Origin of the sequence: Chryseoglobus sp. 28M-23 (genome assembly GCF_014789785.1) — a bacterium.
Classification (GTDB): Bacteria; Actinomycetota; Actinomycetes; order Actinomycetales; family Microbacteriaceae; genus Microcella; species Microcella indica.
The window spans coordinates 1,865,592-1,923,262 of record NZ_CP061846.1 but is presented as its reverse complement, the minus strand read 5'-3'; the positions used below and the strand labels follow the sequence as shown (position 1 = coordinate 1,923,262).

Sequence of the window (57,671 nt, the reverse complement as noted above, 5' to 3'; positions counted from 1 at the left end):
CGTGCGCGCCCTCGCCGAGCAGGATGCCCGCATCCGCATCGTCGAGAACCGCGAGATGGCCATCCCCATCGGTCTCAATCGCGCTATCCGTGCCGCGCGCCACGACATCATCGTGCGCGTCGACGCCCACACCGAGCTCGACCCCCTCTACACGGCCGTGGGAGTGGCGACCCTCGAGCGCACGCGAGCGGCGAGCGTCGGCGGGGTCATGGTCGCGACCGGGCGCGGGCGACTGCAGTCGGCGATCGCGCGCGCCTACAACAGCCGACTCGGTCTGGGCGGCGGCCCCTACCACGGTGGCGCCTCCGAGGGCCCCGCCGAGAGCGCCTACCTCGGTCTCATGCGCCGCGAGCCGCTCGACGCGGTCGGGTTGTACGACGAGGGCCTCAAGCGCGGGGAAGACTGGGAGCTCAACCTGCGCCTGCGCCGAGCAGGCCACCTCGTGTGGCTCGACCCGCAGCTGCAGGTCGTGTACTGGCCTCGCGACACCTGGGGGAAGCTCGCCAGGCAGTTCACTGCCACGGGAATCTGGCGCGGCGAGCTCGTGCGTCGCGCGGGAGGCCGTCACCCGCTGCGGTACTTCGCCCCGCCTGCGCTCCTCGTCGCGAGCGCGCTGAGCCTCGTGCTGCTCGTGCTCGAGCTGACCAGGGTTCTGACGGGGCCGCTCGCCCTCGTCCTCTCCCTCGTGTACCTCGCGCCCGTTCTCTACACGGCCCTGCTGCTGACCCTGCTGCTCCTCCGATCGAGCGGCGAACGGCTGCGCGACCGCGCCACCTTCGCCGCCGTCATCGCCGTCATGCACTACAGCTGGGCCGCGGGCTTCCTGCGCGGTGTGCTCCTCGGGGCGCGCGATGCCGTCGACCGCTCCCGCATCGAGTCGTAGGAGCGCACGTCGACGCGGGGGCCGCCTGCGCGCTCAGTCGAGGAGGCCTTCGGCGAGGATGCGCGCCACGACCCGCTCGCCCGCGCGGCCGTCGTCGAGGGGCGTGAAGCGCTCGTGCCACACGGCGCGCTGCGCCGGCAGCGCGGCAGCGCTGCTCGCGTCGATCGCGTCGAGCAGAGCATCCCGTGACGCCACGACGGGGCCGGGGGCGTCGGTCGTGACGTCGAAGTAGAAGCCGCGCAGCTCGTCGGCGTACCGGTCGAGGTCGGGCGTGAAGAGGATGACCGGGGTGTCGGTGGCCGCGAGGTCGAACATGATCGACGAGTAGTCGGTGACGACGACGTCCGCGGCGAGCAGCAGGTCCGCCACATCGGGGTAGGTCGTCGCGTCGACGATGCCCGGCCCCTCGAGGTCGCGGCCGAAGCGCAGCGTGCGGCTGTGCCCGCGCACGACGAGCACCGCGCTCGGGTCGCGCTCGCGCAGCTCGGCGGCGAAGCTCGGCAGGTCGAGGTAGTCGACGAGCTCGGTGCGGTCGTCGCGCCAGGTCGGCGCGTACAGCACGGCGCGGTCCTGCGCCCGCAGGCCCAGACGGGCGCGCACCGTCGCGCGGTCGCCGACGACGAGCGTGTCGCTGCGCGGGTAGCCCTCCACCCACAGCGGCCCGCGGAACGCGTATGCCCGACGCAGGATGCGCGCCGCATAGTCGTTCTGGGCGAGCAGAATGCTCCACCGGGCGCTCTCGCGCCGCACCGCGATGCGCGTGCGCAGTCCCACACCGTCGCGGTCGAGGGCGAGGCGCTTGAGCATCGTGCCGTGCCACGTCTGCAGCACGGTCTGGTGCGGTCGGGGCATCCACCGCTTGCGCAGCCAGTCGTTGACGACGAGCAGCCGCGCGTCCGCGCGCACCCGCCACCACTCGGCCGAGCCCTCGACGATCGGCACCGCCCCCTCTGGTACGGCGATCGAGCGGTCGACGACCGACCAGTAGCGCGTGACGTCGGGCCGTGCGCGCGCGAGCTCGCGGTCGATCGCGAGCGGATTGCACGCGACCGTCTGGCTGTAGAAGCTCTCGAAGAACAGGGCGTTCTCCGGGCGAGCTGCGCGGCGTCGGTAGTTGCGCTCGAGGCGCTTCTGAGCGGATGCACCGCGCTCGTCATCCCGCAGCGGAGGCTCGACACGCAGCAGCAGGGTGCCGCCCTCGGCGAGCAGCCGAGCGCGCAGCCGCTCATGGTCGAGCGGCGGCGGCAGCTCGGCGTGCACCGCCGCGCGGGCCGTGCGCGGGGAGCCCTCGAGCACGGTCTCGAGCCGGTAGTCGCCCGACCGCGGCGCCAGGCTCGCCGCCCCCCAGCGCTCCCCGAGCAGCGGGAACGTCGCCGTGAACGCGGTGCCCGACTGCTCGACCGTGCCCGCGATCGTGTGGCGGGAGCCCGCGAGCGCGAGGTCGAGCATCCTCGTCGCGGAGCGTCCCCGCACGCGCAGGCACGGTGCACCCTTCGCGTCGTCGCGGAGCGTCGCCTCCTCGACCACGATGCGCCGCTCGGTGACGACAGCGGGGGTCGCCGTGTCGGCGGGCTGCTCGCCGAGCAGGGCGAGCACCGCGTCAAGCACGCGCTCCGTCGCGCGGCCGTCGAGCAGATCGACGTGCTCGTCGCGCAGCCAGGCCGCGTGCGCGAGCGCTGCGGCCCGTCCAGCGCCGAGCGCGGCGGCCAGACGCTCGAGCGCCTCCGCCCACGTCGTCGCCGGGTCGCCCCCGCTGAACTCGCGGTACGGCGTGTACAGCCCGCGCGTCGCCAGGTAGCGGGCGAGGTCCGGCGCGAAGAACACGGTCGGCACGCCGCCGATCGCCGCATCGAATGCGATCGACGAGTAGTCGGTCACGACCACGTCGACGGCGGGCAGCACCGGGGTCACATCGGTGAGCACGTCGCTGCCGAGCAGGCGGATGCGCGGCGAGTGCTGCGCCCCCGCCGCGTACGAGCCCGCCCCGAGCGGGTGGGAGCGGATCAGCAGCACGGCCCCGGCGCGGTCGGCCCAGGCCGCGATGGCCCGCCACTCGTCGCGGGTGGGGATCGCGGCATCCTCCTCGCCGTCCCGCCACGTCGGCGCGTACAGCACGACCGGGCCCTCTTCGGGCAGCGCACCGCAGGCGTCGGCGACCGACGCCCGGGCGCGCAGGCGGCGCTCCTCGGCCGTGCCCTGCAGCAGCGCATCATCGCGCGGATCACCCGAGACGAGGATGCGCGCCGCGTCGAGCCCGAACGCGCTGCGGATGCGGCCCGCCACGAGTGGCGACGCGACCGGGAAGAGCGCGATCTGCGCCCCAGCCCGGCGGTACAGCGCGCGCATGAGGCGGCCGACCCCCGGCAGCGAACCGATGAGGGGCAGGCGCAGAGCGGCCGCCGAATCGAGGTGGAGCATCTTGAGCGGGATGCCGTGCCACAGCTGCACGACGCGCGCGCCGCTCACGCCGAACCGGTTGACGTCTCCGAAGCCGTGCGTCACGACCGCGACACCCGCGCGCAGCGTCGCCCACAGGCCGCGCGGCCCGCGCTTGGGCAGGGCGCGCATGCCGCGCGCCCGCGCCGCATCGAGCTCGGCGCGACTCGACGCCAGCCACGTGAGCCGCCGCGCAGGATCGCGCTCGTGCGCGAGGTCGTGCAGCACGAGCGCCCCCTCGCCGAGACCGGCTCCCGAGCCGAGCACCCACTGCCGAGGGCTGCGCGGAACGAGGACGGCGACGAGCGCCCCGAGCGCGTAGAGCGGGGCGCGGGCGAGCACGCGCGCGTTGCCGGCGCTGAACGTGAAGCGGGCCATCCCGAGAGATTCTGTCACCTCGCGCCGCCGCCGCACACGCTTGCGAACAACTCGGTAACGGTGTGGCCGAATCGTCAAGGGCGCTCCGATGGCGCTGGGAGGATGGACCTATGGAGATCTGGGGGCAGGTGAGAGCGGCGCGGCGCCTCGCGCGCAACCTCCTGCGCTCGCGCCGCAATCGCGCTCTGCTCGCGGAACGGCTCGAGGGCGTGACTCCTCCCGACCCCGGGGCGATCGAGATCGCCGTGTACTTCGCCGACACGTGCGTGAACCTCTACCAGATCAGGCAGTGGTACGCGCCGCTCGCCGAGCTCGCGCGCGAGCATCCGGTCGCGATCATCAGCCGCAGCCCCGGCACGATGATGACGCTCCTCGATGAGTCGCCCGTTCCCGCCGTCTACCTGCGCAGGGTGACCGACCTCGAGCGCTTCGTCGCCGAGCAGCCGCTGCGCCTCGTCTTCTACGTCAACCAGAACACCAAGAACTTCCAGATGTTCCGGTACAGCCGCATGTGGCACGTGTTCGTCAACCACGGCGAGTCGGACAAGATGTACATGACGACGAACCAGTACAAGGCATACGACTACGCGTTCGTCGCCGGTCAGGCCGCCAAGGATCGCCTCGCGCGCAAGCTGTGGAACTACGACCTCGACCGGCGCGTGCTCGAGATCGGGCGGCCGCAGGCCGACCACTTCGCCGGCGAGCTGCCGTTCACCCCCGACGACCGCACAGTCGTCCTCTACGCGCCCACCTGGGAGGGCGACCGCCCTGCCGCCGCGTACGGCTCGATCGCGAGCCACGGGGAGCGACTCGTGGATGCTCTGCTCGCGACCGGCCGCCACCGCGTCATCTACCGGCCGCACCCGCGCAGCGGTGTCGTCGACCGCGGGTACCGCGCGGCGCACCACCGCATCGTCGCCGCCCTCGCGCAGGCGAACGCCGCCGACCCCGCCGCCCACCACCTCTACGATTCGGGCTCGTCGCTCGGCTGGCAGCTCGTCGCGGCGGACGTCGCCATCACTGACATCTCGGCGATGATCTACGACCGGCTCGCGACCGGCAAGCCGCTCATCGTCGCGCGGCCGGCGTCGGCGGACGCCGAGATCGACGAGTCCGGCTACCTGAGTGCGTGCGAGTGGCTGAGCGCCGAGCAGGCCGATCAGATCGTGCCGCTCGTCGACCACGTGCTCACGAGCACCGAGGCGCACGATGCACTCACGGCCTGGGTCACACGCTACTTCGGCGACACGACGCCGGGTGCGGCGACGGCGCGGTTCCATGCCGCGGTGGAGACCCTCTTCGATGAGTGGGAGCGTGCGGCGGCGGCGCACGCCGCCGACCCGATCACGAGCGAGTCCGACCCCCTCGACGACGAGGAAGACGAAGACGCCGTTCCCGGCGAGGACTGATCGCCTCGAGTTCGGCCATCCAGGTCAGCGGGGCTGGCCCGAACGCCTGACGCGCGGCGGTGACGACGCGACCGCCGATGATGCGATTGCTCGTGCCGCCGATGACCGCGCCGATGCCGAACGGGATGAGGCGGCCGGCCATGCCGGCCCCCTGCGCCACGGCGAAGCGCTTGGCCAGTTGCTCGCGCAACGCCCTGTTGAGGTAGCTCGTGACCGCCTTCGGCATGGTCGCGGTGATCGTCTCTCCCCAGTACTCGACTCGGTCGCCGCTGCGCGTCCCGGCGTGGCGCATGAACTGCTCGAGAAGCTCCTTGCCCGGCCCACCCAGCAGCAGTGCCATGACGAGGGTGTGGGCGCGCTCCTCGTCGTCGACGACGATGCCGTGAATCTCGGCGACCGACTGGGCGAACAGCGCCGTCATCTCGAAGAACAGCACAGTCTCGGCGCCGATGACGGTGAGGGTGATCGCGGTGCCGACCCCGGGAATGACCGAGGCTCCGCCGCTGCCGGCGCCGCTGAGGGTGACGCTCGCGAGGAACCGCTTCTCGAGAATGCGCACGACCTGCTCGGGCGACGCGGTGGGGTGCTGGCGGCGGATGCTGCGGATGTGCGCGAGCACCGCGGGCCGCTGCGCCGACATGGCCGCTCGCAGACCGCGAATCAGCGCGGGGTCGGCGGGAGCCCCGGGCTCGCCCTCGTGCGGTGTCAGGCTCACGTCACGCTCCCGTAGTCGGCGTCGTAGGCGGCGAGAACCTCACCGATCGGGCCGTCGAGCTTGAGCTCGCCCTTGTCGAGGTAGAGCCCGCGCGCGCAGAACCGCTTCAGGTCGCGCTCGTTGTGCGACACGAAGAAGAGGGTGCGGCCGGCGGAGAGCAGCTCGTCGATGCGCCGATAGCACTTGGCGCGGAAGGCCTTGTCGCCCACGGCGAGCACCTCGTCCACGAGCAGGATCGGCTCTTCGAGCCGCGAGATGACCGCGAACGCGAGCCGCACCTTCATGCCGCTCGACAGGTGCTTGTACGGGGTGCCGACGAAGTCGCGCAGCTCGGCGAAGTCGATGATCTCGTCGTAGCGGGCGACGATCTCGGCCCGGGGCATCCCGTGCAGTCCCGCCGTGAGGAAGACGTTCTCGCGCACCGTCAGGTCGTCGACGAAGCCGCCCGTGATCTCGATGAGGGGCGCGACACCGCCGTGCACCTCCACGGTGCCCTCGTCGGGCAGCATGACGCCCGCCACGAGCTTGAGCAGCGTCGACTTGCCCTGGCCGTTGCGGCCGACCACGCCGATGGCCTCTCCCTCGTGCACGGTGACGTCGATGCCGCGCAGCGCCCAGAACTCACCGGGGCGCGCGCGGCGGTCCCGCCCCGCGAACAGGTCCTTGAACGATCGCCGTCCCGTGCGATTGCGCCGGAACCGGATTCCCGCTCCGCTGGCCCGGATGACGGGTGCGCTCCTCGGCTCGGTCGTCGCCATCAGATCTCCTTGAGCACCGAGCGCACCATGCGCCGGAAGACGAGGATGCCCGCACCCAGGAAGAGGAGACTCATCGCGGCCGCGATGAGCACGGCGGTCGCATCGACCTGGTCGGGGAAGAAGCTCGCCCGGTAGAGCGAGATGATGCCCGCGAGCGGATTGAACGAGGCCCAGAGCTCCAGCCCGTCTGGCAGGTCGGAGAGGCCGTAGATGATGGGCGAGCCGTAGAACAGGAAGCGCAGGATGAGCTTGACCGCGCGCTCGAGGTCGCGGAAGAACACGACGAGCGGCGCGATCATCATGGCGAGCCCGACCGTGAGCACCGTCTGCAGCACCACCGCGAGCGGCAGCCACAGCACACCCCACGTGAGCGTGGCACCGAAGATGATGGCGAACACGACGATGACGGGGATGCTCGCGAGGAACTCGATGCCCTTCGCGAGCACGATCCGGTTGATCCAGACGGTGCGAGGGATGCGCGTCGAGCGCACGAGCTTCGCGTCCTTGATGAAGGCGCGCGTCGAGTCGCCGACGGCGCCGTTGAACCACATCCACGGCAGCAGGCCCGCGAGCAGGAACACGATGTAGGGCTCGGCACCGATCGTGCGCTGCACGATCTGCGTGAAGACGAACCAGTAGATGACCGCCATGACGAGCGGCTCGAGCACCGACCAGAAGTAGCCCAGGAATGACGTCGAGTACCGCACGCGCAGGTCGCGGCTCGTCAGCAGCCAGAGCGACTGGCGGTACGCATCGAAGCGCGAACGCGCGCGGCGCGGGGGGAGGGCGGTGGTCACGCGGTCAACGGTAGTCGTACCACCGCGCACTGCGGTGGAGGGCGCCGCCGGCGGCGGGTGGACCGGACGGCGGCCCCGATCGCTCAGACGAAGAGGTTGGCCCGCTCGAGGTCTTCGGCGAAGTCGACCTCGACCGCGTACAGGTCGCTGATGTCGACCGGCTCGATACGCACGCGGTCGTGCTCGATCGCGAGCTCGATGCCGCGCTCGAAGTAGTCCTGATCGGCGCAGCGAGTGAGGTGGTGCACGAGCGCGGCCTTGTCGCGGCTCGAGACGTAGTTGATGCCCACGGCCTCGCCGAGCCCGCCGACGACGGTCTTGGAGAGCTTCTCGATGAAGCCCTCGGCGTCGACCGTGTACTTGACCTCCTCGTCGCTCACCGTGGAGGTGTTGACGCTCACGAAGGAGCGGTCGGCGTGCACGAGCTCAGCCGAGCGGACGAGAGCCTGCGGGTCGAAGACGACATCGCCGTTCATCCACAGCACGCCGTGCTTGCCGGTCGCCTTAAGGGCGCGCAGCAGGCTCTTGGAGGTGTTGGTCTGGTCGTACTGCTCGTTGTAGACGTACTCGACGTCGGGGAACGCATCGATGATGTGCTCGAGCTTGTAGCCGACGACGGTCGTGATGGTCACGTCCGTGCCGAACGCGGCACGAATGTTGTCGTGCTGCTGGCCCATGATGGTGCGGCCGTCGCTGAGCTTGGTGAGCGGCTTGGGAAGCTCGCGGCCGAGGCGGCTGCCCATGCCCGCGGCGAGAATGACGATCTGAGTGGTCATGAAAGATGCTCCTGGTGTAGTCGAAGGGGACACACCGTTGTGCACCCTGCGATTTTAGCTGCGCGACGCTGAATCGTCACGCCCCGTTTACCTTTTGTTTCCCAATCGTGACGGGAGCGATGAACGAGATTCACCTGATGGGTGGGTGTGTGGGGTCGTGCCCCGCGTTGGTAGCGTTGAGCCGTGGAATCCTCGTCGCCGGCCGCTCAGGGCTCGAGCTCGTCCCGCAAGCCCGCGAAGCCCGCGAAGCCGGTGAAGCCCGCATCGCGGCGCACCGAGAAGCCCGAAGTCGCGACGCCCGGCCCGAAGAAGCCGGCCGGGGCGAAGCCGCGTGCGAAGAAGGCCGCCCCGTCGACGACAGCGCCGAGGGCTCAGCGGGCTCCTCGTTCGAAGCCCGAACCGCCACCGGTCGTCGTCGAGGTGACATCCCTGCGCAAGACCTACGGCTCCACGATCGCCGTCGACGACATCGACCTCACGGTGCGTCGCGGCTCGATGTTCGGGGTCGTCGGGCCTAACGGCGCGGGCAAGACCACGACGCTGTCCATGATCACGGGGCTGCTGCGGCCCGACTCCGGCACTGTGCTCGTCGCCGACTCCGACGTCTGGCGCGACCCGATCGCCGCCAAGAGGGTCACCGGGGTCCTGCCCGACCGCATGCGGCTCTTCGACCGACTCACCGGAGCGCAGCTGCTGTACTACTGCGGCATGCTGCACGGTCTCGATCGCTCGACGGCGTCCTCGCGCACGGAGGACCTCGGCATCGCGCTCGGTATCGAGGGCTCCCTCAACCGACCGGTGCGCGACTACTCCATCGGCATGGTCAAGAAGATCTCGCTCGCCGCAGCGATGATCCACTCTCCGCGCGTCCTCGTGCTCGACGAGCCCTTCGAGTCGGTCGACCCCGTGTCGACCTCGCAGGCGATCGATCTGCTGCAGCGGTATACGGCCAGCGGGGGCACGGTGCTGCTGTCGAGCCACAACATGGCGCTCGTCGAGCGCGTGTGCGACAGCGTCGCCGTCATCGTCGACGGCTCCGTGCTCGCCGTCGGCACGCTCGACGAGGTGCGCGGGAAGCAGTCGCTCGAGGAGCGCTTCGTCGAGCTCGCCGGCGGTCGCGTCGCGGTGGAGGGTCTCGAGTGGTTGACCACATTCTCCGACTGAAGCTCGCGCTGCTCGGCTCGGCCTTCCGGGGGGCTGCGAGCGCCATGCGCGCCCTTCTCGTCCTGGTCCTGGCGGGAGGCGTCGGCACGGCCCTCATCCTCCTCGCGCGCGAGGTGCAGGTGGAGCGCGCCGATCATCGCGCGGCGCTCATCATCGTGGCCTCGGCGATCGCACTGGGCATCGTCGTGGCACCGCTGAGTGCGGGGCTGGGCTCCGCTCTGGAGCCGCGACGCTTCGCGGCGTTCCCCGTGCCCCGCGGTCGGCTCGCCCTCGGCCTCATGCTCGCCGGAGTCGTGGGCGTTCCCGGGGCCCTCGCCGTCACGCTCGGCATCGCGTTCGAGATCGCCTGGGCCGACACCGACAAGGCCGGCCTCGCGATTCTCGCGGGGGTCATCGGAGCGATCGTCCTCGTCATGGCCGCCCAGTACCTCGTCGCGGCCACCGCGCAGCTCGCGGTCTCGAGCGCGGCCGTGCGCATGATCACGGCGGCGGCGCGACTCACGATCGCACTGGCCCTCGGTGCCGCAGCGATGGCCGTCGTTCTCGTGCAGAGCGGCGAGGACACCGAGGGGCTCATCGAGGTCGCCAGCGTGGTCGCGGCCACGCCCCTGGGCTTCCTGTGGGCTGCACCCGACGGTGTCGACGCCGAGATCGCGTGGCGACTGTTCGGGGGAGCCGTCGCGGTCGCTGTCATGGTCGCCGCCTGGCCGTGGGTCGTGAGCCGCATCGTGGAGGCGCCGCAGCGCATCCGATCGGCACCCGCCATCCGCGGGCTCGGCTGGTTCGATCTCGTGCCCGCGACGGCGTCGTCCGCGATCGCCGCGCGCAGCCTGCTCTACTGGACGCGCGACGCGCGGTACTGCGCGGTCATCATCGCCCTGCCCGTCGCCCCCGCGCTCATGATGGTCGCGCTCGCCGTCGCGGGGGCCCCCGTGCCGCTGCTGTGGCTCATCCCCGTGCCGGTGTTCGCCCTCTTCCTCGGCTGGTTCGGCCACAACGACGTCGCCTACGACCACTCGGCGATGTGGATGCACGTGGCCGCACCTCTTCGCGGGTTCTCCGACCGCTGGGGGCGCGTGGTGCCGCCGCTCCTCATCGGCACGCCGCTCATCCTGCTCGCCTCGCCGCTCGCGGCGCTGTGGTCGGAGGTGCCCGACGTGTATCCCGCCGTCGTCGGCACTGGTCTCGGCCTGCTGCTCACGGGGCTCGGAGTGTCGAGCGTCTCCTCCGCGCTGACCCCCTACCCGGCCGCGCGTCCCGGCGCGGGCCCGTGGGATCAACCACCGCTCCTCGGCGCCGCCGCGGGATGGGTCCAGTCGTTCACCCTGCTCGCGATCCTCGCGTTCATGGCGCCCTCCCTGACGCTCGCCGTCATTGGCCTGCTCGACGAGGACCCCGAGATGCTCGAACTGGCAGGGTGGGCCGGTGGGGCGACGGGGTTCGGGATGCTCGTGCTGGGCATCCTCATCGGGGGCTTCGTCTTCCGCCGCCGCGCACCGGAGCTCCTCGGCCTCCTCATGCGCACCTGAGCGCAGCCCGCCCCGCCGTCGTAGACTGACCCTCATGGCGACACTCGACGAGCCCGGCCAGGGCGGCGGCACCGACGTTCTCGACCGCGAGCTCGAGAAGCTGCTGGAGGACCGGCAGCTCGACGACGGCGACCACGAGCGCTTCTCGCACTACGTGCCGAAGGACAAGATTCTCGAATCCGCGCTCACCGGCAAGCCCGTGCGGGCGCTGTGCGGCAAGAAGTGGACTCCGGGGCGCGACCCCGAGAAGTTCCCGATCTGCCCCGACTGCAAGAAGATCTACGAGCGCATGCGCGACGAGTAGCTCGCCCGCCCCGCGGTGCGGTGCGGTGCGGTGTGCCAGATCTGGCGCGAAAGGGCGCTCGTCCTCCACAGTCGGCCCCATGTGCGGCGAATTTGACGAGACTGCGCGCAGGTCGTGTGCGAGCATCCCTGTCCTGCACCATCTCGTGCATGACCCGACCCGCGCGGCCCCTGCCCGATCACGTCCGCAACGAGACGATGTCCACGGCGGAAGCCCTTGCCCGCGGTGTGGCCGTCGACCGGCTGCGCCGCGCCGATGTGGTTCACCCCTTTCACGGTGTCGTCATGACGGGAGGTCGACCTCGGTCGATCGTCGACCGCGCGTGGGCGTACACCCAGGTGATGCCCGCGAGCGGGTGGTTCTCCCACTCGACGGCGGCGCTCCTGCTGGGCCTGCCTCTGCCGCGCTCTCGCGAGCAGGGGCCGCTGCACGTCACGGTAGATCGGGGTTCGCGCGCTCCGCGAGGCGCGGGTGTCGTCGGTCACCAGCGCGGGTTGCCCGAGCCCTCATGGTCAACGCGCTTCGTGCCCACGAGCGCTGGCGAGCTCGTACCGCTGCGGGTCGCGTCCCCGGGTGCGGTGGCACTCACGACGGCGTCGCTTCTCGCGCTTCCCGATCTGGTCGCACTCGTCGACGCGCTACGGCTGGTCGACGAGCCCTCGGCCTTGACCGACATCGATCGGATGCTCGCGCACAGTTCTCGACGCGCGGGCGCCGCGGCGCTGCGTCGGGCACGGGCGCTATCTGAGGCCGGCGTGCGTTCGAGAGCCGAGACCCACCTTCGGCTGGTGCTCGCCGCGGCCGGGTTGCCTCGTGCCTGCGTAGCGCCCGCCGTCGTTACGCCGCTCGGTGAGCTGCACCCGGATCTCGCGTGGCCAGAGTTCCGCGTGCTCGTGGAGTACGAGGGTGACCACCACAGGACGGACGCGCGCCAGTTCGCCTTCGATCTCGCACGCTTCGATGCCTTTGCCGACGCCGGCTGGCAGTCGATTCGTGCGACGAAGGACGATGTGTACCTGGATTCTCGTCGGATCGTCTCGACGGCGGCACGTCGGCTGCGCGCTGCGGGCTGGCGGTCGAGAGGGCCAGTGCGTCCGCTCCCCGCCCCGATCGCCATCCCGTAGCTCGCACGACTCCCCGCGACGACGCCAACGCTCCCAGATTCGCCTCAACGTGGGTGCAGCCGCACCCTCAAGCGCCGATACGCGCCAGATCTGGCACCGTGAAGGGTCTGCGGGCAGACCCGGCGCCCCGGTACCCTGGGGGCATGGCGGAGAGTGCGGGTGGTTGGCGGCTCGGGGGAGCGATGCGCGGGCTGTTCACGCGCCCGACCATCGACGAGGGCACGTGGGACGACCTCGAGACGGCGCTCATCGGCGCCGATTTCGGCCCTGACGTGACTGACGAGATCCTGGACCAGCTCCAGGAGCAGGTGAACCGGTTCCGCACGACGGACCCGGCCGACCTGAAGCGGATGCTGCGTGAGGCTCTCGAGGAGCGTCTCGCCGCCTTCGACCCCACCCTCACGCTCAGCGACCGCCCCGCCGTCGTGCTGGTGGTCGGCGTCAACGGGGTCGGCAAGACCACGACGATCGGCAAGTTCGCCCAGTTTCTCACCAGCAGGGGTCGCAGTGTCGTCGTCGGTGCGGCCGACACCTTCCGCGCCGCGGCGGTCGACCAGCTCGCGACATGGGCCGAGCGTGCGGGAGCCGACGTCGTGCGCCCCCAGCAGCAGGGCCAGGATCCGGCGAGCGTCGCCTACCAGACCGTCGACCACGCGACTCGCACCGGCACCGACATCGCGATCATCGACACGGCGGGCAGGCTGCAGACCAAATCGGGCCTCATGGATGAACTGGCCAAAGTTCGCCGCGTCGTCGAGAAGCTCGGCCCCATCGCCGAGGTGCTCCTCGTGCTCGACGGCACGACGGGTCAGAACGGGGTCGCTCAGGCGGAGGCGTTCATCGAGCACGCGGGCGTCACGGGCCTGGTCGTGACGAAGCTCGACGGTTCGGCCAAGGGCGGCTTCGTGCTGCGCGTGCAGCAGCAGACGGGCATCCCGATCAAGCTCATCGGGCAGGGCGAGGGCATCGGCGACCTGACGGGCTTCACCCCCCACGTCTTCGCGGCGAGCCTCGTCCCGTAGCCGTCGCGGGCACCGCCTTCCGCCAGATCTGGCGCGAGAGGGCGCTCGCGTCCAGGCTCAAGCGCCCTTTCGTGCCAGATCTGGCACGAGTGGGCACGGCGGCGTGCGCCGCAGCGCGCCCTGGTGGGGCTACTCGGCGTCGCGGGCGGCGGCGTGCTCGGTGCCGAGCATCCGGTACGTGTCGGCGTTGGCGCGGATCGCCGCCACCTCGTCGTCCGTCAGCTCGCGACGAACCTTGCCGGGCACGCCGGCGACGAGTGAGCGAGGCGGCACCGTCGTGCCCTCGAGCACGACGGTGCCGGCGGCGACGAGCGACTCGCGGCCGATGACGGCGCCGTTGAGCACGGTCGCGCTCATCCCGATGAGACAGTCGTCCTCGATCGTGCACCCGTGCAGCATCGCGGCGTGACCCACGCTCACGCCGCGACCGACGATCGTGGGCTTGCCGGGATCGCCGTGCACCGACACGTTGTCTTGCAGGTTGGAGCCCTCGCCGAGCTCGATGCGGTCGCGGTCGGCGCGCAGCACAGCGCCGTACATGATGACGGCGTGCGCGTGCACGTGCACATCGCCGACGAGGGTCGCGTTGTCGGCGATGAAAGCGGTGGGGGCCACCTCGGGCGTGTAGCCGAAGATCGTGCGGCGCATGGGTACTCCTCGACTGCTCAGCGGCCGATGCCGGGTTCGGCCCGACCGCACCCCAGTCAAGCAGAGTCGCCGCACCTACAATGGGGGCACCATGGCAACTTTCGGCACGCTCTCCGACCGGCTCACCTCGACCTTCAGCGCTTTGCGCACGAAGGGCAAGCTCAGCCCGGCCGACGTCGACGGCACTGTGCGCGAAATCCGTCGAGCTCTGCTCGATGCCGATGTCGCTCTCCCGGTCGTCAAAGACTTCACCGCTGCGGTGCGCGAGCGCGCTCTCGGCGACGAGGTCAACAAGGCGCTCAACCCGGCGCAGCAGGTCGTGCAGATCGTCAATGACGAGCTCGTCGGCATCCTCGGCGGCGAGCAGCGCCGCCTGCAGTTCGCGAAGACCCCGCCGACGGTGATCATGCTCGCGGGCCTCCAGGGGGCGGGCAAGACGACGCTCGCGGGCAAGCTCGCTAAGTGGCTCAAGGCCGACGGTCACACGCCGATCCTCGTCGCGGCCGACCTCCAGCGCCCGAACGCCGTGCAGCAGCTGCAGGTCGTGGGCGAGCAGGCGGGTGTCGCGGTCTACGCCCCCGAGCCCGGCAACGGGGTCGGCGACCCGGTGAAGGTTGCGAAGAACGCGATCAAGCACGCTCGAGACAAGCAGCACGATGTCGTGATCGTCGACACCGCCGGTCGTCTCGGTGTCGACGCCGAGCTCATGAAGCAGGCGGCGAACATCCGCAAGGCCGTCGACCCCGACGAGGTGCTCTTCGTCATCGACGCGATGATCGGTCAAGACGCGGTGAGCACGGCGAAGGCGTTCCAGGAGGGCGTCGACTTCACGGGCGTCGTGCTGTCGAAGCTGGATGGCGACGCGCGCGGCGGCGCCGCGCTGAGCGTCGCGAGCATCACGGGCCGCCCCATCATGTTCGCCTCCACCGGTGAGGGCCTCGACGACTTCGAGCCGTTCCACCCGGATCGCATGGCGAGCCGCATCCTCGACCTCGGTGACATCCTCACGCTCATCGAGCAGGCGCAGAAGTCGTTCGACGAGGAGGACGCGAAGCGCACGGCGGAGAAGTTCGCGACCGACAGCTTCACGCTCGAAGACTTCCTTGCGCAGATGCAGCAGCTCAAGTCGATGGGGTCCCTCAAGGGCATGCTCGGCATGCTGCCCGGTGCGCGGGGTATGAAGGATCAGCTGGAGAACTTCGACGAGGGGGAGCTCACGCGCACGGAAGCGATCATCCAGTCGATGACACCGAAGGAGCGCCAGCTGCCCAAGCTCCTCAACGGCTCGCGCCGCTTGCGCATCGCTCGCGGTTCTGGAACGACGGTGACCGAGGTCAACGCCCTCGTGAACCGCTTCGAGCAGGCCGCGAAGATGATGAAGACGATGGCGAAGGGCGGCATGCCCCAGATGCCGGGCATGGGCCCCATGCCCGGCATGGGCGGCGGCGGGGGAGCGGCGACGGCCCGCAAGGCCGCGGCCAAGAAGAAGGGCAAGGGCAAGTCGCGGTCGGGCAACCCCGCGAAGCGGGCGGCGGAGGAGGCCGCTCGCGCGCAGGGGCTGAGTGCCGGTGGTGGCACGGGCGCATCCGGCAGCAGCTTCGGTCTCGGCGGCGGGGCCGCGACCGGCGAGAAGCAGCCGACGCCGGAGGAGCTCGAGGCCCTGCAGAAGTTCCTCGGCCGCTGAGAGCGGCCCGCGCGACAGTCCTAGGCTGAGGGCATGACGACTCGACCCGTGCGCCTCGGCGTGCAGCTCGCCCCGCAGCACGCGCCCTACGAACTCATCCGCGACACGGCAACCGAGCTCGAGGAGCTCGGCGTCGACATCCTCTTCACCTGGGACCACTTCTTCCCGCTCAGCGGCGAGCCCGACGGCCTGCACTTCGAGTCGTGGACGATGCTCGCAGCCCTCGCCGAGCAGACCAGCCGCGTCGAGCTCGGCGCGCTCGTGAACTGCAACAGCTACCGCAATCCGAGCCTGCAGGCCGACATGGCCCGCACGATCGACCACATCAGCGCGAAGGGCGGCACGGGCCGCTTCCTCTTCGGCACGGGTTCGGGCTGGTTCGAGCGCGACTACGTCGAGTACGGCTTCGAATTCGGCACGGTGGGGGAGCGACTGGATGCTCTCGCGCGAGACCTGCCGATCATCCGGTCGCGCTGGCAGGCCCTGAACCCGCAGCCCACGCGCGAGATCCCCATCCTCATCGGTGGGGGCGGCGAGAAGAAGACTCCCCGCATCGTGGCCGAGCACGCCGACATCTGGCACTCGTTCAGCGACGCGCCCACGCTCGAGCGCAAGCTCGGCGTCCTCGCCGAGCACGGGCGCGCGGTGGGCCGCGACACGAGCGAGATCGAGACATCGGTCGAGGTGCGCAGCCGCACGATGGCGGAGGCGGACGAACTGCGGGCGATGGGCGCGAGCCTCTTCACGCTGGGCATCACGGGGCCCCGCTACGACCTCGCGAAGGTGCGCGAGTGGCTTGCCTGGCGGGACGACCAGCGCTGAGCATCCCGTCGCGGTCACAGACGCCGCGAAAATCTGCCAGAATAGGCGGTCGAGTGCTCGCGCGTCCGACCCTCTAATCAGACGCTGCGAGAAACCATCACGAGCTTCCGCGCCGAGTGTGCCCCACGCAACCGGCTGCGACTCACTTCCTTCACACATTTCGGAGAAACGTGGCTGTCAAGATTCGTCTCAAGCGCATGGGCAAGGTCCGTGCACCGTTCTACCGCATCGTCGTGGCCGACTCGCGCAAGAAGCGCGACGGCCGCGTGATCGAGGAGATCGGCAAGTACCACCCCACCGAGGAGCCCTCGTTCATCGAGGTGCAGTCCGAGCGCGCCCAGTACTGGCTGAGCGTCGGCGCCCAGCCGAGCCCTCAGGTGCTCGCGATCCTCAAGCTCACGGGCGACTGGGGCACCTTCAAGGGCGAGAAGGGCGCGACGAGCACCGTCAAGTCGCCCGAGCCGAAGGCGGCCTTCAGCGTCGACGAGAAGAAGAAGCCTGTGCTCAAGCCCAAGGCCGAGAAGCCTGCGGAGAAGCCCGCCGAGGAGGCGCCTGCTGCTGAGGCGCCCGTCGAGGATGCTCCCGCTGCCGAGGCGCCCGCCGAGGAGGCCAAGGCTGAGGATGCTCCCGCCGAGGCCCCCGCCGCCGACGAGGCCCCCGCGGCCGAGGCCGACAAGGCCTAGTGACTCGTGCTCGCTGACACTCTCGAACACCTCGTCAAGGGGATCGTCGATCACCCGGACGACGTCGAGGTCGTCGCGCAGAGCTCTGCGCGCGGCGAGGTCCTCGAGGTGCGTGTGCACCCCGAGGACCTCGGCCGCGTCATCGGCCGCGGCGGTCGCACCGCCAAGGCCCTGCGCACGGTGATCTCGTCGCTCGCCGACGGCCGCCGAGTGCGCGTCGACGTCGTCGACACCGATCAGTGAACGCGCCCACCTCAGAGCGTCCACAACTCCGGGTCGGTCGGCTCGTCAAGGCCCACGGGCTCAAGGGCGCCCTCAAGCTCGAGCTCTACACCGACGCGCCCGAGCGGCGCTTCACACCGGGCGCGAGCTTCTCGCTGCAGGTGCCCGAGTCGTCCGACTGGCACGGCAAGACCCTCACCCTGACCGAGCTGCGCTGGTACAACGCGCAGCCGGTGGCCTTCTTCGAGGGCGTCGACGACCGCACGGCGGCCGAGTCGCTCGTCAAGGCGATCCTGTGGATCGACCAGGTCGACGACGAGCCGGCGGAGGACGACGCCTGGTACGACTTCCAGCTCGTCGGCCTGCGTGCGATGCGCGACGGGGTCGAGGTGGGCACGATCGTGCGCGTCGACCACCTCCCCGCCCAGGATCTCCTCGCCGTGCGGACGCCGCATGGTGAGGTTCTGGTGCCCTTCGTCGGCGCGATCGTGCCGGTCGTCGACATCGCGGGCGGCACCGTGACCCTCACTCCGCCCCTCGGTCTCTTCGAGGAGCTGCCCGACGCGCCCGACGACGCACCCGCGGAGGACGAGTCGAAGGATGCACCCGCCTAGGCTGGGGCTGTGCGCTTCGACATCGTCACGATCTTTCCCGAATTCTTCGGGGCCCTCGACGTGTCGCTGCTGGGCAGGGCCCGGCAGGCGGGAGTGATCGAGGTCGGCGTGCACGACCTTCGCGACTTCACGCATGATCGTCACCGCACGGTCGACGACACTCCGTACGGCGGCGGCGCTGGCATGGTCATGAAGCCCGAACCGTGGGGCGAGGCGCTCGACAGCGTCGTGCGCGACGACAGCATCATTGTCGTTCCGAGCCCTGCGGGGCATCCCTTCACGCAGCGTGAGGCACGAGAGCTCTCCACCCGCGAGCACCTCGTTTTCGCGTGCGGTCGCTACGAAGGCATCGACCAGCGCGTCATCGACCACTACGCTGACCGCAACGAGGTGCGCGAGATCAGTCTCGGCGACTACGTGCTCAACGGAGGGGAGGTGGCGGCGATGGCGATCATCGAAGCGGTCGGCCGACTCGTCCCCGGCGTCGTGGGCAACCCGGAGAGCCTCACCGAGGAGAGCCATGAGGATGGACTGCTCGAGTACCCCAGCTACACCAAGCCCGCTGTCTGGCGCGATCGGGCAGTGCCGGCCGTGCTGCTGAGCGGCCATCACGGCGCTGTCGCGCAGTGGCGCCACGAGCAGCAGCTCGACCGCACCCGGCGGGTACGCCCCGACCTTCTGGCACCCGACCGTTCGGGGGAGGCGACGTGACCACGGGCGAGCGCTGGTGGCTGTGGTCGCAGCCTCTCGTCGCCGCGATCGCGCTGCTCGCGGGTGTCGCGGCGTGGATCCTGCAGGCAGTCGACCAGTACGCGCTGCTGCCCTCGGTGCAGAGCGTCGTCACCGGCACCTTCGTGCTCCCTGGGCTTGCGGTCTCCCTCGCCCTCAACCACGTCATCGTGCTGCGTCGTGCCGTGCCGATCCTCACGAGCGGAGAGAAGCTGCTGCTCGTCGCCCAGTACGCGCTCGCGATCATCGTCGTCGCGACCTCGCTCGACCCGGCGGCGCTCCTGCTCGGCTACCTGCTGTGGCCCCTGCTCATCGTCGCGGCGGTGTCGGCATGCGTCACCATGGTGCGCACGACGCGCGCCGACCGGCGCGGCGAGCAGTGGACCTCTCCGCTCGGACCCACGACCGACGAGGTGCCGCTCGTCGATTCCTCGGCGCGCTGACGCCCCGAGAGTGCGGCTGCGGTGCTCAGTCGCGCGCCGTGAGCACGAGGGGCCCTTCGGGCGTGATCGCGACGGTGTGCTCGGCGTGCGCGGCGCGGGAGCCCGTGCGCGAGCGCAGGGTCCACCCGTCGGGGTCGGTGTAGATCTCGTCGGTGTCGGGGATGAACCACGGCTCGATAGCCATGACGAGCCCCGCTCGCAGCTTGAGGCCGCGCCCCGCTCGACCGTCATTCGGCAGATGCAGGTCTCCGTGCATCGTGCGGCCCACGCTGTGACCGCCGAAATCGAGGTTGACGGGCATCCCGGCATCGTGCGCGACGTCGCCGATCGCGCTCGAGATGTCTCCCAGACGACCACCGACGCGCGCTCGCTCGATGCCGGCGGCGAGGGCCCTCTCCGCGGTCGCGATGAGCTCGAGGTCGCCGGGGCGCGGTTCACCTACGACGAAGCTGATCGCCGAGTCGCTCACCCAGCCGTTGACGGAGGCGGCGAAATCGAGCGTCAGCAGGTCGCCGTCGCGCAGAGCGTAGTCGTGCGGGAGGCCGTGCAGGGCCGCGTCATTGACCGACGTGCAGATCACTTTCCCGAACGGCGAGGCGCCGAACGAGGGGTGGTAGTCGATGTAGCAGCTCTCCGCGCCCTCGGCGCGAATCATGTCGTGCGCGAGTGCGTCCAGGTCGAGCAGGTTGACCCCGACGTCGGCGGCGGCGCGCGTCGCCGTCAGCACGCTCGCCACGAAGCGACCCGCTGGCCGCATCTCGTCGATCTCGGCCGGGGTGCGTAGCTCGATCATTCAGCTCCTGGGTAGGGGGACGTGGGTGCGCAGGTAGTCGCCGCACAGGGCGCGGGTCGCCTCGATGAAGCGCGCGTCACCATTCTTGTCCAATTGGAACGCTCGAGTGAGGAGCCCGCTCGCCATCTCGACCGCGACTTCGTAGTGGAACACGAGCTGATCGTCTGGCTCGAAGCCGTAGGTGGCCCCGGTCTGCTCGGCGAAGCGGCGCGCGAGGATCGAGTTGTTGCTGAGCTCGGGGTTGATGAAGCGCTGGTCGATGACGTCGCCGAATCGCAGGGCGCGAAAGCCCGGCTCGGTGCGGACGAGCTCCACGAAGACATCGAGCGTCGAGTCGAACGACGACCAGGGCTCCGGCCCCGAGTTCTCGATGCCGACCCACACCTTGGCGAGGTAGCGCTCGAGATTGCGGGCGGCGAGTGCTCGCAGCAGCGTCTGAATGTTCGGGAAGTACCGGTAGACGACGCCGACGGAGGACGATGAGCGCTTGGCGACGGCGCTCGTCGTGACGCCGTCGATGCCGTGGTCGTCGATGAGTGCGGCAGCGGCGTCCAGCAGCAGCTCGATCCTCTCCGAGCTGCGGCGCTGGATGGGCTCGGTGCGCATGACGACCTTGTCGGTCGCGAGCGCGGTGGTGTTCGTAGTCATGAGTGCTCTCCCCCCGAGAAGCGGTGTGGCGCGAGTGTAACGGCCGTGCGGTGATTCCCTGTCGGTATTCTCGCAGAAGGTTGGCTGGACGTACCCCCATATGGCATGATGAGTGATTGTGCCTCGGCACGGTTCTGCCACAGGGGAGCCGTCATCCTGCGAGGCTGCAGCACCGGTACGACTCCCTCTTACTCCCGCATTCGACCTGTGGCGGTTGCAGAAAGCGATGCATCATGCACATTCTCGATCACGTCGACGCAGCGTCTCTTCGCTCCGACATCCCCGACTTCCGCCCCGGTGACACTGTCAAGGTCCACGTCAACATCGTGGAAGGCAGCCGCTCGCGCATCCAGGTGTTCCAGGGCGTCGTCATCGGCCGCTCCAACGAGGGCATCCGCGAGACCTTCACCGTCCGCAAGGTGAGCTTCCAGGTCGGCGTCGAGCGCACCTTCCCCGTGCACTCCCCGGTCATCGACCACATCGAGGTCGTCACCCGCGGCGACGTTCGTCGCGCCAAGCTCTACTACCTGCGCGCTCTGCGCGGCAAGAAGGCCAAGATCAAGGAGAAGCGCGAGAGCTGAGCTTCCGCTCCTCACGTACGAAGGCCCCGCCGATCTTTCGGCGGGGCCTTCGTCGTTCCGCGACCGGGCGATGCCTAGACTGGAGCCCGACCCTGGGGAGCAATGACCGAGCACACAGCGCCGCCGGCAGCGGCATCCGATCCTGCGCCCGAGCGCCCGCGCTCGCGCCAGCGCAGCGCCCTGCTCTTCCTGCGCGATGTCGTCGTGATCGTCGCGGCGGCGCTCATCATCTCGTTCCTCATCAAGACGTTCCTCATCCGCTCCTTCTACATTCCGAGCGAGTCGATGGAGAGCACTCTTCTCGTCAACGACCGCATCATCGTCAACCAGCTCGTGCCCGACCTCGTGGCTGTCGAGCGCGGCGACGTGATCGTGTTCCGCGACCCCGGCAGCTGGCTGACGCCGGTGCCCGAGCAGCCGCGCTCGCCTCTCGAGGAGGGTGTCGACACGATTCTCACCCTGGTCGGCCTGAGCGCCTCCGACAGCGACGAGCACCTCGTCAAGCGCGTCATCGGCCTGCCGGGCGATCGCATCGTGTGCTGCAACGATCTGGGCCAGCTGAGCATCAACGGGGTGCCGCTCGACGAACCCTACGTCGTGCTGCCCGAGGGGCGCGTCGATGTGAGCGGCAATGACTTCCAGCAGGACGTCCCGGCGGGGCAGCTGTGGGTCATGGGCGACAACCGTTACGACTCGAGCGACTCGCGCATCAACGGCCCCGTGCCGATCGACGACGTCGTGGGGCGCGCATTCGTGGTCAGCTGGCCGATCGAGCGCTGGGGCTGGCTCGACAACTACCCGCTCGTCTTCGACGGGGTCGACCCCCGGCAGTGACCGTCGCCGACCCCACTCTCGAGGTCGAGAGAGCGCTCTTCGCCGAGGGCGCCCCCGTCGTGATCGGCTGCGACGAGGTCGGTCGCGGTGCGATCGCGGGCGTCGTGGCCGTGGGCGTGTGCGCGATCGTCCCTGGTGGGGATGCCCCTCCCGCGGGCCTGCGCGACTCCAAGCTGCTCAGCCCCGCCAAGCGCGAGCTGCTCGCACCCCTCGTGCACGAGTGGGCGGCCGCGGTCGCCGTGGGGGAGGCCGAGCCGGGCGAGGTGGACGCGCACGGCATCATCGCGGCCCTGGGCCTCGCCGCCCGCCGCGGCCTCATCGCCCTGCACGAGGCGGGCATCGACGTGGGTGCCTCGACGGTGCTGCTCGACGGCAGCCACGATTGGCTCACGCCGGCGCTCACCTCGCCACCGAGCATCCGGGTCAGGCCGAAGGCGGATCGTGACTGCGCCTCGGTGGCGGGCGCGTCGGTCGTCGCGAAGGTGCATCGGGATTCGCTCATGGTCGCTGATGCGACGCGGTGGCCGCAGTTCGGCTGGGACGGCAACAAGGGCTATGGAAGCCCCGCGCACCTCGCCGCGGTCGCGGAGTTCGGGCCGAGCCCCCGGCATCGGGTCACGTGGCTCAAGCTCCCCGCGACGGCCGACGGCGCGCCCGACGCGACGGTCTAGACTGCACCCGATGGACGACGACGATTTTGACGACTACGACCGCGAGGTCGAGCTCGCCCTGTACCGGGAGTACCGCGACGTGGTGTCGCAGTTCCAGTACGTGGTGGAGACCGAGCGACGGTTCTACCTGGCCAACGAGGTCGAGCAGGTCGTGCGCGAGGTCGCGGGAGACTTCTACTTCGAGCTGACCCTCACCGACGTGTGGGTGTGGGACGTCTACCGCGCCGACCGCTTCGTCAAGAGCGTGCGCGTGCTGACGTTCAAGGACGTCAATGTGGAGGAGCTCGGCAAGAAGGACCTCAAGCTGCCCCGTGAGCTCGCGATCGACGAGTAGCGGTATCGGGATGCGCCCCGCGCCCCCCAAGAACAGTTAACCCGCGCGAAACAGATCCGGCGTACTGTGATCTAGACGCTGACCCGAACGAGCGTCACCTCCGTCCTCCTACCCGAGGAGCACATCGCTGTGACCACCCGTTCTCGCGGCGCCCGCGCAGGCCTCGCCAGTGTGCTCGTGACCGCCTTCGCGGCGGCGAGCGTCGTTGCGGTGAGCTCCGCGGCGCAGGCCGCTCCTCTCGCCCCCGTCATCTCCGCCGCCGCGACCGACATCACCGGCTCCGTCTCGGTTTCGGTCGACGTTGAGGATGGCATCGAGCAGACGGTGACGGTGTGGGCCGAGTTCGTCGAGACAGGCGTCGTGACCGAGGGATGCGTCTTCACCGACACGGTCGACCGCGACTGCGTCGCGACGCTGCCCGCAGGCCAGTACGGCGACTACGAGCTCTTCGCGACGTCGACTGACGTCGACGGCACGAGCCCGGAGAGCAACAGGGTCACGGTGAGCTACGGGTCACCGGCGAGCGACCTCTCTCTCGCGTCACCGTTCGACCTCGACGCCTTCACGATCCCGACCCTCTCCGCTGAGGTCACGGGCACGGGGCCCGCGCTCGGCACGGTCGAGGTCTTCGCCTACCGAGTCGACGTCGGCATCGGCAGCGAGACGTCTCTCTGCTTCTCCGGTGTGCCGGCGTCTGGCGCCTTCTCGTGCACGGTGCCCTTCGGGGACTACGGTGTGTGGGCCGTGCGGGTCGTGGCCACCGACCTGGAGGGCGGCACGGCAGAACGGCCGGGGGGCGAGCCTGACGCTATCGCCGTGAACGTCGCCCCGCCGCAGAACGGGTTGTCGATCGCCACCGCCCCGGGTTCGCTCACCGCGACCGCGACGGGCTTGACCGAGACCGACGTCTCCGTGAGCTTCATCGTGGACTGGTTCGGCGCTGGTTCCCTCGGCGAGCGGTGCCCGGCCGGGTGGACGGGCGACTACGAGGTGCCTCCGACGGACGGCCCGTCGGTCGTCTGCCTCGTGGAGAGCGTGCCCCCGGGCATCCACCTGTTCTCGTCCGTGCAGTTCATCAACGAGACGTACTCGAGCGACCGGGGCGATGCCGTGTACGTGCCGGCGACGCCCACGATGACCGTCGAGCCGGTGCCCGGCGGCGCGATCTTCAGCGGCTCGATCGACCTGCTCGCCGAGGAGCTCGTGGAGTCGAGCACTCTGCTGGACTACGTCGAGGTCGTCGTCCGAGACTCGGAGTCGACCTTCGCGTGCTCTGCCGTCGCCGATGCCGTCACGGGTCAATGGTCGTGCACCACGCCTCTCGCTCCGGGCGGGGAGGTCTACACCGCCGTGGCCCAGAGCGTCGGGTTCTCCGACGATCCCGGGGTGCTCGGCCAGGTTGTCGACTACTGGGACGGCATCTCGACTGCCTCAGCACCGGTCGCCGCCACCATCTCCCCCGGCGTGGTGCCGCCGCCTCCCACCATGACGTACGAGTTCGGCGCTGCCTCGGTGGGAGTCACGGCCGAGGGTCTCGAGGGCTCGAGGGTCGGGGTCGAGGTCTACGACGTCGAGCCCGACGGCGAGGGCGGCTACTCGTTCGGCTTCCCGGTGGCCTCGTGCGGCGATGCGCCCGAGGGCGAAGGCGGAGGCGGCTTCGAACCCGAGTCCGCGCCCTTGTCGCCCGCGACCGTCGAGGAGTGCGTGTTCGACGACCTCGAGCCGGGCATCTGGAACTTCTACGCCGTCCAGTCGTACTACTTCGAGCAGAGCGAGTACCAGGACGACTTCGTGCTCATTCCCGAGGTTCCGACCTTCTCGGCCGCCCCGGGCTCGAACGGCCGGGTTCTCGCGAGTGGCGAGGGCGAGACCGGATTCCGCGTGCTCGTGCGCGAGCTCGGCGGGCCAGGGGCCTGCAGTGCCATCGTCGACACCGAGGGCGCGTGGAGCTGCTCGTTCTCGGGCGCATCGGGCCGCACTCTCGTGCGCGCCCAGCAGCAGTCTCAGGGCTTCGTCGCCGATCCCGGCTTCTACTACGAAGGCCTCGGCGACTCCTTCGACGGATTCTCGGCATACACCGCCCCTGTCGAGGTCGTCGTGGCCGGCCCCGCCGCGTCGCCCGCGCCCATTCCCACGCCGACGCCGGCCGTCACCCCGGCTCCGTTCTCGTGGACGCTCGAGGGCTTCGACGGGCAGAACCTGAGACCCGGGCAGCAGCTGTCGCTCTCCGCGCGCGGGCTGCCTCCCGGCACATCCGTCACGATCCAGATCTTCTCGACGCCGCGCACCCTCGGCACCTCGGTGGCGGACGCGAGCGGGCTCTTCGCCCTCGACGTGGTCGTGCCGGAGGATCTCGAGCCGGGTGAGCACACGCTCGTCGCGACCGCGACGCCGCCGGGGGGCAGCCCCTCGGAGATCTCGACCCCGGTCATGGTCGAGCCGCCTCTGGATCCTGCGGGGCAGCCGCTCGAGGAGGGTGTCGACGAGGAGGTGGAGGAGAACTCTGGCGTCGGCGAGCGCGCTGGCGGAGCATCCGGATCGATCGCTCGCGACGACCCCGCCGCACCGTCTGAATTGACGAATGCGATTCCCACGGCCGCCGAGATCTTCCGCAGCCCCATCATCACGGTGACCGCGGGAGGTCTCGCGCTCGCGATCCTCCTGCTCGTGGCGTTCCCGACCGAGCTGCTCAACTCGACCCTCTCGGCGAACACGCGCCGGTTCGGGCGGGGCTTCGCCGCCTTCGAGCGCGGCGTCGATCGCGTGACCGACTGGTTCGCCGCGGTCACGCGCACGCGCGCCGCGGCCGCCGCCGTGCTGATCGTGCTTACGAGCGTCATCTTCGGGTTCATGGACCCGTCGTTCGGGTTCGACGCCGTCTCGCTGAGACTGACCCTCGCGCTCGCGATCGGCCTCTTCCTCGTCACCTACGTGTCGTCGTGGATCAGCGGGGCGATCATCTGGCGCGCGTGGCGCATCGAGACGAGCATCGGGCTGCAGCCTGCCGCGCTCGTCTTCGCGCTCATCGGCGTCGTCATCGCGCGCCTCCTCGAGTTCTCGCCCGGCTTCCTCATCGGGCTCGTCATCGGCCTCGAGATCGTCACGCGCGTGGGCGCGCCGCACCGCCTGCGCGCCGTGCTCACCCAGCTCGGCGTGATGGTCGGCATCTCGGTGCTCGCGTGGGTCGGCTACTCGATCCTCACCGAGGCGACGGCCGGCGGCCTCGACTGGGTCACGGCGCTCGTGCTCGACTCCCTCGCGGCGGCAACGGCGGAGGGCCTCACGGCGGCGGCGGTCGCGATCCTGCCCCTCGGTTTCCTCGAGGGTCGCGAGATCTTCCAGCGGTCCAAGGCACTGTGGGTCGGCGCCTTCCTCGTGACGGCGACCCTGTTCGCGCTGCTCGTGCTGCCGACGGAGGACGGCATCGACGAGATCTCGAACGTGGGAACGTGGTTCGTCGTGCTCGTCGCGTTCGCGGTCGTCACGCTCGCGCTGTGGGCGGTGCTGCATTACACGAACCCCGACCGGCACGCGGACGACGACGGTGCCGAGCCGGAGGGTGCCGAGCCCGGGGGCGCGCAGAAGGAGTCCGCCCCGCGCTGAGGTTGCGGCGTCTCCCTCACAGCCCCGTGAGGGGTGGGGGATGCCCCGGGTCGTCTCGAGGACGCCCCCGGCGCCCGCGCGCTCGGCATTCTCGGGGGCATGACACGCACGCAAGCGCTCGGGCGCAGCGGGGAGGACCTCGCGGTCGACCACCTCGAGGCCCAGGGCTTCACGATCCTCGACCGCAACTGGCGGTGCTCGATCGGTGAGGTCGACATCGTCGCCCGAGAGGGCGCGACGACAGTGGTCGTGGAGGTCAAGACGCGGTCGGGGGCCGGGTTCGGGCATCCGCTGGCGGCGATCACGCCCGTCAAGCTCGCGCGGCTGCGTCGGCTGGCGGCGGCGTGGTGCGAGGCGCACGGCCCGGTGGACCGCCTGCGGGTCGACGCCATCTCGGTGGTCGCCGACCGCGACGGCGTCGTCATCGAGCACGTGCGGCAGGTGTGCTGATGCCCGTCGCCCGCACGCTCGCGGTCGCCCTGCACGGGGTCGACGGGGCGCTCGTCGAGATCGAGGCCGATCTCGCGAACGGACTCCCCGCGTTCACGATCATCGGCCTGCCCGACGCCGCGCTCGGCGAGGCGAAGGATCGCGTGCGGTCCGCAGCGAGCAACTCGGGGTGCGACCTGCCGAACCGCAAGGTCACCGTCAACCTCTCACCAGCATCCCTGCCCAAGCACGGCTCGGGCTTCGACCTCGGAATCGCCGTCGCTGCTCTCGCGACGACCGGCGTGGTGACAGCGGAGGCGCTCGAGGGCGTTGTGCACCTCGGCGAGCTGAGCCTCGACGGCAGACTGCGACCCGTCGCCGGGGTGCTCCCTGCGGTGCTGGCCGCCCGGCGCGCAGGGGCCAGAGCAGTCGTCGTGCCGAGCGGCAACGCCGTCGAAGCGGGGCTCGTCGCGGGAATCCGCATCGTCGGTGCGGCGAGCCTGCGGGACGTGCTCATCCATCATGGTGCCGAGCTCGAGGCCGTGCCTGTTGACCCGCTTGTCGGGGCGACCGCGGAGGAACCGGCAGGGGAGGAGGGAGACCTGAGCGACGTCGTCGGGCATCCGGAGGCCGTCGAAGCGCTGCAGGTCGCCGCCGCGGGCGGCCATCACCTCATGATGCTCGGCCCTCCCGGTGCCGGCAAGACGCTGCTCGCGACGCGACTGGCCGGGCTGCTGCCCGACCTCGAGCCCGACGCCGCGGTGGAGGTCTCCTCCGTCCGCTCGCTCGCCGGCCTGCCCGTCGGTTCCGCCCTCGTGACGCGTCCACCGGTCGAGAGTCCCCACCACAGCGCGACGATGGCCTCCCTCATCGGGGGCGGCAGCGGGCTCGTGCGGCCCGGCGCGATCTCGCGCGCTGCCCACGGAGTCCTCTTCCTCGACGAGGCGCCCGAATTCAGCGCCGCCGTGCTGGATGCTCTGCGCCAGCCGCTCGAGACCGGCCAGATCACCATCCACCGTGCGCGAGCCGTGGCTCGCTTCCCCGCGCGGTTCCAACTCGTGCTCGCGGCCAACCCGTGCCCGTGCGGCCAGGCCGAGTCCCTCGACGGGGCGTGCACGTGCACTCCCATGATGCGTCGCCGCTACCTCGGGCGGCTCTCGGGGCCGCTGCTGGACCGCGTGGACCTGCGGCTCACGGTGCGCCGCGTCGGCGCGGCCCAGATGACGGCGGGAGGAGAGGGCGCGGTGACGACGACGGCCGCGCGCGCTCGTGTCTGCTCAGCGCGCGCCCGCGCACGCGAGAGATGGGGGAGCGCCGGGTGGTCACTCAACTCCGCGGTGCCGGGAACGGTGCTGCGGTCGCCGACCTGGAGGCTCGCGCCCCGCGATCGCGCCGCGCTCGACCGCGCCCTCGAGCGGGGCGCTCTCACCATGCGCGGCTACGACCGCGTGCTGCGCATCGCGTGGTCGATCGTCGACCTCGACGGAGCCGACCGCCCGAGCGCCGACCACATCGGCCGCGCTCTCTACCTGCGACAAGGACTGTGAGGACAACCATGGAAGACGGCACGACGGTCGACTGGGGCTTCGACCCCGAGCGCATCGCCGCGCTGCTGGCTCCCCTGCGACGCTGCGCTGCGACAGTGCAGGAGAAGAGCGTGCAGGAGATGAGTGAGCAGGAAAGCTCCGAAGCGGCGCGCCGCACTCAGGACGAGCTCTTCGCGCGCGTGCTCTGGAGCGTCGTCGTCGAACCGGGCGACTCCGTCGCCGGGCTCCTCGTGCAGGCGCTCGGCCCCGTCGAGGCGGCACAGCTCCTGCTCTCGCAGCCCGCACCGGAGGCGCTTGTGCAGGCGCTCGGCTCGGAGGTCGAGCACGCTCTCGAGCTCGATGACGCGCAGCATGCCCTCGGCCGCTGGGCCCCGCGGCTTCGCTCCGGGGACGTCGTGCGCGCCCTGGAGTCGGCGGCGCACTGCGGCGCGCACCTTCTCGTGCCCGGCGACCCGGAATGGCCCCTCGCCGTCGAGGACCTGGGTGCCCACCGCCCGCACCTGCTCTGGGTGCGCGGGACGGTCGCGCTCCTCGCCCGTCCCTCTGTCGCCATCGTCGGCGCCCGCGCGGCGACCGGCTACGGCGAGCACGTCGCGATGGAGTTCGCCGCGGGGCTCGCGGGGCGCGACGTCGCCGTGGTCTCCGGCGGCGCGTACGGCATCGACGGCATGGCGCACCGCGCTGCGCTCGCGAGCGGGGGAGCGACCATCGCGGTGCTCGCGGGAGGAATCGATCGCCTCTACCCGAGTGGCCACGAGGCGCTCCTGACGCGCATCGCCCAGCAGGGCGCGCTCGTCTCCGAAGTGCCGTGCGGCACCTCACCGACGAAGTGGCGCTTCCTGCAGCGCAACCGGCTCATCGCGGCGCTCGCGCGCGCGACGGTCATCGTCGAAGCGGGCTACCGATCCGGCGCGCTCAACACGGCCCGTCACGCCGACACCCTCAGCCGGGAAGTCGGCGTCATCCCCGGTCCGATCACGAGCGCTGCGAGCGCCGGGTGCCACCGTCTGCTGCGCTCCGGCGGAGCGCAGTGCGTGACCTCCGTGCCCGAGGTCATGGAGCTCGCCTTCGGCGGAGACGCCGTCCTCGATCTCGGCGACACGGAGACGCCCGGCACCACGCGGGAACCCGCCGCCCACACGCGAGTCCTCGACGCGCTCCGACCCCGACGAGCCCAGAGCGTCGTCGAGCTCTCCCGCGCCGTCGGAGAGGAGGAGAGCCGCGTTCGCGCCGCCCTCGGCGCGCTCGAGCTCGACGGCCGCGCCGCGCTCACCCCCGCTGGAGGCTGGGTGCGCGCGCGTTCCTGAAACCCGGTCACCGGGGGCCGCTACCATTCCCCCATGACGCAGTTGGGGCAGTACCCGCCAGCAGGGCACGTCGTCGTGCACATCTCCGACACGCACCTCCTCGCCGACGGCCGCAAGCTCTACGGCTCCGTGCCCGTCGAGCAGCGCCTCGCCGACGCACTCCGCCGCCTCGAAGCCGGCCCCATCGACCCCGACGCGCTCGTCTTCACCGGCGACCTCGCCGACCTCGGCGAGCCCGACGCCTACCTGCGCCTGCGCGCCGCCGTCGAACCCGTCGCCGAACGACTCGACGCGCAGCTCATCTGGGTCATGGGCAACCACGACGAGCGCGCCCCCTACGCGAGTCTCCTCTTCGACGAAGAACCCACCGACAAGCCCCAAGACCGCGTCTACGACGTGCGCGGACTGCGCATCATCTCGCTCGACACCACCGTTCCCGGCTACCACCACGGCGGGATCACCGCCGAGCAGCTCGACTGGCTGCGCGGCGTCCTCGCCGAACCGGCACCGCACGGCACCCTCCTCGCCGTCCACCACCCGCCCGTGCCGACCCCCCTCGAAGTCATGGCCGTGCTCGAGCTGCGCGACCAGCCGGCCCTCGCCGAGGTCATCGCGGGCACCGACGTGCGCGGCATCCTCGGCGGCCACCTGCACTACTCCACCCACAGCACCTTCGCCGGCGTCCCCGTCTCCGTCGCCGCCGCCACGTGCTACACCCTCGACCTCGCCGCCGACGCGCAGCGCCTCCTCAGCGGCGTCGACGGCGGGCAGTCCTTCGACTTCGTCCACGTCTACGACGACCGCATCGTCAGCTCCACCGTGCCCGTCGGGTCCTTCCCCGAAGCGACCGGGTTCGCCGCCACCTACCGGCCCATGATCGACGCGATGCCCGCCGCGGAACGGCTCGAGAACCTCTCCAGCAAGAACTCACCGCTCAACCTCAACGAGGCCGCCGCGAACGACGACTGACTACTGCGGTGCGGTCAGCGCGCCGGTCGGCGCATCGCCGGCGTCGGGCGGCCTGACGACCCCACCGGTCGCGGCACCCTCGCGGGGCGCCGCGTGGTCGCGATACTGCTCGACGACGCGCTGCAGGTACCGGGTGATCGCCGCCTGCTCCGCTTCGTCGAAGTCGTCGAGCACCGAGTCCACCCCCGCGATCATCGGCATGATGCGCCCCATCGCGCGCGCCGTCGACGCCTCCGACGCCACCACGCGGATGCCCCTCCGATCGCTCGGGTGAGGCTCGCGCCGCACGTGCCCGAGAGCGGTGAGCCTGTCCACGACCGTCGTCGTCGCCGCTGACGTCACCCCCAGTCGCCGTGAGAGCTCCGACGGCGACAGCGGCCCGCTCATGATGAGGTGCTCCATGGCGTGCAGGTCGGTCGGGTTGACCGTGAGCTCCGAGCCGAGGGCGCGCTCGAACTCCTCCGTGACGTCCAGCAGCGCGCGCAGCAGCACCGTCGGCGGGCGCACGGCGGCCATCGACGGTGCTGCGGGCTCGGACGATTGCATGACCACCAGTTTATGACTACTGTGACTCGAAGTTCATGTAATACGACGATCTAAGTACAATCCCACCGTCGATCCGCACCCTCGGCGCGCACCGACCATTCGACTGCCCGGCACACCTGACCCCCGCGAAGGATCCCCTCACCGATGCGCTCTCTGCTCCGGTTCATCACCGCCGCCCGCACCTCCTGGATCGTGCTCGTCGTCGCCCTCGCCGCCTCCGTCGCGATCTTCGCGGCGGGCTCCGGCAACGAGGAGGAGACGGCACCGCCCGTCGGGCTGCCCGACAGCGCCGAGGCCGCGCAGGTCGAAGCGCTGCAGGAGCAGCTGCCGAGCGCCGACGGCACGTCCGCGCTGCTCGTCTTCACGCGCGAGGCCGGCGAGCTCGACGGTGACGACATCGCCGCCATCACGGAGCGCACCACCGACCTGGCCGAGCTCTCCTCCGAGGACTTCGTGCCGCCGCCCGCGGTGTCGGATGACTCCACGGTCGCCCTCGTCGCCGTTCCCCTCGACATCGTCACCGACGTCGGCGTGCAGGCCGAGCGCGCCGACGAGCTGCGCGCGGTCGCCTCCGAGGGGCTGACCGGCATCGACGTCTACCTGAGCGGAGCGGAAGGCTTCGAGGTCGACATCGCCGCCGTCTTCGAGGGGGCGGACTTCACTCTGCTGCTGACGACCGTCATCGTCGTCGCCGTGCTCCTCCTCGTCACCTACCGCAGCCCCTGGCTCTGGCTCGTGCCCCTCACGGTCGTCGGCATCGCGGACGGCCTCGCCGGCATCATCGCCGCGCGCGTCGCGGCCGCCCTCGGCATCGTGCTCGACGCCTCCGTCACGGGCATCCTCTCCGTGCTCGTCTTCGGTGCCGGGACGAACTACGCCCTCCTCCTCATCGCCCGCTACCGCGATGAGCTGCGCCTGCACGAGGACAGGCGCGAGGCCATGCGTCGTGCCGTGTTCGGCGCCGGGCCCGCGATCCTCGCGAGCGGCGGCACCGTCGCTCTCGCTCTCGCGACGCTCGTGTTCGCCGAGCTCGCGGGGAACCGCGCGCTGGGCATCGCGTGCGCGACGGGCATCATCGTCGCGATGATCTTCGCGCTCCTCGTGCTCCCGGCCGCCCTCGTGCTCTTCGGCCGCGGCCTCTTCTGGCCCTACATTCCGCGCTTCGGCGCCCCCGATGCGATCTCGCGCAGCCCGTGGGGCCGCCTGGGTCGCGGCGTCAGCAAGCGACCCGTCACCGTCGCGATCGCCGGTTTCGTGGCGCTCGGAGCGCTCGCGAGCGGGCTCCTGTTCGTGCAGGTGGGCCTCTCGCAGAACGAGCGCTTCATCGAGAAGCCCGAGGCCGTCGTCGGGCAGGAGATCCTTGCCGATGCCTTCGCCGCCGGCAGCTCGTCGCCGGCCGTGGTCATCGCGCCGGTCTCCGACGGTGACGAGGTCGTCGCGGCGCTCGCCGACGTCGAGGGCGTGGACGAGGCGACGCTCGGCGAGTCGGAGGACGACATCGTGCAGGTCGATGTCGTTCTCGCGGCCGATCCGGAGAGCGCCGAGGCGTTCGCCACGATCGAGCGGATGCGCGCCGAGCTCGACATCGTGGGTGACGGCTCGGCTCTCGTCGGCGGTCTCGACGCCCGAGCCCTCGACGTCGCGAACGCGCAGGAGCGCGACCAGGCCCTGGTCATCCCGCTCATCCTGGTGCTCGTGTTCCTCGTGCTCGCGATTCTGCTGCGGTCGCTCCTCGCGCCGCTCCTGCTACTCATCGCCGTCGTCGCGAGCTTCTTCTCGGCCGTCGGCGCCGCCTGGTTCCTGTTCCAGACCCCACTGTTCGGCTTCCCGGCGATCGACACGAACGTGCTGCTGTTCAGCTTCCTCTTCCTCGTCGCGCTCGGCGTGGACTACTCGATCTTCCTCGTCACGCGCGCGAAGGAGGAGGCTGAGCACCTCGGGGTGCGGGAAGGCATGATCCGCGGCCTCGCCGCGACGGGCGCCGTCATCACGAGCGCGGGCATCCTGCTCGCCGCCGTGTTCGCGGTGCTCGGCGTGCTGCCGCTCATCACACTCACCCAGATCGGCATCATCGTGTGCATCGGCGTGCTCATCGACACGCTGCTGGTACGCACGGTCATCGTGCCCGCGCTCGCCTTCATCTCGGGCGACCGCTTCTGGTGGCCCCGCCGGCCGACGCTCACGATCGCCGAGGCCGAGGCCCGCGGGGCGAACGCGCAGAGCGGCAGCCTCGAGGCAGAGCCTGAGCCGGTCGCCGCGCGATAGCGGGACGTGTCGCGCCCCGGGTCGCCGGCCCGGGGCGGTCATGCTGGAGGCGTGCATGAGCCGACGACAGCACTGCGTGAGGCGATCGAGGCGCACGTGCGCGCCCTCGAGCTCGAGCGCGGCGTCTCGCCGCACACGCTGCGCGCCTACCGCGGCGACCTTCTGACGCTCACCGAGTTCGTCGAGGAATGCGGTGCCGAGCCCGATCCGGCGCTGCTCGACCTCGAGCTGCTGCGCGAGTGGGTGTGGTGGCAGAACGAGCAGGGCCTCGCCGCCTCGACGCTCGCTCGGCGCACGTCGACGATGCGCGGCTTCACCGCCTGGCTCGCGCGCACCGGTCGAGCGCCGCACGACGCGGGAGCCCGCCTCAAGTCGCCGCGCGCCGACCGGCATCTGCCGCGCGTGCTCAGCCGAGCGCAGGTCGACGCGGTGCTCGACGAGCTCGCGGTACGAGCATCCACCGACGACCCCGTCGCGGTGCGCGACCTCGCGATCGTGGAGGTGCTGTACGCGAGCGCCCTGCGGGTGAGCGAGCTCGTCGGACTCGATCTCGACCGGCTCGATGCGCAGCGGCGCACCGTGCGCGTGCTCGGCAAGGGCGCCAAGGAGCGCATCGTGCCCTACGGGCTGCCCGCCCAGCGCGCCCTCTCTGCCTACCTGGAGAATGCCCGGCCGGCTCTCGCGACGCCCGCCTCGGGGGCCGCGCTCTTCCTGAGCCCCCGCGGCGCGCGCGAGTCGGCCCGCGGCGTCTACGCTCTCGTCTCCCGGCTGCTCGCCGACCGTGGGGGAAGCGGACCGGCGGGGCCGCACACCTTCCGCCACACGGCTGCGACGCACCTGCTCGACGGCGGAGCCGACCTGCGGGCCGTGCAGGAGATCCTCGGCCACGCGAGCCTCGGCACGACCCAGATCTACACGCACGTGAGCGCCGAGCGGCTGGCCTCCGTGTACCGCACCGCCCACCCGCGCGCCTGACCGCGCGCGACGGACCGCCCGACGCCGCGGCGGGCGCCGCAGGTTCGAGCGGCAGCAGCACGGCCCGCTGCAGCCCGCCCAGGTAGAGCAGCGGCGAGACGTACTCGCCCGCGAGCCGCACCCCGAGGTGCACGCACGCCCGTGCGCAGTGCCCGGGCAGCACCGTGCCGATCGCCTCGCCGACCACCACACGGTCACCCGCACTCACGATCGGGTCGACGGGCTCGACCGTCACGAGCAGAGCCCCAGACCGGATCGTCACGAGGGGCCTATCGACGACGAACCCGGCGAAGTGCACGACGCCGCTCGTCGCCGCGAGCACGGGCACCCCGCTCGCGGCCGCCGCGAGATCGATCCCTCGGTGGCCGGCACCGTAGGGGGTCGGGGGAGCGAGGAAGGGGCGCACGACGACGCGCGGCCCCTCGGTGGGCCACGTCCACTCGGCAGGAGCGCCCGGCGCGAGCCCGCCCGCCACCACGAGCACGGCGACGACGCGGGCGAGCAGAGAGCGCATGGCGAAAGAGTGGCTCGCGAGCGGGCATCCGGCCCCCCGCATCACGGACCGGTGGATGACCGGCCGCCGGTGCGTGCCCTGGGGGAGCGGTGATATGCTGACCATCGCAACCGGCTCGTTCGGTTGACTTCGCGTGCCCATCCACGGCGCACACCTCCCTCAGTCCCACTCGGGCCCCGCTAGCGCGGGGCGTGAACCGTGCGGGTGGGAGGCAGCGCCGGGCACCAGGGCTCTCGCCAACCGGTCAGAGAGCGACAACTGAGATCAAAGGAGTACGGCCATGGCCGTCGTCACCATTCGCCAGCTGCTCGACAGCGGCGTGCACTTCGGGCACCAGACCCGCCGCTGGAATCCGAAAGTCAAGCGCTTCATCCTCACCGAGCGCAGCGGCATCCACATCATCGACCTGCAGCAGTCGCTCGCCTACATAGACCAGGCCTACGACTTCGCGAAGGAGACGGTCGCCCACGGCGGCACGATCCTCTTCGTCGGCACCAAGAAGCAGGCGCAGGAGTCCATCGCCGAGCAGGCGACGCGCGTGGGCCAGCCCTACGTCAACCAGCGCTGGCTCGGTGGCCTCCTCACCAACTTCCAGACGGTCTCCAAGCGCCTCTCGCGCATGAAGGAGCTCGAGGAGATCGACTTCGACGACACGACGCAGGGCTTCACCAAGAAGGAGCTGCTCATCAAGAGCCGCGAGCTCAAGAAGCTGCACAAGTCGCTCGGCGGTATCCGCAACCTCACGAAGACGCCGAGCGCCATGTGGGTCGTCGACCCCAAGCGCGAGCACCTCGCGATCGACGAGGCCCGCAAACTGGGCATCCCCGTCATCGGCATCCTCGACACGAACGCCGACCCTGACGAGCTCGCCTACCCGATCCCCGGCAACGACGACGCGATCCGCTCCGTCTCGCTGCTGACGCGCATCATCGCGGATGCTGCTGCCGAGGGTCTCATCCAGCGCCACCAGAAGCCCGAGGCCGAGGGCAACGTCTCCGCCGTCGAGCCGCTGGCCGAGTGGGAGCGCGAGCTGCTCGAGCAGGGCACGAGCGACGCGGGGAAGGCCGAGACGCCCGCCGGTCAGACCGAGGGCGTGGGCGCGACGGTCGAGGAGAACGACGCCGATGCGGCGGTCGCCACGACCGAGCCGACGACCGACGCCGAGCCGGAGCACGCTCCCGAGGCGCCCGCCGAGGCCGAGGCGAAGATCGAGGCCGAGGCTGCGCCCGAGGAGAAGGAGCCTGCGGAGAAGAAGCCAGCCGCGAAGAAGGCGCCGGCCACGAAGGCCCCTGCTGCCGCGAAGGACGACGCTCCTGCGAAGGATGACGCCGCCGACAAGGACGACGCTCCCGCGAAGAAGGCTCCCGCCGCGAAGCCCGCTGCCAAGAAGCCCGCCGCCAAGAAGCCGGCGGCTGAGAATACCGATGCCGACGCTGCCGCGTCGGCCGACGAGAAGTAGAGGAGACCCTCCATGGCCACTGTCAGCCTGGAAGACGTCAAGACCCTGCGCGAGCGCCTCGGCACCGGCATGGTCGACACCAAGAACGCCCTCGTCGAAGCCGAAGGCGACATGGAGAAGGCCGTCGAGATCCTGCGCCTGAAGGGCGCGAAGGGCAACGCGAAGCGCGCCGACCGCTCGACGAGCGAGGGCCTCATCGCGGCGCACGAGGCAGACGGCTACGCCGTGCTCATCGAGCTCGCGTGCGAGACCGACTTCGTCGCCAAGGGCGACAAGTTCGGCGCACTGGGCTCGACGGTCCTCGCAGCCGTGAGCGCGGCCGGCGCGGCGAGTGCCGAGGAGGCGCTCGCGGCGAAGGTGGGCGACCAGACGGTCGCCGAGCTCATCGACGCCGAGGCCGCGATCATCGGCGAGAAGATGGAGCTGCGCCGCGTCGCCCGCGTCGACGGCTCCCAGTTCGAGGTCTACCTGCACCGCACCAACAAGGACCTCCCGCCGCAGGTCGGCGTCGTCGTCTCCTACACGGGTGACGACGCGGAGACGGCGCGCGGCATCGCGCAGCACATCTCCTTCGCCGACCCGCAGTACCTCACGCGCGACGACGTTCCGGCCGAGACGGTCGACAACGAGCGCCGCATCGTCGAGGAGATCAGCCGCAACGAGGGCAAGCCCGAAGCCGCTCTGCCCAAGATCGTCGAGGGTCGCGTCGGCGCCTTCTTCAAGCAGGTCGCCCTGCTCGAGCAGGACTACGCGCGCGACAACAAGCTGTCCGTCGCGCAGGTCGCCAAGGACGCCGGTATCGCCGTGACGGGCTTCGCCCGCTTCAAGGTCGGCGCCTAACGTCATCACCGCGAAAGCCCCGGGTCTGCACGAGACCCGGGGCTTTCGTCGGTCTCTGCGGCACCGTCGGTCGTCGGTGCCTGTCGTCATCGCTCGAGCACCTTCCGAGCAGCGTCGACGACGGATGCCCGCTGGAGCCCGAGCTGGGTGAGAACGCGGGCCGCCGTGCCGTGCTCGCGCTCGGCCACCGCGAGCAGCACGTGCGCCGATCGCAGCCCGCGGGGAGATCGGCGAGCGAGTCGGCGCGCCTGCTGGAAGACCTCCTGAGCGCTCACGTCGCTTCGGTAGACGCCCCGGCCCGGGGGCAGGGAGTCGTCGAGTTCGGCGTGCGTCACGCCGATCGCCCCGAGGGACTCGACGTGGACGACCGAGATCGCCGCGCGAACCGCGTCAGCGGAGACTCCCGAGGCCTCACGCGCCGAGGCGTCGTCGACGAGCAGGGAGGCGAGCAGCAGATGCTCCGCGCCCGGGGCGGAGTCGCCGAGGGCTCGGGCTTCGGTCTCGGCCGTCGTCAGCAGTGCGGTGATGAGGGCGATGTCGTGTCGAGCGGTTCGCAGGGGCACAGCATGGGTCCTTTCTAGCGGGATGCGCGTCGTGCCGGGGAGAGCCGCTTGTGGGCGGCCTGCGCGGTCATCCCCAGGGCCTGACCGATGTCTGACCACGTCCAGCGCTCCTCGAGCGCGCGATCGACCGCCTCGCGCTCGAGAGTCGCGGCGAGGCGTCGCAGCGCCACGACGGCGGCGAAGGCTTCGGCGGGGTCCTCGGGGGAGGGGATGTGCATGCTCTCGGCCATGGCGTCAACTTTAGTTGATGTTCGGGCAGAGATCAACCAAAGTTGATGGATCGCGGTATCCCCGACCCCCATCACCCCATACGCTGGAAGTGCCGTACGAGAAGAAGGAGCACACCGTGGTCGAGAAGAAGCGTCGGGTGCTGCTCAAGCTCTCGGGTGAGGCGTTCGGCGCGGGATCCCTCGGTGTCAACCCCGACGTCGTGAGCGGCATCGCGCGCGAGATCGCCGAGGCGGCGAAGGACGTCGAGGTGGCGGTCGTCGTAGGCGGCGGCAACTTCTTCCGCGGCGCCGAGCTCAGTCAGCGCGGAATGGACCGCGGCCGGGCCGACTACATGGGCATGCTCGGCACGGTCATGAACGCTCTCGCCCTGCAAGACTTCCTCGAGCAGGCCGGCGCACCCGTGCGCGTGCAGTCGGCGATCCAGATGACGCAGGTCGCCGAGCCCTACATTCCGCTGCGCGCCGTGCGCCACCTCGAGAAGGGCCGCGTGGTCGTATTCGGCGCCGGGGCGGGCCTGCCGTACTTCTCGACCGACACCGTGGCGGCGCAGCGCGCGCTCGAGATCAAGGCCGACGAGGTGCTCGTCGCCAAGAACGGCGTCGACGGCGTCTACAGCGCTGACCCGCGCCACAACCCGGAGGCCCACAAGCTCGATCGCATCACCTATCAGGACGCGCTCGTGAAGGGACTCAAGGTCGTCGACTCGACCGCCTTCAGCCTGTGCATGGACAACGGCATGCCGATGGTCGTGTTCGGCATGGAGCCCGCCGGCAACGTCGCGAAGGCGATTCGCGGCGATCACATCGGCACGCGCGTCTCGAACTGAACCGGCGGCGTCATGATCGCCGCACTGCTCATCGGGGGTGCAGCCCTCGCCCACGCGACGTGGAACATCGCGATGAAGCGTGCAGGCACGAGCGGCACGCCCTTCATCGCCGCGACCCTGCTGGTCGGAGTGATCGCCCTCGCGCCGTTCGGTGTCGTCTCGCTCGCGACCGAGCCTCCGGCGCAGGACGGCTGGTACGTGGTCGCGCTCGTCGCGGGCAGCGCCACGCTGCAGCTGGCGTACTTCCTGCTGCTGCAGCGCGGGTACCGGCTCGCCGACGTCGGCGTCGTGTACCCCGTAGCGCGGGGCGTCGGGCCCCTGCTCAGCGTCATCGCCGCGTACACGCTGTGGGACGCCGCCGCCGTGACTCTCGCCGGCCTCGCCCCGGTCGGCTACTACTGGGCGAGCATGGTCGTGCAGCTGCTCGTGCTCGGCGCGATCGCGCTGCGCACGCCGGCGACCGCGGCCGCGACGGCTCGGGCGCATCCGATCGCCGCCGTGCTCGTGGGCGTTCTCTCGTCCCTCGCCTACATCGCGGTGCTCTTCGCCGACCAGCTCGCGCCCGTGGCGATCGTGGCGCCGGCGCGCGAGGTGAGCGTCGTGCTCATCGCCCTCGCGGGGTGGATGCTCATCCGCGAGCCGCACCCGATGCGCCGCATCCTCGGCAGCATCGTGGTGATCGGGGGCGTCGCTCTGCTCGCTCTGGGCTGAGCCGTGCCGAGAACGCGCGCGTGCGGCGTCGGCCGTGCATCCCGCCCGTCGGACGCCCCGCGACCACTAGACTGGCCCTCGACCCACCGAAGGAGCCGCCCGTGATCGCCGACGTTCTCGCCGAAGCCGCTGACAAGATGACCAAGGCCGTCGAGGTCGCCAAAGAGGACTTCTCGACCGTCCGCACCGGGCGCGCGAACCCGCAGCTGTTCCAGAAGATCCTCGTCGACTACTACGGCTCGCCGACGCCGCTCGCGCAGCTCGCGAGCCTGCAGAACCCCGAGGCGCGCACGCTCATCATCACGCCGTACGACAAGACGGCGCTCAAGGAGATCGAGCGCGCGATCGTGAACTTCCCGAACCTCGGGGCCAGCCCCAACAACGACGGCGAGATCATCCGCGTGACGATGCCCGAGCTCACGGAGGACCGCCGCAAGGAGTACGTGAAGATCGTCAAGGGCAAGGCGGAGGACTGCAAGGTCGCGATCCGCAACATCCGCCGCAAGGCGAAGGACGACCTCGACGCTCTCAAGAGCGAGGTCGGCGATGACGAGGTGGCGCGCGCCGAGAAGGACCTCGAGGCGCTCACGAAGAAGCACACGGACGCGGCCGACGAGGCCCTCAAGAAGAAGGAAGCCGAGCTCCTCGAGGTCTAGATGCCCCCGGAGCCCGTCGAACCCACCCCCGAGACCCCGGTGGAGCAGTCTGCCGCACCGGTGTCTGCTCACAAGGTGCCTGCCGATCAGACTGGGCCGGCGCGGCGAAGCCGCTTTCCGTTCGCGCGGCGCGGTCGCACGCGCGCCGACGTCGAGGCCGCCCTCCACGACGTGGAGACCGCCCTGCACGACCTGGAGTCGCGAGCGCGCGAGATGGATGCTCGGGTCGAGGCCCGCGTCGGCCGCAACCTGCCCAAAGCCATCCTCTTCGGGTTGATCCTCGGTCTCGCCCTCCTGTTCAGCCTCATCGTCGTCAAAGAGATCTTCATGCTTTTCGGCGCGGCCCTCGTGGCCTTCACCGCGTACGAGCTCGCGAGCGCGCTGCGCTTCGCAGGGCGCGATGTGCCGCGCATCCCGCTCGTGATCGCCGCGGTCGGTGTCATCGTGCCCGCGTTCTACCTCGGGGCCGAGGGCCTATGGTGGGCCATCCTCGCCGGTGTCGCGTTCGTGAGCGTGTGGCGGCTCGCCGAGCAGCTCATCCCTGCTCGGCGCACGGGCGCCGCCTCGCTGGGAACGGATCTCGGTGCCGGAGTGCTCGTGCTCGCCTACGTGGCCCTGCTCGGCGGCTTCGCCGTCGTCATGGCGGGCCAGCTCGGCGGGCAGTGGTGGGTGCTCGCGTACCTCATCGTCGTCATCAGCATCGACACCGGCGCCTACGCGTCCGGGCTCCTGTTCGGCAAGCACCCCATGGCGCCGCGAATCAGCCCCAAGAAGACGTGGGAGGGCTTCGCCGGCTCCGTCGTCGTCGCGATCATCGCCTCGGTGCTCCTCGCACTCTTCATGATCGGCATCGAGTGGTGGGTCGGCGTGCTGCTCGGCCTCGCGCTCGTCGGGGCCGCGACGCTCGGAGATCTCACCGAGTCGCTCATCAAGCGCGATCTCGGCATCAAGGACATCTCCACGTGGCTGCCCGGCCACGGCGGGTTCCTCGACCGGCTCGACTCGATCCTGCCCGCGACCGTCGTCGCGTACGTGTTCTTCGTCATCGTCGCCTGAGGCTCCCCGACTGGGGCAGAATGGTGACGTGACCTCCACGTTTCCCGCTCCGCGCCCGGGCAAGCCGGGCTACGACATCGACGAGGTGGAGCAGTTCCTCGAGGTGGCCCGCACCGCGTACGGCGCGGCGCCCGGTACGGAGGGCTCGCTCACGAGCGACGACATCCGCCACACCGCCTTCCGCGTGCGCCGCCGTGGCGGGTACTCGGCCCGTCACGTGGATGCCGCTCTCGAGCGCCTCGAGGAGGCCTTCGCCGCGCGGGAGCGCGAGCGGGCGATCGCCGAGCTCGGGCAGGAGGCCTACGATGCCGAGTCGCGCACGACAGCGCAGGACATCATCGATCGGCTCGCCCGACCGGAGGGTCGCCGGTTCCGTCGCGTGAGCGCGCTGTCGCGCGGCTATCGCGCGGACGACGTGGACGCCTTCATGGATCGGGTCAGCAGGTACTTCCAGGAGGGTGCCCCGCTCACGGTGGAGAACGTGCGCACGATCGCCTTCCGCCCCGCCTTCCGCGGGTACGACGAGACGCAGGTCGACCTGCTGCTCGACACGACGATCCGCCTCATGCTGGCCGTCCGCTGAGTCGACCCTCGGCTCCTCGGGCTAGAATGACGCCCCGTGGGTAGGCATGCAGCGACGAAGGCGCGCCCCACCGCGTCGAGTCGACCCGGTGAGGGCGCCGTAGACCATGCCAGGGCGACGCCGGGAGTGCCGACGATCGAGCGCCACGTGCGCTCCTCCTGGTCGCTGCCGCTCTTCGCCTCCGTGGCGAGCCTCGCCTTCGTGCTCGCGGCCGTGACCGACCCCACTCCGAGCCTGAGCCTCGCCGCCGAGCAGACGGAGGCTCCCGCCGCCCCCGACGTCCAGACCTTCGTCGCCTCCCCCGATCACGAGATCTCGGCCGATCGCGGGGAGTGGACGACGAGCCGCGTCGTCACCTACGGCGTCGCTCCCGCGGCGGGCACGCCCGACCCCGGCACCGCGCAGGGGATCGCCGCAGACATGGTCGCGGCGCGCGGGTGGAGCAGTGCCGAGTTCGACTGCCTCGTCGCCCTCTGGAACAAGGAGTCCGGCTGGAACGTGTACGCGCACAACGCCAGCTCGGGTGCCTACGGCATCCCTCAGTCGCTCCCCGGCAACAAGATGGCGAGCGTGGGCTCCGACTGGGCGACGAACCCGCGCACGCAGATCACGTGGGGCCTCGGCTACATCGAGGCGCGCTACGGCACGCCGTGCGGCGCGTGGGCGACGAGCCAGCGCATCGGCTGGTACTAGGCTCCCTCGGTATGCCCCGCAGCAACCGTTCGCGTCGCCGTCGCGCCGCGGAGGAGCCGTCGGAGCTCGATCTCGAGCGCATCCGGCTCGGCATGCGGCGCACCGAGATGAAGCGCTCGGGCACGTGGAACGTGCAGCCGGTCGGAGCCGCCGCCGCGCAGAAGGTCTACACGTGCCCGGGGTGCGGGGCTGAGGTGCCCGTGGGCGTCGCGCACGTCGTCGCCTGGCGTGCCGACGGCCTCATGGGGGAGCAGGCCGACCTCGCCGCGCGGCGCCACTGGCACTCCCGCTGCTGGCAGATCGAGCCGTGACCCGCGCGACGGACGAGGTCACGCGCACCACTGACGACGATGATCGAGAGGATCCGACCGTGAGCGAACTGATTCGGGGCGGCACGGTGCTGCCCGCCCGGCGCGAGGAGATCGAGCTGCACACGGCCGACGGGCTCACGCTCGTCGGCGAGCTCGCGCTGCCGGAGGATGCCGAGCCCGTCGCGACCCTCGTGTGCCTGCACCCGCTGCCCACGGCAGGCGGGTTCATGGACTCGCACGTGCTGCGCAAGGCCGCGGCCCGCCTGCCGGCGATGGCGGATCTCGCTGTGCTGCGCTTCAACTTCCGCGGCGTGTCCTCACCGCGCGGAACCTCGGAGGGCGACTTCGGGCACGGCGACGCCGAAGCCGACGACCTCGCAGCCGCCATGGCCTTCGTGCGGGAGCGCGGCCTGCCCGCGCCGTGGCTGCTCGGCTGGTCGTTCGGCACCGAGGTCGCGCTCAAGCACGGCCTCGAGCACGAGATCGAGGGCGCGATCCTGCTGTCGCCTCCGCTGCACCGTGCGAGCGAGGAGGAGGTCGCGGCGTGGGCGCACGCGGGCCCGCGCCTCGTCGTCGTGGTGCCCGAGCTCGACGACTACTTGCGACCGCCCGAGGCCGAGGAGAGGTTCGCCTCCGTCCCCGACAAGGAGTTCGTCGCCGTCGAGGGCGGCAAGCACCTCTGGGTCGGGGAGGCGCAGACCTCGCGCGTGCTGAGCGAGATCGTGGCGCGGCTCAACCCCGGTGTGCTGCCGCTGCCCACGCGGTGGCCCTAGGGCCCACCGCTAGAGCGCTTCCTGCTTGGGCACCACGACCTGGTCGATGACGATGAGGATCGACGCCGCGACCGGAATGGCGATGAGGGCCCCGAGGATCCCCAAGAGCGTGCCTCCCGCGAGCGCGGCGATCACGACGACGACGCCGGGCACCTTCACAGCCCGGTTCATGATGTTCGGGCTCAGCACGTACGCCTCGATCTGCATGTAGGCCAGGTAGTAGATGGCGGCGACGATGACCGTCGAGATCGACTCCGGGTTCACGAGCAGCTGCGTGAGCACGATGAGGATCGACCCCGAGAGGGTTCCCACGAGCGGCACGAGCGAGAACAGGAACGCGACGAAGGCGAACAGCGCGGGGTACTGCGCGCCGATGATCGACAGGAAGATGAAGCTCAGCACGCCGTTGCAGAAGGCGAGTGTGACCTGGCCGACGACGTAGCGCCCGACGGCCGAGGAGACCTGCTCGGCGATGCCGATGAAGCGCTCGCGCTTCGACATCGGAACGAGCTTGTATACGGCGCTCTTGAGGTTGTTGAGGGAGGCGACGAAGTAGAGGGTCAGGATGAGGATGATGAGGGCGCCGAACACGCCGGTCGCAATGCCGATGCCGACCGACAGCACGCCGCCGCCGACCTGCGTGAGGTTGTCGGGGTTCGTGATCCACTCGAGAGCTGACTCGGCGGCCAGGCGCACGTCGACGACCTCGACCGGGATGAACGACTGCACGTTGTCGAAGAAGTCGTCGAGCGAATCGAGCGACCGCACGTAGTCGGAGATGCTCGCCACGAGCCGGCTCGACTGCTCGACGATCACGGGGGCGATGGTGAAGACGAGCCCCGTGAACAGCCCGAGGACTCCCACGAGGACGGTGAGGATCGCCGCCCAGCGGGGCCACTTGCGCTCCTCGAGCCATGAGACGAGCGGATCCAGCCCGAGAGCGATGAAGAGCGCCGCGCCGATGTAGGTGATGATCGTCGCGAGGCTCGTGATCGCGCCGCCGATGACGAGTGCGACGAGAACCCCGAGCCCGCCGAACAGGCCGAAGCGGAATGCGTTCTGAATCTTCACGTGCCGTGGCTCCTGAGGTCGAGCGGCGTCAGCCTAGTCGTCGCGCTGGGACAGCGTTTCTGCCTGCGAGAGTACTCCGCGCAGGCCCTCGAAGTAGCCAGCCACGGCGTCGCGCTCGACGCGGATGCGTGCGAGAGACTCCTCCGCCTCGGCGACGAGCTTCGCGCTGCGCTCCTCCGCCTCCTTCTGCAGCGCCTGTGCGCGCTGCTCGGCGTTCGCGAGCACCTCGCGTGCGGTGGCGTCAGCGTCGGCCCGCCGCTTCTGAGCCTCCTCCCGCGCGCTGCGGTCGAGTGCCTCCGCCTCGGTGCGCACCGCTGCCGCCCTGGCCTGGGCCTCGGTGAGCTGGGCGGTCGCCTCATCGAGGTAGCGCTGGGTCTGAGCTACGGCCTCCTGCTGGCGCGCGAGATACTCCTTCTCGGCCTCGTCCCGTCGCGCCGTGAGCTCGACCTCGAGGTCGGTGCGCGCCTGCTCGGCCTCGCGCTCGAGACGCGCGCGATTCTCCTCCGCATCGTGCACGAGCCGCGCTCGCGCCTTGGCTACCTCGTCGGCGAGGACGCCTCGCTGTCGCGCCGACTCGCGCTCGAGTGCGCTGCGGGTCTCGAGAGCCTGCTGCTCAGCGGCCTCCCGCAGTTCAGCGAGCTCGCGCTCGGTCGTCGCGCGCAGCTCCGTCGTGTCCTGCTCAGCGCGCTCGCGCACGCGCAGAGCGGCCGTCTCGGCGTCCTGGCGCAGCTGCGACGCCTCGCGCTCGGTCGACGCCCGCAGCTCCGCGAGCTCGCGCTCCGTGCTCTCCCGCAGCTCGGTCGTGTCGCGCTCGGCGGCATCACGCAGCTCCGCGGCCTCGCGCTCGGCGTTCTCCCGCAGCTCGGTGGTGTCCCGCTCGGTGGTCTCGCGCAGCTCGGTGGTCTCGCGCTCGGTGGTCTCCCGCAGCAGCGTCGTCTCGCGCTCCGCAGCGAGGCGCATCGCGGCGAGTTCGTCGCTGAGCTCCTTCCGCCGACGGGCCTCCTCGGCCGCCCACGCCTCCCTGCTCTGCGCGACCTCGCGCGCGGCCTCATCGCGAGCCCGCCGCACCTCGTCCTCGAGGTCGGTGCGCGCGTTCGTGATGTCGGCGTCGAGCTGCGCGCGGCGCGTGGCGTCGTCGCTCTCGAACTCCGCGCGGGCCTGCTCGGTCTCGCGAGCGAGCTGCGCCGCGGCATCCCGCGCGTCGGCGACCTCGCGGTCGGCGACGACCCGCAGCTCGGCGAGCTGTCGTTCGGTCTCGGCGCGCTGCGCCGCGATCTCGCGCTTCGCGGTCGCGCGCGCCTCCGCCGCCTCGGTGGACACCGCGCCGCGAACGGCCGCGGCCTCCCGCTGCGCCTCGGTCACGAGCGCGTCCGCGTCGGCGCGCGCACGCGTCACCAGGTCCTCCGCCTCGCGGGTCGCATCGTCGACCAGCTGCCGCGCGCGCTCCGTCGCCTCGGCGACGAGCTGCTCGGTGCGCTCCGCCGTCTCGGCCTGCAGGCGCTCGGCCTCCGCCTGTGCGCTCGTGCGCAGCTTCTCCGCGTCGATGTCGGCCTGGCTGATGAGGCGCGTCGACTGCTCCTCGGCAACGCGCAGGGTCTGCTCGAGCTTCGTGCCGAGGCCCGCGTACGTCGGGCGCCCCACCTCGTCGAGCTCTGACTGCAGGTCGTCGATGACGGCGTGCAGGCGCTTGAGCTCCTTGGCGGTCTCCGCCCGCTCCGTATTCGACTGGATGAGGTCGCGCCGGAGGTCCTGGAGGGCCTTGTCGACGTCCTCGCGCTTGTAGCCGCGCATCTCGGTGCCGAAATCGAACTCTGTGCCTGCCACGTGTGAGTCTCCCGGGTCGGTGGGGCGCGAACTCTGCGAGTCTATCGGCGCACTCGGTCTTTGCCTCGCCTGAGTATTCGGCCAGAGGGGGCCCGCTCGGCCGCCCCGCGGCGACGCGCACCCCGGGCATCCGCTAATCTGGAATGTCTGTAATCTGCTGGCCGCTGACTGCACCGGGCTGATGCTCTCGTCGCCCGATCAGTCCTGAACCGCAGCGACCTCGTCCCTCAGCGACCGCCTCCCGCGGTCGACACGCGCGGGCGGGTGCTGAACGGGGAGTCGTGCGCCGGCACGAGAGGAGTGAATCCGTGCGATTCATCATTGCCATCGTCTTCTTCGTGGTCGCCGTCGTCGGCGTCGGTCTCGGGGTCGCCCAGCGCACCGTGCTCGCCCCGCCGGAGAGCGTCACGTCGACCGTCCAGCTCGACAGCGCTGCGACCGTCACGGTCATCGACGGGTCGGCTCTCAACGCCTACGAGGGGCGCCAGACCCTCGCCATCCGCGGTGGCGTCGTCGCACCGCCCGACACCGCGGCCGAGCCCGATGAGGAAGGGGGCGCCGACGCGGAGGACGGCGAGGAGCAGATCGCGCAGACCGACCGGGTCGTGGCCGCCTACGGGCGCACGGGCGACGTGCTCGCCTGGGTCGGCGACACGCGGTACACGCTCGTGACCTTCGACGAGGAGCTCGGCGAGCTCGTCGCGCAGCCCGTCAGCGGGTCGGAGGAGTCGGTACCCGACCCGTACGGCAGCGACCTCTGGTACGACGACTTCACGGGCGAGGGCGAGCTCGGCATCACCGTCAACGTTCCCCGCGACGTCTCGGTGCTGCTGGTCTCCGACGGCGAGCTGCCCGCTCCGCAGGAGTTCTCGGTGACCTGGCCCCTCGACAGCAGCACCCCGTACTCGACCTGGCTCATCCTCGGGGGAGTCGGGTCGCTCATCCTCGGTCTCATCGCGCTCCTCTGGGCACTCCTGCACATGCGTCGACAGCGGGGTCCGCGCCGCAAGTCGGCCAAGGCGCAGAAGATGCCGAAGGTTCCGCGGCCCTCGCGCTACCGCCCGCTCTCCGGGCGACCGACACTGGGGCGCCCGAAGGGTCGGCGCTCCGCGTCGCGCATCGCTCTCGTACCCGGGCTGCTCATCACGGCCCTCGTGCTCTCCGCGTGCACGCCCGGTGCGTCGATCGTCGCGACGCCGAGCCCGGCGCCGACAGAGGAGCCCGTGACCCCCGCGGTCGCCGCGAGCGAGCGCCAGATCGACCGCATCGTCAGCCGCGTAGGCGAGACGGTGGCGCTCGCCGATGAGGAGACCGACGAGGGCCTCGCCGCCACGCGCCTCGCCGGCCCCGCCCTCCAGTTCCGCGAGGCCGCCTACGCCGTGCGCGAGGAGGACTCCGAACTCGGGTCGCTCGTATCGATCCCGTCTCGCAACGTCGAGCTCGCCCTGCCCCAGCGCCTCCCCGACGAGGGCGCGACGTGGCCGCGCGCGATCTTCGCCGTCGTCGAGGACCCGACGGATGAGACGCGGCCCCCGCAGGCGCTCCTGATGATCCAGGACGACCCGCGAAGCCCGTATCGGGTCCACTACGCCCTCACCCTCGAGCCGCAGGCGGTCGTGCCGCCGCTCGCGCCCGTCGGACTCGGCAGCCCCCTGCTGCCCGCCGACACCCCGCAGCTGGCCGTGACGCCCGCCGAGGTCGCCGCTTCCTACTCGCAGCTGCTGCTCCGCGGCGAGGAGGCCGAGAACTTCGACCTGTTCGAGGCCGAGGGCGACAGCCTGCGCACCCAGATCGGCCTCGAGGCGAAGCGGGAGCGCCGCTCAGCCCTGCCGGACACCGCGTCGATCGAGTTCACCAACCGGGTCGTGGAGGACGCCGACATCCTCTCGTTCGTCACGAACGACGGCGGCGCGATCATGACGGCCTACCTCACCGAGACCGAGACGGTGACGCCCACGCAGTCCGGCGCTGCGGTCAACTCGAGCGGCGCCGTCGAGGCCCTCTCGGGCAGCGCGCAGAGCACGCGCGGCATCATCGCGACGTACGGCCTGCAGATTCTGTTCTTCGTCCCGCCCCTGGACAGCACGGAGCCCGTCCGCGTGCTCGGCTACACCCAGGGGCTCGTCAGTGCCAGGGAGGTACCGTGACCGAAAGCCCGATGAACCCTGACGCCCTGCGGGGCGCCGTCGATCTCTCCTCGCTCGTGCGCGCGGCTCAGCAGCCGCCCGCCCAGCAGGCTCCGGCGGGAGCCGCAGACCCCGCCTCGGCCGCAGGAGCAGGCGGCAGCGCGGTCGTGCGCGACGTGGGCGACGCCGAGTTCGGCGAGGTCGTCGAGCTCTCGCGCACGGTGCCCGTGATCGTCGAGTTCTACGTCGCGGGCATCGCGCCGGCCCTGCCGGGCATCGTGAGCTCCTACGGCGGCCGGCTCGCTCTCGCGACGGTGGACGGCAACAGCAGCCCGCAGGTCGCGCAGGCGTTCCAGGTGCAGCAGGTTCCCGCGGTCGTCGCTCTCGTCGGCGGCCGGCCCGTGAACCTCTTCGTCGGCATGCCCGCCGAGGCCGAGGTGCGCCAGGTGCTCGACCAGGTGCTCGAGCTCGCCGCGCAGAACGGCGTGACCGGAACGCTGTCGGCCGACGCGCCGGAGGAGGGCGAGGAGGAGCCTGCCGAGCAGCCCCTGCCGCCGCTCCACCAGGAGGCCTTCGATGCGATCAGTCGCGGCGACCTCGAGGCGGCGGCCACGGCCTACCGCACGGCGATCGCGCAGAGCCCCGCCGACGGCGACGCGGTGGCCGGTCTCGCGCAGGTCTCCCTGCTGCAGCGCCTCGAAGGGCGCGAGGCGTCGCAGGTGCGCGACGCGGCAGCGGCGGCTCCCGATGATCTGGATGCTCAGCTCGCGGTCGCCGACCTCGACCTCAGCGGCGGCCACGTGGAAGACGCCTTCGCGCGCCTGCTCACCCTCTTTCCTGGTCTCGACGCCGACGGCAAGGCGGTCGTCCGCACCCGCCTTCTCGACTACTTCGAGATCGTCGGGGCCGAGGACGAGCGCACGATCGCCGCGCGCCGCGCCTTCACCAACCTCCTCTACTGAGGCTGCGAGCTCAGGCGGGGCTCAAGTAGAGCCCCGCGAGGGGCGGCAGCGTGAGCTCGACCGAGGCGGGGCGCCCGCCGTAGGCGGAGTCCTCCGCCGTCACCTGGCCGAAGTTGCCCACGCCTGAGCCGCCGAACTCCTCGGCGTCGGTGTTGACAACCTCGCGCCACACGCCCGCGTGCGGCAGCGGCAGGCGGTAGGGGCCGACCGTGTTGCCGCTGAAGTTGAAGACGCCGACGACGGGCGCGCCGTTCGCCGCGCGCCGCTCGAACGCGATGACGTTGTTGCCCGCATCGCCGCCCTCGAGCCACTCGAATCCGGCGGGGGAGTTGTCGAGCTCCCACAGGGCGGCGTTGTCGCGGTACACGCGGTTGAGCTGCGCGACGAGCCGGTGCAGCCCTCGGTGCACGGGCTGATCGAGAATCCACCAGTCGAGGCCGCGCTGCTCGCTCCACTCGCTCGGCTGCCCGAACTCCTGCCCCATGAAGAGCAGCTGCTTGCCGGGGTGCGCCCACATGAAGGCGAGGTAGGCGCGCATGTTCGCGAGCTTCTGCCACTGGTCGCCCGGCATCTTGCCCAGCAGCGAACCCTTGCCGTGCACGACCTCGTCGTGGCTGATGGGCAGCATGAAGTTCTCGCTGAAGGCGTAGAGGAAGCTGAAGGTGATCTCGCCGTGGTGGTGCGAGCGCCACATCGGGTCGCGCTGGAAGTAGCTGAGGGTGTCGTGCATCCACCCCATGTTCCACTTCATGCCGAAGCCGAGCCCGCCCTCGCTCGTGGCGCGCGTCACGCCCGGCCACGAGGTGGACTCCTCCGCGATCATGACGATGCCGGGCACGCGCTTGTACGCCGTCGCGGTGGTCTCCTGCAGGAAGGCGATCGCCTCGAGGTTCTCGCGGCCGCCGTGCACGTTGGGCAGCCACTCGCCGTCGGAGCGCGAGTAGTCTAGGTAGAGCATGCTCGCGACGGCGTCGACGCGCAGGCCGTCGATGTGGAACTCCTCGAGCCAGTACAGGGCGTTGGCGACGAGGAAGTTGCGCACCTGGCTGCGGCCGAGGTCGAAGACGTAGGTGCCCCAGTCCGGCTGCTCACCGCGACGAGGGTCGGGATGCTCGTACAGGGCCTTGCCGTCGAACCGGCCGAGCGCCCACTCGTCCTTGGGGAAGTGCGCGGGCACCCAGTCCATGATGACGCCGATGCCGGCCTGGTGGAGCCGGTCGATGAGGTAGCGCAGGTCATCCGGATGCCCGAATCGTGCGGTGGGGGCGTAGTAGCCGGTCACCTGGTAGCCCCAGCTGGGGCCGTAGGGGTGCTCGGAGAGCGGCATGAACTCGACGTGCGTGAACCCCAGCTCGGTGACGTACTCGATGAGCGGGTCGGCGAGCTCGCGGTAGCCGAGGCCCGGGCGCCACGAGCCGAGGTGCATCTCGTAGACGCTCATCGCCTGACCGTGCGGGTCGTGCGCGGCGCGCCGCGCCATCCAGTCGTCGTCGTTCCACGTGTAGTCGGTGTCGCCGACGATCGACGCCGTCGCCGGCGGCGTCTCGGTGTAGCGCGCCATCGGGTCGGCGCGCGTGAGCCACGTGCCCTCCGCGCTCAGCAGCTCGAACTTGTAGGTGGAGCATGCGCCCAGGCCCGGCACGAAGAGCTCCCAGACGCCGTTGTCGTCGAGGCGGCGCATCGCGTGCCCGACCCCGTTCCAGCTGTTGAAGTCGCCGATCACGCGGGCCGCCTGGGCGTGGGGAGCCCACACGGCGAAGCTCACGCCGTCGACGCCCTCGTGCGGGCGGTGGTGGGCCCCCAGCACGTGCCAGAGCTGCTCGTGCCGCCCCTCGCCCCACAGGTGCAGGTCGACATCGCCCACGGAGGGCACGAAGCGGTAGGCGTCATCGGTGTGCCAGTCGGGCCCGCCGTCGTAGGTGCTCTCGACCGTGTAGGCCTGGCCCTCGCCGGGCAGGAAGCCGTGCCACAACCCGTCGGCGACGTGCTCGAGAGGCACGCGCGTGCCGTCGGCGCGCACGACCGTCACCGTGGCGGCGAGCGGGCGCACGACCCGCACGACCCAGCCGCCGTCGAGGGCGTGCGGCCCGAGCGCGTCGTGGGGCCGCGGGTGGCGCCCCTCGACGAGCGCGCGCCGGTGGTCGTCGTGCAGGGCGGGCAGCGCCGTGTCGGCGGCGGGCTTCGATGCCTGCTTCTCGGTGGGTGTCGTCGCTGCGGGCTTCTGCGCTGGGCGCTTCTCGTCGGCCATCAGACCCCCTTCGGGTAGTCGATGCGGAGGATGTGGACGGGGTGCACGAAGGCGTCGAGCCTGACGTAGTTCTCCGCGCCCCAGGTGTACCGCTCGCCCGAGATCAGATCCTTGACCTCGAAGGTCGAGCCAGGCGGGAGGCCGAGCGCCTCGAGATCGAGCGAGACGGTCGTCTCGCGGGCCGAGTGGGGGTCGACGTTCGCCACGACGATGATGCCGTCGGTGCGGCCGGATCGCACGAAGCGACCAGGGAGAACCTTCGAGTAGCAGAGGATCGCATCGTCGCGCGTGGCGTGGATGCGCAGATTGCGCAGCTGGCGCAGTGCGGGGTGCTGCGCGCGGATCGTATTGAGCTGGGTCAGGTACGGCGCGATCGACCGGCGCTGCGTCTCGGGGCTCGACCAGTCGCGCTGCTTGTACTCGTACTTCTCGTTGTCGATGTTCTCCTCGCTGCCGGGGCGTGCCACGTTCTCGATGAGCTCGTAGCCGGCGTAGACGCCCCACGAGGGGCTCGCGGTCGCGGCGAGAGCGGCCCGGATCTTGTAGGCGGGCACGCCGCCGAACTGCAGGTACTCGGTGAGGATGTCGGGGGTGTTGACGAAGAAGTTGGGGCGGAAGTACGCGCTCGTCTCCTGCGAGACCTCGGTGAGGTACTCCTCGAGCTCGCGCTTCGAGTTGCGCCACGTGAAGTACGTGTACGACTGCTGGAAGCCGACGGCGGCGAGCGACTGCATCATCGCGGGGCGCGTGAACGCCTCCGCGAAGAACACCACGTCGGGGTGCTCGGCGTTGACCTCGTGCAGCAGCCACTCCCAGAACGCGAGCGGCTTCGTGTGCGGGTTGTCGACGCGGAAGATGCGCACGCCCAACTCGATCCAGTAGCGCACGATGCGCAGGATCTCGGTGCTCAACCCCTCCGGGTCGTTGTCGAAGTTGAGCGGGTAGATGTCCTGGTACTTCTTCGGCGGGTTCTCCGCGTAGCGGATGGAGCCGTCCGGCAGCGTCGTGAACCACTCGGGATGCTCGGTCACCCACGGGTGGTCGGGAGCGCACTGGAGGGCCAGATCGAGGGCGACCTCGAGACCGTTCTTCGCGGCGCTCGCGAGGAACGCCTGGAAGTCCTTCGCCGTGCCCAGGTCGGGGTGGATCGCGTCGTGCCCGCCCTCCTTCGCGCCGATCGCCCACGGGCTCCCCGGGTCGTTCGGGCCGGCTTCGAGGGTGTTGTTCGGGCCCTTCCGGTTGAGTCGCCCGATCGGGTGGATCGGCGGCAGGTACAGCACGTCGAAGCCCATCTGCGCCACCGCCGGCAGTCGTCGCGTGGCCGTCGCGAAGGTGCCGGACTGCCAGGAGCCGTCCTTGCGGCGCTTCGCTCCCTCGGAGCGCGGGAAGAACTCGTACCAGCTGCCCACGCCGGCGCGCGTGCGCTCGACGCGCAGGGTGTGCGGGGCCGAGACGGTCTCGAGGCTCGTCAGGCGGTGCTGCTGCAGGGCCGCCACGAGCCGGGCGTCGCTCGCGACGGCGAGGCGCGCCGCGGGAGAGAGGGCGGCGTTCATCATGGCCGCGCGGGCGTCGGAGAAGGTCGTGCCGGCCGGGGTGCCAGCACCCGCGAGCTCGGTCGCGCGCTCCAGCAGCTCGCCGCCGCCCATGAGCATGACCTCGACGTCGACTCCAGCCTCGATCTTGACCGTGGCGGCGTGCAGCCACGTCGCCCAATCGTCGGAGTACGCCTGCACGCGCCAGGTGTAGAGCCCCAGCTGGTCGACGAGCACCTCGGTGTGCCAGCGGTCGGTTCCGGGTGCGCCCATCTCGAGCGGGTGCGCGCTCTGCGTGCCGTCCGGCGCGCGCAGCAGCAGATCGGCGCCGAGCAGATCGTGCCCTTCGCGGAACACCGTCGCTCCGAAGGGGACGACTTCTCCCAGGAAGGCCTTGCTCGGCCAGCGGTCCTCCGGCTGCACAGGGCTCAGGTGCCGGATCGGGATGCGCCCGATGCGCGGGGTGAACGGGGTCGATTCGGTGACAGCCACGAGTCGACCGTACTCCGCCGGGACGGTGAGCGCGCGGGAGGCGTCCAGGCGTCCAGGGGGCTCGGAGGTGCGGGAGGGTCTCGGTGACCGGCGTGTCGGACAAAGTGAGGACAAAATGTACCCCGGGCAGGGTACGCGAATTCCTGTCAGCCTCTTGGGCTCGCGCGGTCGCGTGCGTATGGTCGATGAACGACGTCAGCACTGTCGCGAGACCCGAACGCGATAGCACGGCGTCACCACAAGGGCACGACGGGTTCGCACTGCAGTGTGGGCCCCCGAGCGCGATGATGAGGCCGACCCGAACGGTCTCATGAGACAGGACCGACACTCGCATCCCCCAGCGAGGCCGGTCCTGTTCGTCGTTAAGGAGGTCATCGCCCGTCGCGGTGAGCGGCCTGCCGCCGAGTGTTCTGGAACCGGTTCCCGATGCGGGTCCGACTCGCCTAGAGTGGCGAGTCGGGGCGTGCGCGCTCTCTCGACCACGTCGACGTGATCGACTCGCGCTCCCCGTGCTCGTTCGCACCGCCGCACCCACCCAGGCCCCGAGGAGAAGCTGTGAAGGCGATCCGCCGATTCACCGTCCGCACCGTCCTGCCCGAGGCGCTCGACGCCGTCGCGGCGCTCGCCGCGAACCTGCGCTGGTCGTGGCACGAGCCGACGAGGCGACTGTTCGCGCGCATCGACCCCGTCCTCTGGGACGAGCTCGACCATGACCCGATCGCCCTCCTGGGAGCAGTCGACTCCGCACGGCTCGACGAGCTCGCCGCCGATGGGCAGTTCATCGCCGACGCGCAGGCGCTGCGCGCCGACCTCACGGCCTATCTGGAGCAGCCCCGCTGGTACCAGTCGCTCGAGGACGCCCCGCAGCGCATCGCCTACTTCTCGCCCGAGTTCGGCATCGCCTCCGCGATTCCCCAGTACTCGGGCGGCCTCGGCATCCTCGCCGGGGACCACCTCAAGAGCGCGAGCGACCTCGGGGTCCCGCTGCTCGGCGTCGGCCTGTTCTATCGCGCCGGCTACTTCCGTCAGGCCATCGACCGCGACGGCTGGCAGAAGGAGGCCTACCCACTCATCGACCCCGACGGCCTGCCCATGCAGGTGCTGCGCGAGCCCGACGGCAGCGCCGTGCTCGTCACCCTCGCCCTCCCCGGCGGGCGAAAGCTTCACGCGCGCGTCTGGCAGATGCACGTCGGCCGCGTCGTGCTGCTGCTGCTCGACACGGACATCGCCGAGAACTCCGACGACCTGCGCGGCGTCACAGACCGCCTCTACGGCGGAGGCGGCGAGCATCGACTCCTGCAGGAGCTCCTCCTCGGCATCGGAGGCGTGCGCGCCATCAAGGCGCACGTGCGCGTCACCGGCACGGCCGCGCCGGAGGTCTTCCACACCAACGAGGGCCACGCCGGATTCCTCGGGCTCGAGCGCATCAGCGACCTCATCGCGGAGGGGCTCACGTTCTCGGAGGCACTGCAGGTCGTGCGCGCGGGAACGCTCTTCACCACCCACACTCCCGTGTCCGCCGGAATCGACCGGTTCGACGCATCCCTCATCGGTCGCTACCTCGAGACCGACCTGCTGCCCGGCATCGACGGGCATGACGTGCTCGCCCTCGGACGGGAGGACTACCCGGGCGGCGACCCCGGCGTGCACAACATGGCCGTCATGGGTCTTCGGCTCGCGCAGCGCGCCAACGGTGTCTCGCAATTGCACGGCGAGGTCTCGCGCGGCATGTTCGGCGAGCTGTGGCCCGGTTTCGACGCCGCGGACGTGCCCATCACCTCCGTCACGAACGGCGTGCACGCGCCCACATGGACCGATCCGCTCATGGTGACGCTCGCGAAAGACGCCCTCGGCACGTACGACACGACGCGCTGCGACTGGAGCTCGGACGCCGTCTCGGACGCCGACCTGTGGGCCGTGCGCCGCGCCATGCGCGAGCAGCTCGTCACCGACGCGCGCGAGCGCGTCGCGGCCGCCTTCGCGGAGGAGAACCCTGGCGTCGCCGCACCCCAGTGGATGTCGCGCATCCTCGACCCCGACGTGCTCACGATCGGGTTCGCGCGACGCGTGCCCACCTACAAGCGCCTCACGCTCATGCTCCACGACCAGGATCGCCTGCGCTCGCTCCTCACCGACCCCGAGCGCCCCGTGCAGCTCGTCATCGCCGGCAAGTCGCATCCCGCCGACGACAGCGGCAAGGCGCTCATCCAGAAGCTCGTGCAGTTCGCGAGCGAGAACGACGTTCGCGAGCGCATCGTCTTCCTGCCCAACTACGACATCGGCATGGCGCGACTGCTGTACCCCGGCACCGACATCTGGCTCAACAACCCGCTGCGGCCTTTCGAGGCGTGCGGCACCTCCGGCATGAAGGCGGCGCTCAACGGCTCCCTCAACCTGTCGATCCTCGACGGCTGGTGGAACGAGTACTACGACGGCGAGAACGGATGGGCGATCCCGAGCGCCGACGCTGCGGGCGACGGGGCCGAGCGCGACGCGCTCGAAGCCGAGGCCATGTACGACCTCATCGAGCACCAGATCGCGCCGCGCTACTACGACCGCGACGCCGACGGGCTGCCGCGCCGCTGGCTGCAGAACATTCGCCACACGCTCGCGACGCTCTCGCCCGAGCTCTCGGCCGACCGCATGGTGACCGAGTACGTCGAGCGGCTCTACGTGCCTGCCGCTCGTGCGCGTCGCGCGATCACGGTGGGCGAGTACGGCCCCGCGCGCGAGCTCGCCGCGTGGAAAGCGCACGTCGCCGCCGAGTGGCCGACCGTCTCGGTCGCGCACGTCGAGTCGGGCGGCGTCGGCTCACCGCAGGTCGGGGACGAGCTCACGGTGCAGGCCCACGTCAACCTCGGCGGGCTCAGGCCCGACGAGGTGCTCGTCGAGGTCGTGTTCGGGCGCGCACGCGAGGGCGACGAGCTCGCCGACGTGCACCACCTGCCGCTCATGCTCGAGTCGCACGACCTCGGCCAGCCGGCGATGTTCGCGGGCACCGTGCCGCTCGCGCGCTCCGGGTCGTTCGGCTACACCGTGCGGGTCACGCCGTGCCACGAGCTGCTCGCGCATCCGGCGGAGCTCGGGCTCGTCACCGCGGCGACGCACTAGCGCAGCGCGCGCAGGCCGAAGGGTCCCTCACGTCCGGCCGCGGGTGCGACGGCTAGCATGGCGGACCATGGGCGATGAGCAGAGAGACCTGTACGAGCGTGAAGTGCAGGCCATCGGTGCGACCATCCGCCAGGTGCGCAAGCGGCTCGGACTCACCGTCGAAGGGCTCGCGACGCGTGCCGGTGTGAGCTCGGGCATGGTCAGTCAGCTCGAACGCGGGATGGGCAACCCTGCGCTCGAGTCGCTCGCCCGGCTCGCGCAGGCGCTCTCGATCCCGCTCTCGCAGCTCGTTCACTTTTCCGAGGACGACGATCGCCAGGTCGTGCGGCGCACGGATCGTCGCCGCCTCGACCCGCTCGACCCGCAGAGCGCGGACGACGGACTCGTCCGCGAGCTCCTCACGCCGGGCTCGAGCGTCCCCATCCAGGTCATCCGCACCGTCATGCC

53 protein-coding genes and 2 pseudogenes (2 of these 55 cut by a window edge) are annotated in these 57,671 nt (G+C 70.8%); 39 read left to right on the top strand and 16 right to left on the bottom strand.

Annotated elements, in window-relative coordinates; genetic code table 11:
* A protein-coding gene (locus IE160_RS09425) for a glycosyltransferase family 2 protein (protein ID WP_191150907.1) crosses the window boundary here: on the top strand, positions 1–883 show its 3' portion. It extends 167 nt beyond the left edge of the window; the window shows 883 of its 1,050 coding nt (coding positions 168–1,050); its start codon lies beyond the left edge, outside the window; its stop codon occupies positions 881–883.
* Between the two features lie 33 nt (positions 884–916).
* On the opposite strand, the gene IE160_RS09420 is transcribed toward IE160_RS09425, so the two are convergent.
* Positions 917–3,697 (bottom strand): CDP-glycerol glycerophosphotransferase family protein, encoded by a 2,781-nt coding sequence (locus IE160_RS09420; RefSeq protein ID WP_191150906.1) that lies wholly within the window; start codon positions 3,695–3,697, stop codon positions 917–919.
* 110 nt (positions 3,698–3,807) lie between these two features.
* On the opposite strand from IE160_RS09420, the gene IE160_RS09415 reads away from it, so the two are divergent.
* Positions 3,808–5,106: a CDP-glycerol glycerophosphotransferase family protein gene (locus tag IE160_RS09415; protein ID WP_191150905.1), complete on the top strand. Its 1,299-nt coding sequence runs from the start codon at positions 3,808–3,810 to the stop codon at positions 5,104–5,106.
* Here IE160_RS09415 and IE160_RS09410 read toward each other — a convergent pair.
* The 4 genes from IE160_RS09410 to IE160_RS09395 form a co-directional block, all read right to left on the bottom strand.
* Positions 5,042–5,821: a hypothetical protein gene (locus tag IE160_RS09410; RefSeq protein ID WP_179872360.1), complete on the bottom strand. Its 780-nt coding sequence runs from the start codon at positions 5,819–5,821 to the stop codon at positions 5,042–5,044. The genes IE160_RS09415 and IE160_RS09410 overlap by 65 nt on opposite strands.
* Positions 5,818–6,579, bottom strand: a complete 762-nt coding sequence (locus IE160_RS09405; RefSeq protein ID WP_179872359.1) for an ABC transporter ATP-binding protein — start codon at positions 6,577–6,579, stop codon at positions 5,818–5,820. The genes IE160_RS09410 and IE160_RS09405 overlap by 4 nt, the downstream gene beginning before the upstream one ends.
* Complete coding sequence (locus tag IE160_RS09400) at positions 6,579–7,376, bottom strand: ABC transporter permease (RefSeq protein ID WP_179872358.1); 798 nt, start codon at positions 7,374–7,376, stop codon at positions 6,579–6,581. Before IE160_RS09400 ends, IE160_RS09405 begins: the two co-directional genes overlap by 1 nt.
* Before the next feature lie 83 nt (positions 7,377–7,459).
* Positions 7,460–8,152 (bottom strand): phosphocholine cytidylyltransferase family protein, encoded by a 693-nt coding sequence (locus IE160_RS09395; protein ID WP_179872357.1) that lies wholly within the window; start codon positions 8,150–8,152, stop codon positions 7,460–7,462.
* Positions 8,153–8,335: 183 nt separating this feature from the next.
* Here IE160_RS09395 and IE160_RS09390 point away from each other — a divergent pair, with 183 nt between their 5' ends.
* The 5 genes from IE160_RS09390 to ftsY all read left to right on the top strand — a co-directional run bounded on the left by IE160_RS09390 (position 8,336) and on the right by ftsY (position 13,295).
* A complete protein-coding gene (locus IE160_RS09390; protein WP_191150904.1) occupies positions 8,336–9,316 on the top strand; it encodes an ABC transporter ATP-binding protein in 981 nt (326 codons plus the stop codon).
* A complete protein-coding gene (locus tag IE160_RS09385) occupies positions 9,292–10,845 on the top strand; it encodes a hypothetical protein (protein ID WP_191150903.1) in 1,554 nt (517 codons plus the stop codon). The genes IE160_RS09390 and IE160_RS09385 overlap by 25 nt, the downstream gene beginning before the upstream one ends.
* 34 nt (positions 10,846–10,879) lie before the next feature.
* Positions 10,880–11,149: a DUF3039 domain-containing protein gene (locus IE160_RS09380; protein ID WP_179872354.1), complete on the top strand. Its 270-nt coding sequence runs from the start codon at positions 10,880–10,882 to the stop codon at positions 11,147–11,149.
* Positions 11,150–11,298: 149 nt separating this feature from the next.
* On the top strand, positions 11,299–12,273 hold the full coding sequence (locus tag IE160_RS09375; protein WP_179872353.1) for a putative endonuclease domain-containing protein: 975 nt from the start codon (positions 11,299–11,301) through the stop codon (positions 12,271–12,273).
* Between the two features lie 143 nt (positions 12,274–12,416).
* Positions 12,417–13,295: a signal recognition particle-docking protein FtsY gene (ftsY, locus tag IE160_RS09370; protein WP_152583165.1), complete on the top strand. Its 879-nt coding sequence runs from the start codon at positions 12,417–12,419 to the stop codon at positions 13,293–13,295.
* A 129-nt stretch (positions 13,296–13,424) separates the two neighbouring features.
* Here the strand turns inward: ftsY and IE160_RS09365 are convergent, their stop codons facing one another.
* Positions 13,425–13,943, bottom strand: a complete 519-nt coding sequence (locus IE160_RS09365; protein WP_191150902.1) for a gamma carbonic anhydrase family protein — start codon at positions 13,941–13,943, stop codon at positions 13,425–13,427.
* 91 nt (positions 13,944–14,034) lie between these two features.
* Between IE160_RS09365 and ffh the strand changes: the two genes are divergently transcribed.
* From ffh to IE160_RS09330, 7 genes are all read left to right on the top strand, one after another.
* Positions 14,035–15,627 carry a signal recognition particle protein gene (ffh, locus tag IE160_RS09360; protein WP_179872350.1) on the top strand — a complete coding sequence of 531 codons (1,593 nt, stop codon included), beginning with the start codon at positions 14,035–14,037 and terminating at the stop codon, positions 15,625–15,627.
* A 33-nt stretch (positions 15,628–15,660) separates the two neighbouring features.
* Positions 15,661–16,449, top strand: a complete 789-nt coding sequence (locus IE160_RS09355; protein ID WP_191150901.1) for an LLM class F420-dependent oxidoreductase — start codon at positions 15,661–15,663, stop codon at positions 16,447–16,449.
* Positions 16,450–16,619: 170 nt separating this feature from the next.
* Entirely contained in the window at positions 16,620–17,132 is a 513-nt protein-coding gene (gene rpsP, locus IE160_RS09350) for a 30S ribosomal protein S16 (protein WP_179872348.1), read from the top strand.
* Positions 17,133–17,138: 6 nt separating this feature from the next.
* Positions 17,139–17,375, top strand: coding sequence for an RNA-binding protein (locus IE160_RS09345; protein WP_100822335.1), 237 nt, complete (start codon positions 17,139–17,141; stop codon positions 17,373–17,375).
* Complete coding sequence (gene rimM / locus IE160_RS09340; RefSeq protein ID WP_191150900.1) at positions 17,372–17,968, top strand: ribosome maturation factor RimM; 597 nt, start codon at positions 17,372–17,374, stop codon at positions 17,966–17,968. Before IE160_RS09345 ends, rimM begins: the two co-directional genes overlap by 4 nt.
* Positions 17,969–17,977: 9 nt before the next feature.
* A complete protein-coding gene (gene trmD / locus IE160_RS09335) occupies positions 17,978–18,679 on the top strand; it encodes a tRNA (guanosine(37)-N1)-methyltransferase TrmD (protein ID WP_179872346.1) in 702 nt (233 codons plus the stop codon).
* Positions 18,676–19,140, top strand: coding sequence for a hypothetical protein (locus tag IE160_RS09330; RefSeq protein ID WP_179872345.1), 465 nt, complete (start codon positions 18,676–18,678; stop codon positions 19,138–19,140). The genes trmD and IE160_RS09330 overlap by 4 nt, the downstream gene beginning before the upstream one ends.
* A gap of 25 nt (positions 19,141–19,165) precedes the next feature.
* Here the strand turns inward: IE160_RS09330 and map are convergent, their stop codons facing one another.
* Positions 19,166–19,933 (bottom strand): type I methionyl aminopeptidase, encoded by a 768-nt coding sequence (gene map, locus IE160_RS09325; RefSeq protein ID WP_191150899.1) that lies wholly within the window; start codon positions 19,931–19,933, stop codon positions 19,166–19,168.
* Entirely contained in the window at positions 19,934–20,581 is a 648-nt protein-coding gene (locus tag IE160_RS09320) for a TetR family transcriptional regulator (protein WP_191150898.1), read from the bottom strand.
* A gap of 233 nt (positions 20,582–20,814) precedes the next feature.
* Here IE160_RS09320 and rplS point away from each other — a divergent pair, with 233 nt between their 5' ends.
* From rplS to IE160_RS09275, 9 genes are all read left to right on the top strand, one after another.
* Positions 20,815–21,162, top strand: coding sequence for a 50S ribosomal protein L19 (rplS, locus tag IE160_RS09315; RefSeq protein ID WP_179872342.1), 348 nt, complete (start codon positions 20,815–20,817; stop codon positions 21,160–21,162).
* A 102-nt stretch (positions 21,163–21,264) separates the two neighbouring features.
* The gene (gene lepB, locus IE160_RS09310) at positions 21,265–21,996 is read left to right on the top strand and encodes a signal peptidase I (RefSeq protein ID WP_191150897.1); all 732 of its coding nucleotides are present in this window, start codon (positions 21,265–21,267) and stop codon (positions 21,994–21,996) included.
* Positions 21,993–22,667, top strand: a complete 675-nt coding sequence (gene rnhB, locus IE160_RS09305; RefSeq protein ID WP_191150896.1) for a ribonuclease HII — start codon at positions 21,993–21,995, stop codon at positions 22,665–22,667. The genes lepB and rnhB overlap by 4 nt, the downstream gene beginning before the upstream one ends.
* 10 nt (positions 22,668–22,677) lie before the next feature.
* A complete protein-coding gene (locus IE160_RS09300; RefSeq protein ID WP_152583178.1) occupies positions 22,678–23,001 on the top strand; it encodes a DUF2469 family protein in 324 nt (107 codons plus the stop codon).
* Positions 23,002–23,130: 129 nt separating this feature from the next.
* Complete coding sequence (locus IE160_RS09295) at positions 23,131–26,604, top strand: spermidine synthase family protein (protein ID WP_191150895.1); 3,474 nt, start codon at positions 23,131–23,133, stop codon at positions 26,602–26,604.
* A gap of 99 nt (positions 26,605–26,703) precedes the next feature.
* Positions 26,704–27,054: a YraN family protein gene (locus tag IE160_RS09290; protein ID WP_179872338.1), complete on the top strand. Its 351-nt coding sequence runs from the start codon at positions 26,704–26,706 to the stop codon at positions 27,052–27,054.
* Positions 27,054–28,580 carry a YifB family Mg chelatase-like AAA ATPase gene (locus IE160_RS09285; protein WP_191150894.1) on the top strand — a complete coding sequence of 509 codons (1,527 nt, stop codon included), beginning with the start codon at positions 27,054–27,056 and terminating at the stop codon, positions 28,578–28,580. The genes IE160_RS09290 and IE160_RS09285 overlap by 1 nt, the downstream gene beginning before the upstream one ends.
* An 8-nt stretch (positions 28,581–28,588) precedes the next feature.
* Positions 28,589–29,887, top strand: a complete 1,299-nt coding sequence (gene dprA, locus IE160_RS09280; RefSeq protein WP_224744437.1) for a DNA-processing protein DprA — start codon at positions 28,589–28,591, stop codon at positions 29,885–29,887.
* A gap of 33 nt (positions 29,888–29,920) precedes the next feature.
* Positions 29,921–30,856: a phosphodiesterase gene (locus IE160_RS09275; RefSeq protein ID WP_191150893.1), complete on the top strand. Its 936-nt coding sequence runs from the start codon at positions 29,921–29,923 to the stop codon at positions 30,854–30,856.
* On the opposite strand, the gene IE160_RS09270 is transcribed toward IE160_RS09275, so the two are convergent.
* Positions 30,857–31,402, bottom strand: coding sequence for a MarR family winged helix-turn-helix transcriptional regulator (locus IE160_RS09270; protein WP_224744436.1), 546 nt, complete (start codon positions 31,400–31,402; stop codon positions 30,857–30,859).
* A gap of 144 nt (positions 31,403–31,546) precedes the next feature.
* On the opposite strand from IE160_RS09270, the gene IE160_RS09265 reads away from it, so the two are divergent.
* Positions 31,547–33,667 carry an MMPL family transporter gene (locus IE160_RS09265; protein ID WP_191150892.1) on the top strand — a complete coding sequence of 707 codons (2,121 nt, stop codon included), beginning with the start codon at positions 31,547–31,549 and terminating at the stop codon, positions 33,665–33,667.
* A 51-nt stretch (positions 33,668–33,718) separates the two neighbouring features.
* Positions 33,719–34,642, top strand: a complete 924-nt coding sequence (locus tag IE160_RS09260) for a tyrosine recombinase XerC (RefSeq protein WP_224744435.1) — start codon at positions 33,719–33,721, stop codon at positions 34,640–34,642.
* Positions 34,643–34,793: 151 nt separating this feature from the next.
* On the opposite strand, the pseudogene IE160_RS09255 reads toward IE160_RS09260, so the two are convergent.
* A pseudogene (locus IE160_RS09255) lies at positions 34,794–35,156 on the bottom strand (peptidoglycan DD-metalloendopeptidase family protein); the annotation flags it as partial.
* A 280-nt stretch (positions 35,157–35,436) separates the two neighbouring features.
* Here IE160_RS09255 and rpsB point away from each other — a divergent pair.
* Both rpsB and tsf read left to right on the top strand, forming a co-directional pair.
* Positions 35,437–36,408: pseudogene (rpsB, locus tag IE160_RS09250) on the top strand (30S ribosomal protein S2); the annotation flags it as partial.
* Positions 36,409–36,627: 219 nt separating this feature from the next.
* A complete protein-coding gene (tsf, locus tag IE160_RS09245; RefSeq protein WP_179872320.1) occupies positions 36,628–37,455 on the top strand; it encodes a translation elongation factor Ts in 828 nt (275 codons plus the stop codon).
* 86 nt (positions 37,456–37,541) lie between these two features.
* Here the strand turns inward: tsf and IE160_RS09240 are convergent, their stop codons facing one another.
* A complete protein-coding gene (locus tag IE160_RS09240) occupies positions 37,542–38,018 on the bottom strand; it encodes a Clp protease N-terminal domain-containing protein (RefSeq protein WP_179872319.1) in 477 nt (158 codons plus the stop codon).
* 14 nt (positions 38,019–38,032) lie between these two features.
* Positions 38,033–38,248, bottom strand: coding sequence for a helix-turn-helix domain-containing protein (locus IE160_RS09235; RefSeq protein WP_179872318.1), 216 nt, complete (start codon positions 38,246–38,248; stop codon positions 38,033–38,035).
* Positions 38,249–38,337: 89 nt separating this feature from the next.
* On the opposite strand from IE160_RS09235, the gene pyrH reads away from it, so the two are divergent.
* The 8 genes from pyrH (at position 38,338) to IE160_RS09195 (ending at position 43,858) form a co-directional block, all read left to right on the top strand.
* The gene (pyrH, locus tag IE160_RS09230; RefSeq protein ID WP_431356462.1) at positions 38,338–39,075 is read left to right on the top strand and encodes a UMP kinase; all 738 of its coding nucleotides are present in this window, start codon (positions 38,338–38,340) and stop codon (positions 39,073–39,075) included.
* Positions 39,076–39,087: 12 nt separating this feature from the next.
* Complete coding sequence (locus IE160_RS09225) at positions 39,088–39,786, top strand: hypothetical protein (RefSeq protein ID WP_191150890.1); 699 nt, start codon at positions 39,088–39,090, stop codon at positions 39,784–39,786.
* Positions 39,787–39,887: 101 nt separating this feature from the next.
* Positions 39,888–40,442: a ribosome recycling factor gene (gene frr / locus IE160_RS09220; protein WP_179872315.1), complete on the top strand. Its 555-nt coding sequence runs from the start codon at positions 39,888–39,890 to the stop codon at positions 40,440–40,442.
* A 75-nt stretch (positions 40,443–40,517) separates the two neighbouring features.
* The gene (locus IE160_RS09215; protein ID WP_224744434.1) at positions 40,518–41,498 is read left to right on the top strand and encodes a phosphatidate cytidylyltransferase; all 981 of its coding nucleotides are present in this window, start codon (positions 40,518–40,520) and stop codon (positions 41,496–41,498) included.
* Between the two features lie 28 nt (positions 41,499–41,526).
* On the top strand, positions 41,527–42,081 hold the full coding sequence (locus IE160_RS09210; RefSeq protein ID WP_191150889.1) for a DivIVA domain-containing protein: 555 nt from the start codon (positions 41,527–41,529) through the stop codon (positions 42,079–42,081).
* Between the two features lie 36 nt (positions 42,082–42,117).
* Entirely contained in the window at positions 42,118–42,774 is a 657-nt protein-coding gene (locus IE160_RS12745; protein ID WP_348531830.1) for an aggregation-promoting factor C-terminal-like domain-containing protein, read from the top strand.
* A gap of 11 nt (positions 42,775–42,785) precedes the next feature.
* On the top strand, positions 42,786–43,085 hold the full coding sequence (locus tag IE160_RS09200) for an Rv1322 family protein (RefSeq protein ID WP_179872312.1): 300 nt from the start codon (positions 42,786–42,788) through the stop codon (positions 43,083–43,085).
* A 59-nt stretch (positions 43,086–43,144) separates the two neighbouring features.
* Positions 43,145–43,858, top strand: coding sequence for an alpha/beta hydrolase (locus IE160_RS09195; RefSeq protein WP_179872311.1), 714 nt, complete (start codon positions 43,145–43,147; stop codon positions 43,856–43,858).
* 9 nt (positions 43,859–43,867) lie between these two features.
* Here IE160_RS09195 and IE160_RS09190 read toward each other — a convergent pair whose 3' ends face one another.
* Complete coding sequence (locus tag IE160_RS09190) at positions 43,868–44,929, bottom strand: AI-2E family transporter (protein ID WP_179872310.1); 1,062 nt, start codon at positions 44,927–44,929, stop codon at positions 43,868–43,870.
* Positions 44,930–44,962: 33 nt separating this feature from the next.
* Positions 44,963–46,753, bottom strand: coding sequence for a DivIVA domain-containing protein (locus tag IE160_RS09185; protein WP_224744433.1), 1,791 nt, complete (start codon positions 46,751–46,753; stop codon positions 44,963–44,965).
* Positions 46,754–47,061: 308 nt separating this feature from the next.
* Here IE160_RS09185 and IE160_RS09180 point away from each other — a divergent pair, with 308 nt between their 5' ends.
* Both IE160_RS09180 and IE160_RS09175 read left to right on the top strand, forming a co-directional pair.
* Positions 47,062–48,900 (top strand): DUF8094 domain-containing protein, encoded by a 1,839-nt coding sequence (locus IE160_RS09180; protein ID WP_179872309.1) that lies wholly within the window; start codon positions 47,062–47,064, stop codon positions 48,898–48,900.
* A complete protein-coding gene (locus IE160_RS09175) occupies positions 48,897–49,841 on the top strand; it encodes a co-chaperone YbbN (protein ID WP_431356461.1) in 945 nt (314 codons plus the stop codon). Before IE160_RS09180 ends, IE160_RS09175 begins: the two co-directional genes overlap by 4 nt.
* A gap of 10 nt (positions 49,842–49,851) precedes the next feature.
* Here IE160_RS09175 and glgB read toward each other — a convergent pair whose 3' ends face one another.
* A complete protein-coding gene (glgB, locus tag IE160_RS09170; RefSeq protein ID WP_179872308.1) occupies positions 49,852–52,089 on the bottom strand; it encodes a 1,4-alpha-glucan branching protein GlgB in 2,238 nt (745 codons plus the stop codon).
* Complete coding sequence (locus IE160_RS09165) at positions 52,089–54,113, bottom strand: alpha-1,4-glucan--maltose-1-phosphate maltosyltransferase (RefSeq protein ID WP_179872307.1); 2,025 nt, start codon at positions 54,111–54,113, stop codon at positions 52,089–52,091. Before IE160_RS09165 ends, glgB begins: the two co-directional genes overlap by 1 nt.
* A 555-nt stretch (positions 54,114–54,668) precedes the next feature.
* Between IE160_RS09165 and glgP the strand changes: the two genes are divergently transcribed.
* Both glgP and IE160_RS09155 read left to right on the top strand, forming a co-directional pair.
* Positions 54,669–57,224 carry an alpha-glucan family phosphorylase gene (gene glgP / locus IE160_RS09160; protein ID WP_191150888.1) on the top strand — a complete coding sequence of 852 codons (2,556 nt, stop codon included), beginning with the start codon at positions 54,669–54,671 and terminating at the stop codon, positions 57,222–57,224.
* 67 nt (positions 57,225–57,291) lie between these two features.
* A protein-coding gene (locus IE160_RS09155) for a helix-turn-helix domain-containing protein (protein WP_179872305.1) crosses the window boundary here: on the top strand, positions 57,292–57,671 show its 5' portion. Its footprint extends 217 nt past the window's final position; 380 of the gene's 597 nt are visible here — the first part of the coding sequence; it begins with the start codon at positions 57,292–57,294; the stop codon falls past the right edge of the window.

Excerpts from the sequence above, each read along its gene's own strand:
- IE160_RS09420 (WP_191150906.1), bottom strand. The coding sequence starts at position 3,697 with ATGGCCCGCTTCACGTTCAGCGCCGGCAACGCGCGCGTGCTCGCCCGC.
- IE160_RS09415 (WP_191150905.1), top strand. The coding sequence starts at position 3,808 with ATGGAGATCTGGGGGCAGGTGAGAGCGGCGCGGCGCCTCGCGCGCAAC.
- IE160_RS09405 (WP_179872359.1), bottom strand. The coding sequence starts at position 6,579 with ATGGCGACGACCGAGCCGAGGAGCGCACCCGTCATCCGGGCCAGCGGA.
- IE160_RS09395 (WP_179872357.1), bottom strand. The coding sequence starts at position 8,152 with ATGACCACTCAGATCGTCATTCTCGCCGCGGGCATGGGCAGCCGCCTC.
- IE160_RS09380 (WP_179872354.1), top strand. The coding sequence starts at position 10,880 with ATGGCGACACTCGACGAGCCCGGCCAGGGCGGCGGCACCGACGTTCTC.
- IE160_RS09375 (WP_179872353.1), top strand. The coding sequence starts at position 11,299 with ATGACCCGACCCGCGCGGCCCCTGCCCGATCACGTCCGCAACGAGACG.
- ftsY (WP_152583165.1), top strand. The coding sequence starts at position 12,417 with ATGGCGGAGAGTGCGGGTGGTTGGCGGCTCGGGGGAGCGATGCGCGGG.
- IE160_RS09365 (WP_191150902.1), bottom strand. The coding sequence starts at position 13,943 with ATGCGCCGCACGATCTTCGGCTACACGCCCGAGGTGGCCCCCACCGCT.
- ffh (WP_179872350.1), top strand. The coding sequence starts at position 14,035 with ATGGCAACTTTCGGCACGCTCTCCGACCGGCTCACCTCGACCTTCAGC.
- IE160_RS09355 (WP_191150901.1), top strand. The coding sequence starts at position 15,661 with ATGACGACTCGACCCGTGCGCCTCGGCGTGCAGCTCGCCCCGCAGCAC.
- map (WP_191150899.1), bottom strand. The coding sequence starts at position 19,933 with ATGATCGAGCTACGCACCCCGGCCGAGATCGACGAGATGCGGCCAGCG.
- IE160_RS09320 (WP_191150898.1), bottom strand. The coding sequence starts at position 20,581 with ATGACTACGAACACCACCGCGCTCGCGACCGACAAGGTCGTCATGCGC.
- rplS (WP_179872342.1), top strand. The coding sequence starts at position 20,815 with ATGCACATTCTCGATCACGTCGACGCAGCGTCTCTTCGCTCCGACATC.
- lepB (WP_191150897.1), top strand. The coding sequence starts at position 21,265 with ATGACCGAGCACACAGCGCCGCCGGCAGCGGCATCCGATCCTGCGCCC.
- IE160_RS09300 (WP_152583178.1), top strand. The coding sequence starts at position 22,678 with ATGGACGACGACGATTTTGACGACTACGACCGCGAGGTCGAGCTCGCC.
- IE160_RS09290 (WP_179872338.1), top strand. The coding sequence starts at position 26,704 with ATGACACGCACGCAAGCGCTCGGGCGCAGCGGGGAGGACCTCGCGGTC.
- IE160_RS09285 (WP_191150894.1), top strand. The coding sequence starts at position 27,054 with ATGCCCGTCGCCCGCACGCTCGCGGTCGCCCTGCACGGGGTCGACGGG.
- dprA (WP_224744437.1), top strand. The coding sequence starts at position 28,589 with ATGGAAGACGGCACGACGGTCGACTGGGGCTTCGACCCCGAGCGCATC.
- IE160_RS09275 (WP_191150893.1), top strand. The coding sequence starts at position 29,921 with ATGACGCAGTTGGGGCAGTACCCGCCAGCAGGGCACGTCGTCGTGCAC.
- IE160_RS09270 (WP_224744436.1), bottom strand. The coding sequence starts at position 31,402 with ATGCAATCGTCCGAGCCCGCAGCACCGTCGATGGCCGCCGTGCGCCCG.
- IE160_RS09265 (WP_191150892.1), top strand. The coding sequence starts at position 31,547 with ATGCGCTCTCTGCTCCGGTTCATCACCGCCGCCCGCACCTCCTGGATC.
- tsf (WP_179872320.1), top strand. The coding sequence starts at position 36,628 with ATGGCCACTGTCAGCCTGGAAGACGTCAAGACCCTGCGCGAGCGCCTC.
- IE160_RS09235 (WP_179872318.1), bottom strand. The coding sequence starts at position 38,248 with ATGGCCGAGAGCATGCACATCCCCTCCCCCGAGGACCCCGCCGAAGCC.
- IE160_RS09225 (WP_191150890.1), top strand. The coding sequence starts at position 39,088 with ATGATCGCCGCACTGCTCATCGGGGGTGCAGCCCTCGCCCACGCGACG.
- IE160_RS09200 (WP_179872312.1), top strand. The coding sequence starts at position 42,786 with ATGCCCCGCAGCAACCGTTCGCGTCGCCGTCGCGCCGCGGAGGAGCCG.
- glgB (WP_179872308.1), bottom strand. The coding sequence starts at position 52,089 with ATGGCCGACGAGAAGCGCCCAGCGCAGAAGCCCGCAGCGACGACACCC.